The sequence below is a fragment of the Micromonospora sp. NBC_01740 genome (assembly GCF_035920365.1).
In the GTDB taxonomy this organism is placed as follows: Bacteria; Actinomycetota; Actinomycetes; order Mycobacteriales; family Micromonosporaceae; genus Micromonospora; species Micromonospora reichwaldensis.
On record NZ_CP109150.1, the window covers coordinates 6,569,116 to 6,625,969 of the forward strand.

Consider the following 56,854-nt stretch of genomic DNA (forward strand, 5'->3'; position numbering starts at 1 on the left):
GCGTCGCGCAGCCGGTCGTTGAACGTGCCGATCCCGGTGCCTGCCATGTTGGCCTGGGTGGCCTGCGTGAACCGGGCGTCGTCGGCGACCTCGCCGAAGTTCCAGCCCTCGCCGTAGAGCAGGATCTTCTTCCCGTCCACGCCGTCGCGGCCGACGGTCAGCTCGTCGAGCGCCTTGCGTACGGCCAGGATGTTCGCCTTCGGGTGGTGGCCCATCAGGTCGAACCGGAAGCCGTCCACCTTGTACGCCCGGGCCCAGGTGACCAGCGAGTCCACGACGAGCTTGCCCATCATGGCGTGCTCGGGGGCGGTGTTGGCGCAGCAGGTCGAGTTGGCGACGGCGCCGTCGTCCAGCAGCCGGTGGTAGTAGCCGGGCACGATCTGGTCGAGTACCGACTTCGGGTCGGCGCCCGCCGCCGAGGTGTGGTTGTAGACGACGTCCATCACCACGCGCAGCCCGGCGCCGTTGACGCCGGCCACCATCCGCCGGAACTCGGTGGTGCGCTTCGCCCCGGCCGGGTCGACGGCGTAGCCGCCCTCCGGCACGGTGTAGTGCAGCGGGTCGTACCCCCAGTTGTAGCCGTCGGTGTCCGCCACGGCCGCGACGCACTTCTGCTGCTGCTCGGAGTCCGGCGGCAGCGCGGCCAGGTCGCAGGCCGGCTGCCGCTGGTCGGCGCGGCGCTCGGGGATCGTGGCGAAGTCGAACGCGGGCAGCAGGTGCAGGTGGGTCACCCCGGCGTCGCCGAGCGCCTTCAGGTGCTTCATGCCGGCGGTGCCCGGGTCGGTGAAGGCGAGGTACGTGCCCCGCTGCTCGGCCGGCACGGTGCCGTCGGCGATGGAGAAGTCCCGCACCGACAGCTCGGAGATCTGCACCTTCGTCGACGGCACCGCCGCCGGCTTACGCAGCTTCGCCCAGCCCGGCGGGGCGAGCCCCGGGTCGGTCAGGTCCACGATCTGGCTGTGCGTGGAGTCCGGCGCCAACGCCAGCGAGTACGGGTCGGTCACGGCGGCGGTGACCAGCTGCTGCGTCGCCGGCTGCCACGCCTGGACCTGGTACCGGTAGTACCTGCCGGTCCAGTCGCGGGCGCCGCGCACCGACCAGACGCCGGTGCGGTCGTCGCGGCGCATCGCGACGGTCCTCGGCGTCGCCGTCGGCGAGTCGAACAGCTGCAACGACACCTGCCGCGCGGTCGGCGCCCAGAGCGCCAGCGTCGGCACCCCGCCGGCGAACGTCGGCCCGAGCCGCGCGTCGGTGGCCCGGGCGTAGACGTCGTCGAGCACGCCGGGGATCTGCACGCCGGTCGCGGCGAGCAGGGTGCCCGCCGCGTCCCGCTCGGTCACCAGGAGCTGCCCGCGCAGGGCCGCCGGGACCTTCGCCAGGTCCCGCCGGTCGAGCGTGAAGGCACCGTGCGCCCACAGGTGCGGGAAGTCCGCGCGCTGGGCCTCGGTGAGCCCGTTGCGCTGGGCGGTCAACGGCATCGTGCGGTACGTCCCGACCAGCTCGCCGTCGGCGACGGTGACCCCGCCGGCCGGGGCGGCGACCAGGGCGTACGTCCTGCCGTCGGTGGGCCCGGCCTGCCAGGCGACGGTCGAGCGGTCGATCCAGTGCGCCTTCTGCTTCGTGATGTCGACGTCCGGGCCGGCGGCGGACGCGGTGGACGGCAGCAGCCGGCCGGGCGTGCCGGCGAGCAGCCACACCTCGCGTCCGGCGTCGGCGAAGTCGAGCCGCTGGTCGGTCGGCAGGTCCTTCTCGTCGCCGCGGTGGATGATGTAGCTCAGCCCGGTGGCGTTGGCGGCCAGCGGCACCCGGAAGACCGCGCCGAAGGCGTCGATCCGGGCCGGGGCGAGCGGGGTGGCCCAGTCCGTGGGGTTGGCGGCGCCGTCCCACAGGTGCAGGCCCCAGCCGTCGTAGTTGCCGTCGGCGCGGCGGTAGTGGATGAGGGCGGTGCCGTCCTCGACCGGCGGGTCGGGTTCGCCGGTGGCGGCCTGCCGGCTCGGGTAGGTCGCCGGGTCGCCCTGCTTGACCCAGACCTCGCCGGCCTTCGTCACGTCGATCGTCCGATCCTGTTCCACGTCCTTCTTCCCGGACTTGTCGACCACCACGAAGCCGACCGACTTCGCGCCCGGCTTGAGCTTCACCCAGGCGAACCGGCCGTAGGAGTCCTCGCCGGCGAACGGCTGCCCCTTGGGCCACTCGGTCGCGTACGCCGGGTCGATGTCGCCCCAGGCGTACAGGCCCCAGTCGTCGTAGCCGCCGGCCGGGCGCTGGTAGTGCACCACGGCCCAGTCGCGGGAGGCGGACTGCGCCGGGGTGCCCACGGTCGCGGTGGACCGGGCGGTCGCGGTGCGGCCCCTCCCGTCGCGGACGACGGCCTTGTACTCGACCTTCGTGCCGCCGGCCAGCCCGGTCAGGTCGTGGTGCACGGTGTACGGGGCCGTCTCGGCGCTGCCGAGCAGCGTCCACCTGCCGCCGGCGACCCGGGCGGCGACGGTGACGGTGGCCAGCGGGTCGCCGGTGACCTGGGCGGTGACGGCGGCCTTCGTGGCGACGGGCGCGCCGGGCGCCGGGGCGGTGATCGTGATCTTCGGCGCGGCGTCGGGCGACGGGATCGGCGTGCCGGCGCGGTGCACCACGGCCGACAGCGGCGGCACGGTCAGCGTGAGCCTGCCGTCCGCGCCGGCGACCGGGGCGGCCGACGCGCCGTACACGCCGGTGAAGGTGGCGCCGGCCGACCACGTGTCCACGGTGACAGTCTGCGCGGTCGCGGCGTTGTTCACCGCGACGACGTACTCGGTGCGCTGCTTCGGGTCGATCCGGGAGAACGCGAAGACGCCGGGGCCGTCGGCGGCGTACCGGCCGACCTGCACGCCGTCGCGCAGCGCCGGGTGCGCCTGGCGCAACGCGCCCAGCTCCGCGACGGCCCGGTAGAGCGGGTGGGCGCGGTCGAACTGGTCGCTGGCGTGGGTGCGGTCGGTGCCGATCAGGTCGTCGTCGAGGTAGTCGGGGGTCTTCGAGGCGAACATGTCCTGCCGGGCGTCCTTGTCGCCGCCCGGCCCGGTGAAGCCCTGCTCGTCGCCGGAGTAGACGACCGGCTGGCCGCGGGTGAGGAACATCAGCTCGTGGGCGAGCCGGTCGCGGCGCAGGTGGGTGGCCGGGTCGGTGCCGCCGCCGGCGATGAACGAGCCGATCCGGCCCATGTCGTGGTTGCCGAGGAAGGTGGTCAGCCGGCGCGCGTCGGTGTCCCGGGCGCGGTAGAGGTCGTCGCGGGCGTACACGTCGGCGAGCGCCTTCGCGGAGCCGTCGCCGGCGGTGTAGCCGCGCGCCGCCTCCTGGAAGGCGAAGTCGAGGGTGGCCGGCAGGCCACCGCGCCGCACGTACGTCGAGGTGATCTCCGGGTCGGCGCTGTAGACCTCGCCGAACATGAAGAAGTCCTTCTTGCCGGCGCGCGCGGCGACGCGCTCGACGCCCTGGCTGAACTGCGGCCAGAAGTCGAGGTTGGCGTGCTTCACGGTGTCCAGCCGGAAGCCGTCGACGCCGGTGGAGGCGATCCAGTCGGAGTAGACCTTGGTCAGGCCGCGCACCACCTCGGGGCGCTCGGTCCACAGGTCGTCGAGGCCGAAGAAGTCGCCGTACTCGCTGTTCTCCCCGGCGAAGGTGGAGTCGCCCCGGTTGTGGTACATGGTCGGGTCGTTCAGCCACGCCGGGACCTTGACCTTGGCGTCGGCCGGGGTCTCGAACGTCGGGGTGTACGGGAACGACGTGCTGTCCACCTTCGGGAAGCCCCGGCTGCCGTCGGCGTAGTTGCGGTCCTCGAAGGGACGCCCCTGCGCGTCGGTGTACGGGGAGGTGGCCTTGTCCACGTAGGTGCGCCGGTCCTCGGCGTACTGGATGACGTCGGCGGTGTGGTTGACGATGACGTCGAGGTAGACCTTGATCCCCCGCTTGTGGGCGAGCCCCACCAGCCGCTTCAGGTCCTCGTTGGTGCCGAAGTGCGGGTCGACCTGGGTGAAGTCGGTGATCCAGTAGCCGTGGTATCCGGCGGAGGCATCGGCTCCGGAGCCCTGCACCGGGCGGTTCTTGAAGATGGGCGCGAGCCAGATGGCCGTGGTGCCGAGCCCCTCGATGTAGTCGAGCCGGTCCATGACGCCCTTGAGGTCGCCGCCGTGGTAGAAGCCCTTGTCCTTCGGGTCGAGGCCGGTGGAGAGGCGGCCCCCGGTGAGGCCCCCGGCGTCGTTGCGCCGGTCGCCGTTGGCGAACCGGTCCGGCAGGACGAAGTAGAACTGCTCGGCGCGGACCTGGCGGCTGCTGGCGGCGAGCAGCGCCTCCGCCGAGGGTTCGGTGCGCCACTGCGCGGCGCCGGTGGTGACCAGCGGGCCGGTGTCGTCGGGGGCGTCGGAACCCATCTGGCGCACGGCCAGCGGGGTGCCGACGAGGGCGAGGGTGAGCAGGGAGACGAGGGCGAGCAGGGCCTTGCGCGGTATCGGCGGGGGTTTCATCGACGCCTTCCTCTGGTCGCTGGCTGGCCCGCACGCTAGCTCTTGCCGAAACGTTCTGCAATACCTTGCAAACAAAGTCGTAACACGACAGCCCGCTTGCAAGGACGACCCTCCGCGGCGACCCTGTGCCCGGGGATCAGTCGTCGGCGAGGACGGCGTACAGGTCCGAGTCGCGCCAGCCGTCGCAGATGAGGGCGGTGCCACGCATCCGGCCCTCGTACCGCATGCCGATCCTGCGCAGCACCGCCGCCGAGGCGAGGTTGCGCGGGTCGCACGTGGCGAAGATGCGGTGCCGCCCGTGCCGGTCGAAGCCCAGTCGCAACAGTTCCCGCGCCGTGGCCGTGGCGATGCCCTGCCCCCACCGCCGTGGATGGACCGCGTACGCGATCTCGCCGGTGCTCGGGCCGTGCAGCTTCAGCTCGGCGCTGCCCACGACCTCGCCGTCGACGAGCACCCCGAACACCAGCCGGTCCGGTGACGCCGCCACGGCGGCCCGCACGTACGCCTGCGTCTGCTCGTGGGTGTTGGGCCCCCACGCCTGGTAGCGGCACGACTCGGGCAGACGCGCCCAGTCGTGCACGGCGTCGGTGTCGTCGAGCGTGAGCGGGCGGAGGGTGAGCGCCATGGCGGCTCCCTGGGTGGCCGACGGCGTGGCGTCTATCAGAGGCGGCAGGAGACGCCGTCGACCGTGCAGCTCGTCGGGCGGCTCTGCGTGCCCTGCACGTAGAAGCGCAGCGTGACCGACGCGCCGCCGGGCAGGTCGCCGCCGCTGCGGTAGGTGAAGCCATCGTCGATCCGCTGCGCCGTCCCCTGTGGCGCGCCCTCGATCCACGCGCTGCCCAGCCGCGCTCCCGGGAAGGTCAGCCGCGTCGTCCACTCCCGGCCGGCGGACGAGGTGTTGCCGACCAGCACCTCCCCGACGAACCCGTCCGCGTGCGACTCGACCACCCGGTACCGGCCGGTCAGCGGGGACACCGACGGTGGCGGCGCGACCAGCGTCGTCTCCTCGCTCCCGCTGGGGGTCGGCGACGGCGGGGCGCTGCTGCGGGCGGGCGTGGACCGTGTCGGGGTGGGCCGGGTGGTGGAGCGGCCGGACTGCGTGGCCGTCGCCCGCGGCGAGCGCGTGACCGTCGGGCTGGCCACCGACGGCTCCGGGTCGGCCAGGCCGACGGTCGGCAGCGGCGGGGCGGGCTGCGCGTCGAACGCGGGGCCGCGCCCCCGGTAGGCGCCGAGCGCGATGGCCAGCAGGACCACCATCACCGCGACGCCGACGGACACCACGATCCACGGCGAGGACGCGATGGCGGTCGTGCCGTAGGACTTGCTCGATGTTCGGCGCGTGCCGGACATGCTTCTCCTCCCGCGGTCCTCCGGGGCAGCGTAGCGGTCCGTGGCGACATGGTGCGACCGTGTGCGTGCGGCGCGTACGGCGCCGCGTGGGCGGGGCCGCCGCCGGCGGAGGGTGCCGCGGGTCCGGCCGGCGGTCAGGCGGTCCGCAGCACCGTGCAGATGAGCGGGCCGTCGTCGGTGGAGCGCAGCAGGTAGCGGTAGCGCTCGCCGGGGACCGCCCGGCCCTGGCTGTCCAGGAACTCCCACTCCACAGCGACCATGGTCAGCAGCGCCGACACCGGAAGCACGTCCTCGATGGTCGCGTGCGCCGCGACCAGCTCGCGCTCCTGGTAGTCGGGGGCCGCGCCCACGAAGGACAGTGCCACCGCCGCCGGCGAGGTGAACGAGAAGCTGTACGTGTCGGCCACCACCATCCCGGGCAGGGCGTAACAACCGGCGATGGCGGGCACGTCGCCGGTGGTCAGCGCCACGCCGTACCGGTCGAAGAAGTCGGTCAGCGTGTCCAGATCGGTGGGGGCTCTCACAGGGACAGCAATTGCCGGCCGGACGGCGGGCCAAACCTCAGCGCGGCGGGATGCGCACCTCGATCTCCGTCCCGAGCCGGGCGCCGCCCGCGAGACCGAGGTCGTCGCCGCTCCAGAACCGGCCCGGGTCGTACCAGTTGGGACGCCGCCCGGCGGGCAGCAGTCCCATCGCCTCGTAGGTCACCGCGACCACCTCCGCGCAGTAGGCCGTCTCCAGTGCACGGTCGCGCACGGCGATCGCGGCGCGGTCGGGCGCGGTCGCCCCGGTCGGGTTGGGCGCGGTCACCCCGCTGCGGTCGGGCGCGGTCGCCCCGGTCGGGTCGGGCGCCGGCGCGGCCTCGCGGTCCCCCACCCGGCCGGGCAGCGCCGGCAGCCGCACCGCCGGGACCCGGCCCCGCAACCAGCGCCAGGCGAGCTGGGCGGTGGACGGGAACGGGGTGCCGTCCAGGCGGGCGACGGTGCGCAGCACCGCCTTCTCCATCTCCGCGTCCGCCGGCGGGTCGAGCTGGCGCAGCCAGGCCCGCTGGCCGTACCGGTTGGCCCAGACGCAGACCGCGTCGCGCAGGTCGTGCAGCTGCACGCCGCGCTGGTGGGTGCCCGTCCACATGTCCGGCAGCGACCTGCCCAGCTCGGCGTGCCACATCAGGGGCGGCATGTCGTCCAGCACGACCGCCATGCCGACGTGGTTGACCGGGCTGTTGGTGGTCAACTGGATGGCCCGGTCCGGCACGCTGCGGCCCCGGAACACCCACACGTCGCCGGTACGGGTCAGGTCCACGGCCTCGTCCAGGCTGATGCTCATGGGGGTCTACCCTAGGCCGATGCGGCAACGGATGCGGTGGTGGAAGGTCCTCGGGCTGGCCGGCCTGGCCGGCGTCGCGGCGTCGGGCGTGGTCATCGCCCGGGCGGAACGGCGGCGGCGGGCGTACACCCCGGAGGAGATCCGGGCCCGGCTGCGCGACCGGCACGCGGAGGCGACGGCCCCCGCCGACGACGCGCGCTGAGCCTCCGGCGTCAGTCCACCTCGTGGTGGTTGCGGTCCCAGCGCCCGCCGACCGGCGGGGTGTCGAGCCGCACCGCCCCGACGGCGTTTCCGGCGAGGTCGTTGTCCTCGATCCGGCAGGACACGCAGCTGCCCGCCGGGGTGATCCAGAGCCCGTAGCTCTGGGTCTGCTCGTCGCGGTGGTCCCAGATCCGGTTGCCGCGCACCGTGGCGGAGTCGAACGGCGCGTTGACGGCGATGCCGGCCCGGATCGGCGGGGCCGCCGGCAGTTCGTACGCCGTCCCGGGCGGCGGCGTGTCCTCGTTCCAGCCGGTGGGAGAATCCGCCCGCACCTCGGCGAGGGTGAGGTCGGTGTCGGTGTTGGACACCACGACCGCCATGCGTGACCCGACCCGCACCACCTTGCCCCGGTGCCCGTCGTGCGGCCAGTGCGCCGCCAGGTCGGTGACGGAGCGGTGGTGGTAGCGCACCGACTCGCCCGCGCCGGTGGCGGCCGGGGCGCAGCGGCGGCCGTTGTTGCGGATCCGGTTGTTCACCACGACGGCGTCGGTCATCGGCCGGTCGATCCGGATCGCGTCCAGGCCGTTGTCCCAGAACTCGTTGCCGTCGACGACCACGCCCGCCGCCGCGCCCCGGTAGCCGTGCCCCAGGTCGTGCTCGTGGTAGCCGTACTCGCCGTTGGCGCTGATCCGGTTCCCGCGCACGGTGTACGGGCCGGGCGTGTTGCCCATGCTGATCCCGTCGCGGACGTTGCGGTCCACGACGCAGTCGCTGATGATGCCGCCCCGGCCGGACACGCCGGCCGTGCCGTTGCCGGAGACGTCGAAGCCCGCCTCCAGGTTGCCGGTCAGCGTGCAGGCGGAGACGATCAGGCCGTCGGCGCCCCAGTCGGAGATGCCGAAGCGGTTCGCCTGGCTGTGGCAGCCGATGATGCGGTAGCCGCGCGGCGGCGTCCAGTAGTCCTTCTGGAGTTCGAGGAAGATCCCGTTGGTGCCGTTGCCGACGGCGGTGCAGTTGGCGATCGTGAGGCGCTCCACGTCGCCCCAACCGCCGATGCCGACGCCGATGCCCGCGCCGCCCATCTCCTCGCCGTTGTCCAGCCGGCCGCAACCGACCACGACCACCCCGTCGATCAGGCTGTCCTGGAGGAAGTCGCAGCCGAGCCCGGTGGCGCCGGTGTGGTGGATGTAGAGGTTGCGGAAGACGCCACGCACCACGTACTGGAGGCCGAGCCCCTTGGCGAGATAGTTGTACTCGACCATCGCCACGCCGGAGCCGTCGATCTCGAAGTCCGCGAAGGTGCAGTCGGCGATGTGCCGGTCGCGGCTCGCGCCGTGCTGCACCGTGGTCCAGAAGGCCAACGGCGTGGGGTCCGCCCGGTTCCCCTCGTTGCTGAGCAGGAACCGCGTCGCCCCCGGGCCCGCGCCGATCAGCGACACCCCGCTGCGCCAGACCGTCCCGGCGTCCCGGATCGAGTAGATCCCCGGCGGGCAGTGGATGACCCGGGCCCGCCCGTCGGCGGCGTAGCCCTCGCCGAGGCGGTCGACCAGGGCCGACAGCGCCGGCTGGTCGTTCGTCACGCCGTCGCCGCGCAGCCCGAACTCGCGCGCGTCGCACCAGAGGGGCGCGCCGGCGACGGGGGTGAGCCGCTTCGCGGCGGTGGACAGGCCCTGGTGCGGCATCAGACCCCTCCTCTGCGGCGTCCGGTCGTTCGCCCGCGAGCGGCGCATTCCCGCCGCACCCGCCCGGAAACGCGCTACCCGGCCGGGTGCGGCGGGTCCGCCGGCGCGGTTGCCGCAGGGCCAGGCTCCGCGCCGCTGCCGGGCGTCGCGGCGCCCGGCTGCGCGGCGGTGCCAGGCGTCGCGGCGGTGCGGCGCAGCGCCTCCGCCAGCGCCCCGGCGGTACGGCCCACGAGTGCGCTCCCGTCGTCGAGCAGCAGCAGGGGTCGCTGGATCAGCTCGGGGGCGGCCACCATCGCCTCGATCCAGCGCGGCTCGGCCGCCTCGTCCCTGGGCCAGTCGGCCATGCCGAGGGCCACCGCGGCAGGCTCCTGGGTACGGCAGACGTCCCAGGGGCCCGCGTCGAGCCGGCGCAGCACCTCGGCCAGCTCCGCCGCGCTCGGCGGCCGGTCCAGGTACGGGCGCAGCGCGTAGCCGACTCCAGCCTCGTCGAGCGCGGTACGGGCGGCGGCGCACTTCGAGCACGACGGGTTGTTCCAGATCTCCATGCCTGTCATCGTCGCAAGCGTCCCGCAGCGTCACGTACGAGCCCGCCCCGCTCCCGCGACCGTCCACGCACCGCCGCCCACGCGCTCAGCCGACGTGATCAGGACGGACATCGCCCCGACCCCGGACGTCCGCCCCCGAGCCGGACGGTCATCCCGGGGTGACCTGTGCCTCGTATGCCGGGACCCCAACAAGCGCGAGCGCGAGGTGCGAGCGCGAGGTGCGAGCGCGAGGTGCGAGCGCGAGGTGCGAGCGCGAGGTGCGAGCGCGAGGTGATCAGGACGCCATGGACGTCATCCGGCCGCTTTGAGGTCCATGGCGTCCTGATCACGTGTTCGGGGGCAATGTCCGGTTCGGGGTCGGCGTCCGGCAGGGTGGCCGGTGGAGATCTTGGTAGAAGACGGCCCCTACAGGGGCGGTTTCTTGCCAAGGTCTCCGGCAGGAGCCCGACGGACGGACGCGAGAGTAGGCACCGACGGGTGTGGCCCGCCGTGCCCGGCGCAGGGATCAAGCCTGACCGCCCGGAACCGGGCACGGCCAGCCACACCCCCACCACGACGCACCGTCACCGCCCATAACCACCCAAGGCCCCAACCCACCCCGAGTCACTGTCCGGTTGATGGGGGTTTGTGGTGACCCCCGTCACGCGCCCGGTGGGCATGGGTCGGGGGGCCGGGTCGTTGTAACCACCGTGAGCGCGTAACCCCGGGCCCCACCCCTGAGCCCTCCGGGATGGCCGGGGTCGCCGGTGGGAATGCCGGCCGGGCCCGTGTCGTTACATCCCCCCGGACGCGCCCCACCCTCTCGTCGAGGGCGTACCTGGTTCGACCTTTCCCTCAGCCCGCGACGCCACCCGTCCCCCGCGGTGTGTGTCGCGTACCCCCGATCGAAAGGTGCTGCCATCATGCGTACCGACATCCTGCGTAAGACCGCTCTGACCGCTGCCGGGCTCGCCTTCACCGGCGGCGCCATCGCCGGCCCCGTCACCACCGCCCTCGCCGCCCCCACCACCCCCGTGTCGGCCTCGGTCGCACAGGACCGCAAGGGTGGCGAGCGGGAGCTGGGCGTGCGCTACGAGGCACAGCCGAACTTCTACTACTGCGGCCCCGCCGCCGCCCGCAACGCTCTCAGCGTGCAGGGCAAGAACATCGACGTCGACGGCATGGCCCAGCGCATGGGCACTACCGAAGCCGGCACCAACTCCATCAACGACATCACCCCCGTCCTGAACAAGGAGAGCGGCAAGGACGCCTACCAGTCGGTGGAGATCCCCGGCGCCAAGGCCGACGACAAGCAGACCGACAAGCTGCGCGGCGACATCGTCACCGCCATCGACGAAGGCCACGCCGTGGTCGCCAACATCGCCGGCACCGCCACCGACACCGACGGCACCACCCACTCCTTCGAGGGCGGGCACTACATCAGCGTCGTCGGCTACCGCGACAACGGCAACACCGTCACCATCGCCGACTCCGCCAACCCCGACCAGGCCTCCTACCGGATGAGCGTCGACAACCTCGCCGACTGGATCGCCACCCGCGGCTACACCGCCTGACCCCACAGCGACCACGAAAACGGCACCACCCAACGACAAGGGCCGGCCCCCACAAGGGGCCGGCCCTTTCGTCGTCTTCACCTTCACCCAGCATCCGCAGCTGGGCAGGCCGGGGCCGAGTCAGTCGATCGGGGCGAGGAACTCCAGCCGGTTGCCGTGCGCGTCCTGGGAGTGGAAGCGGCGCAGCCCGGGCAGTTCGTCGTCGCCCCAGCTCACCGGGTACCCGGCGGCGACCAACCGGGCGGCGAGCGCGTCCAGGTCCGGCCACAGCAGGCCGGGGTGGGCCTTGCGGGCGGGCCGGAAGTCGTCCTCCACGCCCAGGTGCAGCTCCGCGCCGTGCCCGGTGAACCAGCAGCCGCCACGGGCCGCGAGGGCGGGCGGTTTGGGCTTCTCGGTCATCCCGAGCACCCCGAGGTAGAAGGCCCGCGACGCCTCTTCGGAGCCGCGTGGGCAAGCGAGCTGTACGTGATGGATCATGGTGGCACCTCCTCGTCCCGAACGATGGCACGAGGTTGCGAAGTTAGCAAGACGGACGTACGGTTTTGTTGACGACGAGATCGGCGGTAAGTGTCCCCTAACCACGGCGGCACCCCGACCGGTGCGACAGACTGCTCAGGACTACTCACGGTCGCTGGTGTGAAGGAGTACGACGTGGCGAGCCTCGACACCTTCGGTGCGAAGACCCAGCTACGCGTCGGAGACGCGAGCTACGAGATTTTCAAGATCAGCAAGGTGGACGGCCACGAACGGCTGCCCTACAGCCTGAAGATCCTCCTGGAGAACCTGCTCCGGACCGAGGACGGCGCGAACATCACCGCCGACCACATCCGGCAGCTCGGCGCCTGGGAATCCGACGCCGACCCGAGCGTCGAGATCCAGTTCACCCCGGCGCGGGTGCTCATGCAGGACTTCACCGGCGTGCCCTGCGTGGTCGACCTGGCCACCATGCGCGAGGCGGTACGGGACCTGGGCGGCGACGCCACCAAGGTGAACCCGCTCGCCCCGGCCGAGCTGGTCATCGACCACTCCGTCATCGCCGACCTGTTCGGTCGCGAGGACGCCTTCGAGCGCAACGTCGAGCTGGAGTACGAGCGCAACAAGGAGCGTTACCAGTTCCTGCGCTGGGGCCAGACCGCGTTCAACGAGTTCAAGGTCGTCCCCCCGGGCACGGGCATCGTGCACCAGGTCAACATCGAGTACCTGGCCCGTACGATCATGGAGCGCAACGGCCAGGCGTACCCGGACACGGTCGTCGGCACCGACTCGCACACCACGATGGTCAACGGCCTGGGCGTGCTCGGCTGGGGCGTCGGCGGCATCGAGGCCGAGGCCGCGATGCTCGGTCAGCCCGTCAGCATGCTGATCCCGCGCGTGGTGGGCTTCAAGCTCTCCGGCGAGATGCCGGCCGGCACCACCGCCACCGACCTGGTGCTCACCATCACCGAGATGCTGCGCAAGCACGGCGTGGTGGGCAAGTTCGTCGAGTTCTACGGGCCGGGCGTGAGCGCCGTGCCGCTGGCCAACCGGGCCACCATCGGCAACATGTCCCCGGAGTACGGCTCCACCGTCGCGATCTTCCCGATCGACGCCGAGACCGTCCGCTACCTGGAGCTGACCGGCCGCGACGCCGCGCAGGTCGCGCTCGTCGAGGCGTACGCCAAGGAGCAGGGCCTCTGGCACGACCCGGACGCCGAGCCGGAGTACTCGGAGCGCCTGGAGCTGGACCTCGGCACGATCGAGCCGTCCCTGGCCGGCCCGAAGCGCCCGCAGGACCGGGTCCCGCTGGGCAACGCCAAGACCCTGTTCCGCTCGGCGCTGACCGACTACGTGGCCGCCGACGAGACCGGCGGCGACCGTGGCCGCAAGTCGGGCGTGCCGCAGATGGAGAAGCCGTTCGGCGTGCAGGGCCACGCCGACGAGGCGAGCGCCGAGTCCTTCCCGGCCAGCGACTCCCCGGCCAACGGGGTCAGCGACCCGGCCGACGCGCCGCGCGACCTGGAGACGGCGGCGGTCGGCTCCGGCGGGCGGGCCAGCAACCCGACCCGGGTCACCGGCGCCGACGGTGTCGAGTACGAGCTGGACCACGGCGCCGTGGTGATCGCGGCCATCACCTCCTGCACCAACACCTCCAACCCGCAGGTGATGATCGGCGCGGCCCTGCTGGCCCGCAACGCGGTCGACAAGGGCCTGACCCGCAAGCCGTGGGTGAAGACCACCCTGGCCCCGGGTTCCAAGGTTGTCATGGACTACTACGAGCGGGCCGGCCTCACGCCCTACCTGGAGAAGCTCGGCTTCCACCTGGTGGGCTACGGCTGCACCACCTGCATCGGCAACTCCGGCCCGCTGCCGGAGGAGGTCTCGGCCGCGGTCAACGAGGCCGACCTGGCCGTCGTCTCCGTGCTCTCCGGCAACCGCAACTTCGAGGGCCGGATCAACCCGGACGTCAAGATGAACTACCTGGCGTCCCCGCCGCTGGTGGTCGCGTACGCGCTGGCCGGCACGATGGACATCGACCTGGCCAACGAGCCGATCGGCGAGGACGGCGACAGCAACCCGGTGTTCCTTCGGGACATCTGGCCCAACAGCGCCGAGATCCAGGACGTCATCGCCTCGGCGATCGGCGCCACCGGCTTCAGCGCCGCGTACGAGGACGTCTTCGCCGGTGACGAGCGCTGGCAGTCGCTGCCCACCCCGACCGGCGACACGTTCGCCTGGGCGGACGAGTCCACCTACGTCCGCAAGCCCCCGTACTTCGAGGGCATGGAGCGGGAGCCGAAGGCGGTCGTCGACATCGGTCCGGCGCGGGTGCTGGCCAAGCTGGGCGACTCGGTGACCACCGACCACATCTCGCCGGCCGGTTCCATCAAGGCCGACTCGCCCGCCGGGTCGTACCTCGCCGAGCACGGCGTGCCGCGGCACGAGTTCAACTCGTACGGCTCGCGCCGGGGCAACCACGAGGTGATGATCCGGGGCACCTTCGCCAACATCCGGCTGCGCAACCAGCTGGTCCCCGGCGTCGAGGGCGGCTTCACGGTCAACCACCTGACCGGCGAGCAGACCTCGATCTACGACGCCTCGGTGGCCTACCAGGAGGCGGGCATCCCGCTGGTCGTGCTGGCCGGCAAGGAGTACGGTTCCGGTTCGTCGCGCGACTGGGCGGCCAAGGGCACCATGCTGCTCGGCGTCAGGGCGGTCATCGCCGAGTCGTACGAGCGGATCCACCGCTCGAACCTGATCGGCATGGGCGTGCTGCCGCTGCAGTTCCCGGCCGGCGAGACCGCCGAGTCGCTCGGCCTCACCGGCACGGAGACGTTCTCCATCGCCGGGGTCACCGCGCTGAACGACGGCCAGACCCCGCGTACGGTCAAGGTCAGCACCGACACCGGCGTCGAGTTCGACGCGGTGGTCCGGATCGACACCCCGGGCGAGGCGGACTACTACCGGCACGGCGGCATCCTGCAGTACGTGCTGCGTCGCATGATCGCCAACTGACGACACGGACGAGGGGCTCCCTGCCACGACGGCAGGGGGCCCCTCGCGTGTCCGCTCAGATGCGGCCGGTGCCGGCGCCCGCGAGGACCAGGGCGGGCACGTCCGCCGCCGGGTCGAGGCTGTACGGGTAGTACGTGCGCGGCTCGACCACCGTGCCGTTCGTCTCCGGCGCGCCCGAGCCGACGTACACGTTGTGGCGCTGCACCGCCCGGCCGGGTCCGCTGTCGGCGTAGCCGCTCGCCGACCACAGCGGGTGCGGCACGTCGCGGAAGTAGTTCCCCTCCACCAGCACGCCGGCGTTCTCCGTCGACGCCACGCCGTAGAGGGCGTTGCCGAGGAAGTAGTTGTTGTAGACGTGCACCGGCTCGCCGAAGCGGACCCGGGGGTGCCGCTGGCGGCTGTTGTCGAAGAAGTTGTGGTGGATGCTGACCTTCAGCCGGCCCACGTCGGTGGAGGCCGAGCCGTCGGAGTGGCCGATCAGCATGGACTTGTCCGCGTGATCGAAGTGGTTCCACGACACCGTCACGTAGTCGGCGCCCCGGACGATGTCGACCGAGCCGTCCACCGCGCCGGAGAAGCGGTTGTGGTCGATCCAGATGTGGTGCGAGTTCTGGCCGACGTTGACCGCGTCGTCCTCCGCGTTCGTGAAGTTGATGTTGCGGACGATCACGTTGTACGACCGGTAGAAGTCCAGCCCGCCGCCGGTGATCTCGGCGTTGCCGACCCCGACGATGGTCTTGTTCGGGCGTACCCCCTGCTTGCTGGTGATCGCGATCCGCCCGGTCACCTGGATGACCAGCGGGCCCACCGTGTCGATGTGTTCCAGGAAGTCCGCGGCGTTGGTCGCGGTCACCGTCGGCCCGCCGGCGCCGCCGGTGGTGCCGTTCTGGCCGAGGGCCGCCACGGCGGCGAAGCCGTCCGGGCCCGCGACGGCCGGCACCGGCGCGACGGAGGCCGGCGCGGCGAGGGCCGTGGTCCTGCCGGGCCCGGCACCCGCCGGGACGATGGTCGGCACGCTCGCGGCCGGGTCGAGGGTGTACGGGTAGTACCCGCGCGGGTCCGGCACCGTGCCCCGGGTCTCGATCGCGTGGTTGCAGGCGACCAGGATGTTGCCCCGCTCGACGATGCGGCCGAGGTCGCCGCTGAAGTCGACCCGGCCCGGATTGTTCACGCTGTAGAAGTAGTTGTTCTCCATCAGCACGGCGGCGTCGTACGTGGAGGCCACCCCGTAGCTGTTGTCGTTGTAGTGGTTGTTGTAGACGTGTGCGAGCGCGGAGAAGCGCACCCGCGGGTTGCGCTGGTCGGAGCGGTCGAAGAAGTTGTGGTGGTACGTGACCCGCAGCCGGCCGATGTCCTGCGGGCCGGCGTCCTCGTCGTGGCCGAGCAGCAGCGTCTTGTCGTGGTCGTGGAAGTGGTTCCAGGAGACCGTGACGAAGTCCGAGCCGCGCTTGATGTCGACCGCGCCGTCGTCGCCGTCGGAGAACTCGTTGTGGTCGATCCAGATGTGGTGCGAGAACATCTGGACGTTGATCAGGTCGTCGGTCGCGCCGGTGAGGTGCAGGTTCCGGATGATGATGTTGTGCACCGCGTTCGCCGGGGGCGAGGTCACGTCGTCGTCGACGGGCACGCCGATGTTGAGCCCTCCGCCGGCGAGCGTCGCGTCGTCGCCGAGACCGACGATCGTCTTGTCGGAGGCGACGTTCCACATCCCGTCGTTGCCGCCGGCGGGCAGCGTGATGGTGCCGGCGACCTGGACGACGTACGGCCCCGGGCGGGCGATGTGGTCGAGGAACTGCGCGGTGGTGGTGACCGTGACGACCGGCCCGCCGGCGCCACCGGTGGTCCCGTTCTGGCCGAGGGCGTGGACGCTGGCGAACCCGTCCGCCGCCGCAGCCGGAGCAGGGCCGGGCGCCGTCCGCGAGGCGGTGCCGGCCGCTGCCTGCGGGGCGGTCCCGGATGCCGCTGCGGCCGGAGCGTTGCCGGATGCGGCCGTCGGGGCGGGTGGAGCCGGCGGGGTGGTCGGGAGCGCGGCGTTGGCCGGTGACGCCGGTGCCACCAGTGCGGCGGCGAGGCCGACGGCGGCGAGCAGCCGTCGGCGACGCCCGGGCCGTGGCGGCCCGTCCGGGTTGAGGGTCGTGAGCATGAGGTTCCGCCTTTCTCGTACGGCGGATCGCCGGAGCCGGCGCACGACGGGCCGCGTGCCGTTCGGATGCTGGGGCACGGTCGCGCGGGTTCGGGTGCCTGGGCGCGGTCGCGCGGGACCGGACGCGAGTGGGGACTGGTTCGCGTCGGGGTTGCGGACCGGCACCGGCGATCAGCCAGGTGATGGACGGCGGAAAGCGCTTTCCGAGCACCATGCTAGGCAGCCCGTCTGATCGAAGTCAATCGATCGGCCCTGCCCCCGTCGCGCGCACCTCGCGCCGTCGATCCTGGCGGTCCGCACTCCGTACGTGTGCTCCGTGCGGGTGCTCTGTGCTCTGTGCGTGCGCTCTACTGCTCTGTGCGGGTGCTCCGTGCTCGAGTAGGCACCAGCCCAGCGACACTTTGGCCCCGCGACCAATCCGCCATCACGCGCACGGACACCAAGGAAGCGAGCTGCCAACCCACGGGTGCGCTGCACCCGTGCAGGCCCGGAGATCTTGGTACGTACGTGCCCCCATAGGGGCCGTTTCTCGCCAAGATCCGGTCTGCGCGTCGAGGGACGCGACGCAGCGGACACGGGGCAGCGGAAAGCGGGCAGCGACGCAAGCAGCGGGCAGCCGACAGCCACGCGGGCAGCGGGCAGCGACGAGGGGCAGCCGCAACGGAGTCCACCCGCGCGACGGCGGCTGCGGCACCGTAGCGGCTGCTACACGGTGGTGACGGTGGGCCGGTCAGTCGGTGGCGGCGGCGCGGCGGCGGGCCTCGCGGGTCTTCATGGCGTGCTCCATCAGCGTGATGAGCACCTCCTTGCTGGACTCCCGCTGCCGCGCGTCGCAGAGCAGCACCGGCACGCCCGGGTCGAGGTTGAGCGCCGCCTGCACCTCGTCGAGCCGGTACTGCCGGCTTCCCTCGAAGCAGTTGACCGCCACCACGAACGGCGTGCCCCTGCCCTCGAAGTAGTCGATCGAGGGGAAGCAGTCGGCCAGCCGCCGGGTGTCGGCCAGCACCACCGCGCCGAGCGCGCCGAGCGCCAGCTCGTCCCAGACGAACCAGAACCGGTCCTGGCCAGGGGTGCCGAAGAGGTAGAGCACCAGGTCGTCGCTGATGGTGATGCGGCCGAAGTCCATCGCCACGGTGGTGGTCGTCTTGCTCTCCACCCCGGAGAGGTCGTCGATGCCGACGCCGGACTCGGTCAACACCTCCTCCGTACGCAGCGGACGCGTCTCGCTGACCGCACCGACCATGGTGGTCTTGCCCACGCCGAAGCCACCCGCGACGAGGATCTTGATCGCGGTGGGCAGTGGCGTCGCTCCCGCCGGCCGCTCAGAGTGCCCGTAGTCCATTGATTACCGCCTCGAAAACGCTGTTGTCGGGAAGGCCGGCTGTGGTGTGCGGCTCGCGTACCTGCACCAGGCTGCGGGCCGCCAGGTCACCGAGCAGGACCCGGATGGTGCCCACCGGCAGGTCCAGGTGGGCGGCGATCTCGGCGACGGACTGGATCCGCTGGCAGAGCCCGACTATCGCCAGGTGCTCCGGGCCCAGTCCGACCTCCGGGATCACGTCCGCACGGGTCGCCGTCACCAGGGAGATCAGGTCGAACGTGCCGGTGACCGGCCGGGCCCGGCCGCGCGTCATCGCGTACGGGCGCACGACCGGGCCGGCATGGTCGTCGACCCACTGGTGCTCCGAGGACTCCCCCTGCACCGTCATCGCGGCTACTTCTCGCCGGTCTGCTGCTCGCCGGTCCGCGAGGGCGACGCCACGTACTTGCCGACGCGGGTGACCAGCATCGCCATCTCGTAGGCGATCAGGCCGACGTCGGCGTCCTCGCTGGCGAGGACGGCCAGGCAGGCGTTGCGCCCGGCCGCCGTGACGAACAGGAACGACGACTGCATCTCGATGATGGTCTGCTGCACCTGCCCGCCGCCGAAGCGCTTGCCCGCGCCCCGGGCCAGGCTCTGGATGCCGGCCGCCATGGCCGCCAGGTGCTCGGCGTCGTCCCGGCCCAGCCCTCGCGAGGCGGCCATCAACAGGCCGTCCGTAGAGAGCGCGACCGCGTGGTCGGCCTGCTTCACCCGGCCGACCAGATCATCCAGCAACCACGTCAGGTCGGCACTCGAAGCCGTCTTCTGCGCCACTCGTCGTCCTCTTCTCCCCCGGCTGTTGTCGCCGTGCTCGTCTCGGCTGACCGCTGCGGTGCGGGGATCCCCCGCACCGCGACGGCACCGGTCAGGTCGCTTGCAGGTCGTCGCCGGCGTCGGGTTCCTCGCCGGCCTCGGTTCGGCTGTCGCCCGCTCCACCGAGCAGCCGGGCGGCGTCGGTACGGCCCCGCCGGGTGCCGGTCTGGTAGGAGCTCATCATCCGGCGTACCTGCTCCGGCGGGCGCGCCATGTCCTCGTCCCCGTCGTCGTCCCCGCCGGCGGCCGGATCGTCGCGGAGTTCCGGCACGATGCTGGCCTGCCGGACCCGGACCGGCAGGCCCGAGTCGGTACGCGCCGTCACCTGGCGGGCCGTCGGCGCCGGACCGCCGGTCGTCGTGGAGCCGGTGGCCGCCTCCGGTGCGGGGGTCCCCGTCGTGTCGGGCGCCTCCGCCGGCGCGGGCCGGGCGGCCACGGGCAGGCCGGTCGGGAAGGTCGGGCCGTCCAGGGCGTACTGCTCGGAGCCGCCACGGGGACGCACGGGCAGCCGCGGGTCGAGGGCCGGGCCCGTCGTCGGCAGGCTCCGGCCGCGCGACCGGGTCGGCAGGGCGCCACCGTCGGCGTCCCCGGAGGCGGCGGCCTCGGCGTCCGGTGCCGGGCGGGGGCGGGGCGCGAGCGGCTCGGCCAGTGCCACCGGCGCCGTGGCGAGCGGCGGCTCGGCGGCGGGCGGCGCCTGACCGGACGCGCCGGCCACCGGGACGCCGGCGGGCAGGCCGGCCGGGAACCCGCCGGAGGTGCTCGGGTCCTCGTCGGCGGCGGTGACCAGCTCGGCCGGGATCAGCACGACGGCGGTGGTGCCGCCGTACGCGGACTCCTTGAGCTGCACCCGTACGCCGTGCCGCTCGGTCAGCCGGCTGACCACGTAGAGCCCGAGGCGGGAGGCGTTGGCCAGGTTCAGCTCGGACTGGTCGACGATCCGGTGGTTCGCGGCGGCGAGGTCCTCCTCGCTCATGCCCAGGCCACGGTCCTCGATTTCGATGGCGAAGCCGTTGGCCACCTGCTGCCCGCGCACCTCGACCGAGGTGTGCGGCGGGGAGAACGACAGCCCGTTCTCGATCAGCTCCGCGAGCAGGTGGATGACGTCGCCGACCGCGCGGCCGGTGAGCGAGACCGCGCCGAGGGGCAGCACGTTGACCCGGGTGTAGTCCTCGACCTCGGCGACAGCGCCCCGGACGACGTCGACCATGGGCACGTTGCGCCGCCAGGCGCGGCCCGGGGTGGAGCCGGAGAGCACGATGAGGTTCTCCGCGTTGCGCCGCATCCGGGTGGCGAGGTGGTCGACCCGGAACAGGTCCTCCAGTTCCTCGGCGTCGTGCTCGCGACGCTCCATCGCGTCGAGCAGGGTGAGCTGGCGGTGCACCAGCGCCTGGGTGCGCCGGGCCAGGCTGAGGAAGACCTCGCGTACGTTGCGGCGCAGGTCGGCCTGCTCGACGGCGGTGCGGATGGCGGTCTCCTGCACGGCGTTGAACGCCTTGCCCACCTGGCCGATCTCGTCGTCGCCGAACTCGAGCGGAGGCGCCTCCTTGGCGATGTCGACCTCCTCGCCGTGGCCGAGCCGCTCGACGACGCTGGGCAGCCGCTCGTTGGCCAGCCGGATGGCGGCCTCGCGCAGCCGCTCCAACTGCTGCACCAGGGCCCGCGCGGTGGTGATCGACACGACGATCGAGGCGACGACGGCGAGCAGGCCCAGACCGGCGGCCAGCACCAGCCGCAGGACGACGCCGACGGCGATCGGCGCGGCCCGCTCGACGAGCGCGTCACCGGCCTCGATGATGAAGCGCTGCTGCTCGCCGACCACCACGTCGGCCGCCGCGCGCCACTCCGCCGCCGACACGGGTGGCGCGCCGCCCGCCCGTCCCTGCACGACGCGGTCCTCCAGGGACCGGAACGCGGTGTACGCCTCGCCGCCGACGAGTGCCTCGTAACGGGCCCGGTCGCCGCTCGACAGGTCGGTACGGACCTGGCTGTCCAGGTAGCGCTGGGCGCCGGTGGCGCGGGCGAAGGCGGCGGTCTCCTCGGGCGTCATCCGGCCGGCGGCCAGGGCGCCGGTGACGAGGGCGTCCTCCTGCGACATGAGTTCACGGATCCGGACGAGCTGGATCAGCGCCGCGGTCTCCCGCGTGAACTGTTCGTCGTCCAGGTTGCCCAGCGACCCGTACATCCGCAGGACCGAGTCGATGAGTTCGGTGTACTCCCGGGTGGCGGCGGCGCGGTCCACCTGGCGGTCGCGGATGGACTCGCGTACGGCGGCGAGCCGGTCCAGCCCGCTGACGACCGTGTCGATCTGCCGCTGGCTCTCGTCGGCTGCCAGGTCCACCCGCCAGCTGCTGACGGACTTGCGGAAGTCGTCGGCGACGCCCTCGGTCCGCCGCCACTGCGCGTCGAGCTGCTCCCGCTCGGCCGCGCCCGAACCGCCCAGGTACGCCGCGGACGCCCGGCGTTCCGCCTGCAACTCGAGCACCAGCGGCTCACCCGGCTGGGCGACCTGGGCGTCGAGCACCTGCACCCAGAGGAGACTGACGCCCTCCCGGAGGGTCACCCACGCGGCGAACGCCCACAGCGCAACGAGTGAGGCCAGCAGAGCCACGACTTTCCGGCGCAGATTGGAGCTGCGGGAACCCATTTAAAACCATCCCTGGCGGGGAGTCTGATTCATCCGATCGGCGGTTTCCGCATGGCGCTTCGACCGACCCGGCGCACGGTAGCAGTGTCCCGACGATCACTCAAGCAGTGCTGATCATGACCGGTGCGTCATCGGGGGCACCGGGTCGCGGGGCTCACCGTCCTGCGTGGCCGCTCAGCCGCGCCAGGTGCCGCGCCGCGAGCACGGCGGCCCGCACGATGAGCACCGGGTGGTAGAGATCCTTGTCATGCCACAGTGGAACGCCGTCACCGTCCTCGTCGCGATGCTCATCGAGGTAGGCGAGCGCGCGGCGCACGGCGGTGGCGAGGCCCGGCCGGGGCGTTCGCCCCGTGCCGAGCAGCACCTGGAGGGCGTACGCGGTCTCCTCCGGCGTGCCCGTCCACAGCCCCCACGAGCCGTCGTCGCGCTGGGTGTCGCGCACCCAGTCGGCCGCCCGGTCGAGCCGGCCGCCGGTGGTGTCGGGCGCGTACTCGGCGAGGCCCGCCGCGACGCTGGCCGTCGCGTAGTACGGCGAGGCGTGCCAGCGGTCCGTCCAGCTGCCGTCGGCGAGCTGACCGTCCACCAGCCAGCCGGCCACCCGCCGCGCCACGTCGGCGTACGGGCGGCCCGGACGGTGCCGGGCATGCCAGCCGAGCGCCTCCAGGACGTGGGCGTTCGTGGTGACCGACGCGCCGTCCTCGCCCTGCCAGGTGCAGAAGTGCGTGCCCGTGTCGTACGCCAGGAGGCTGTCGGGCGCCATCGGGCGGCCGAGCCGGGCCAGCGCGAAGAGGGTGACGGCGGTGGTGTCGGCGTCCGTCGGGAGGCCGGGCGAGGTGGCCGCGCCCGTCGGTCCGAGCGCGGCGGCCAGGCTGCCGGTCAGCTCGGCGGGGACGTCCGCCGCCGCGCCGACCCGGGCCAGCCCGCTGAGCACCCAGGCCCGCTCGAACACGGCGATGGGTGTCGTGCACGGCACGGGCCCGCCGCCCCGCACCACGGCTCCGGTCAGGTACTCCAGCGCGCTCCGGTCCGCGCCGGGACGGGCGGGATCGCCCAGCCAGGCTGCGGTGGCTGCGGGCGAGGCCCCGACGGCGCCGGACACGGGCCGGGCCGGCAGGCCCACCCGTGCCCGCTCGTCGAGCACCTCGAAGGCGTGCCACAGCTTCTCCGGTACGGGCCCGCCCGCGGCGAGGAGCCGCCCGACCGCCTCGGCCCGGTGCCGGGTCATGCCGTGCGGCATCGGCAGCGCCGCCGGCCGCCCGGGTGCCGCCGTGCCGTCGAGGAGCGCGTCGACGCGGTCGATCAGGGCGGGCACGATCAGGTCGACGCCCGGCATGTCCGGCACGGGCTCGGCGGCGACTAGCAGCCGGTCCCGCAGCACCGCGACGCCCCGGTCCACGGCCGTCGAGAGCCGGTGCGCCTCCCGTGGGCGGGCGCGCCCCGGCGTGCGCAGGGCGCTCAGCAGCGCCTCCACCGCGCTCAGGGTCGGCACCAGGCCGTATGCGCCCGGCGCCCCCCACCCGCCGTCGGCGCGCTGGGCGGCCAGCAGGTGACGCAGCCGCTCGGCGTGCCCCGGCAGCCAGGGGGCGTCGCTGACCAGCCGACCGGTCTCGTAGACCGAGGGCGAGACCGTGCCGTCGGGGGCGGCCAGCATCGCCGCCACCAGTTCTCGGCCGGCGACGGCGAGCGCGGCGCCTCCCGAGTCCCGGACGGCGACCGGGGCCGCCGTCACGACATGCCCCAGAAGTCGGCCAGCTGGTAGAAGCCGCTGCTGAAGCCGACCTGCCGGGCCAGGTAGTCCGCCTCGCGCGGGCAGGTCTCCCGGAGCGGGTCCAGCATCCGGTGGCAGGTGTCCACCAGCTCGGCGAGCCGCTGCTCCACCTCGGCGCGGTCCTCGACCAGCAGCAACGCGTTCAGGTCGCCCCAGCGCACGTCCCGCTCGTAGGTGCCGAGGTCGTTGACGAGGCGCAGGGCGCGCTGCACCTGGTCGCTGACCGCGACCAGCTCGTCCAGCCGGGCGAGGGTGGCCTCGTCGCCGGTGTAGAGCCAGTGCGCGACGTTGACGATCGTGCAGGCGTGGTTGTCGGCGTTGTCCAGGTACGCGTCGAGGCTCGGCAGGGACGACCGGTCCCCGGGCCGCCAGGCCGCCTTCCACTCCCACTCGCGGGCCATCGCCCGCACCGTCGCGTCCACCCGGTCCCGCCACAGCGGACGGTGCGCCGCGAAGGCGTCGGACGTCGCCAGCTCACCCTGGAGCGCGGCCAGGTAGCCGCCGAGGTGGTCGTCGGCGGCGGGCGGCTCGCCGGCGGCCACCGCGAGGCAGCGCGCGACGAGGCCGTCGACCTCGTCGCGGGAGCGCGCCCGGTGGTCGATCAGCCAGTCGAGGGCGAAACCCCACAGCACGGTCCGGTTCGCGGCGCGCAGTTGCCCGGCCGTGCACCACGGGGCGCCGAAGGCGATGGCCAGCGAGATGTTGGCGAACAACATGGTGTCGAACGGGTCGGCGGGAAACAGTTCGGGGTGCGCCGCGGCCGACGCCTGGAGGTCGCGTTGGCCGCGTACCGCCAGGCCGCAGATCCGGCCCTGTTCCTGCGCGTCCCGCATCTCGTCGCGCCCGCCCGGCGTCGCGTCGCGCGACCGGTCGGGCGTCACCGCGGTCACGCCGGCCGCCGCTCGTGGACCGGGGTCAGCGCCATGACCACCGGCCGGCCCGGACGCAGGGTCGCCGCCAGCTGCTTGGGCGGCATCCCGGCGTCGCGCAGCCGGAAGCGGTACCGGCTGAGGATCGTCGCGACCACCAGCGGAGCCTCCAGGTTGAACAGGTACATGCCGAGGCACTGGTGCGGGCCGCCGCCGAACGGGAAGTACGCGTACCGGTGCTCCCGCCGCGGCTGGTCGCCACGGAACCGGTCGGGATCGAAGGTGTCCGGGCGGTCCCAGTACCGGGCCAGCCGTTGGGTGACGTAGGAGCTGACGGCGACGATGCTGCCGGCTCTGATCCTGGCGCCGCCGATGACGTCGTCCGCCACCGCCGTGCGGGGCACCAGCCACCCGGCGGGGTACATGCGCAGCAGCTCGTCGACCACCGACCGGGTGTAGGTGAGGGCGAGCAGCTGCTCCCGGCTGATCACCCGGTCCGCGCCCACCACCTCGTCCAGCTCGGCGTAGAGCCGGCCGGCCACCTCCGGGTTGGCGTCCAGGATCGGCCACAGCCAGGTCAGTACGGCGTACGTCGTCTCCGTCGCGGTGGCGAACATGGACACCACGTCGTCGCGGACCCGTCGCTCCCCGAGCGGGCGGCCGTCGTCGTCGCGGGCGTTCGCCAGGGCGGCGAGCAGGTCGTCGCCGTCGCGCGGGTGGGCCCGCTCGGCCCGCACCAGGGGCAGCATGATGTCGTCGACGACGCCGATGGCGCGGCGCAGGGCGCGGTCGCCCGGCACCGGTACGGCGTCGGGCACGAAGGGCAGGAGCAGGCGGGCCCGCAGCGCCGTCACGATGGTGTCCTGGGCGGCCACGATCCGCAGCTGGTCGGCGAGGCTCACCCGGTCGGCGAAGAAGACGCTGCTGATCGCCCGGCAGATGACCCGGCCCAGCTCGGCGCCGGCGTCCAGCCACCGGCCGGTGCGGGCCGGCTCGTCGAACTCGTCGACGGCCTCGCTGACGGCCTGGCTCATGGAGTCCACCAGGGAGTCGATGCGCTTGGCGGTGAAGTGCGGCTGCATCCGCCCGCGGCTGGCCTGCCACTCCGGTCCGTCGGACATGATGCCGTCGCCGGTGAGCCGTCGTACCGGCCGCCACAGCATGCTCTGGCCGCCGCGGGTGTAGTTGGCCGCGTTGTCCCGCAGCACGTACTGCACGTGGGCGGGTTCGGTGACCAGGTAGGGGCGGATCGTCCCGAGGTTGAGCCGCAGGACCTCGCCCGGGGCGGCGTCCGCCATCGCGACGAGCTGGCCCAGCGGGTCACGCAGCAGGCCCGGCAGCATCCTCCACAGTGGCGCGGACCGCGCCGGACGACTTCGTGAGTCGTCGGCACCCCGTTCAGCAATGGCATCCCGCACCCGTGGCTCCTCCCGTCGGTCACGCTCCGTTGTGACGGACCGTCATGCGAACGGCTGCCTTGCGTCACGATTCGGGAAGCATGCCATCACCCGTCGAGACTCCGCTAGCCGTCGAATGAGAATTTTGCTCATGGGAATGCTCGTCCATGAAGGATTTCGTGTCGGGCGTCACTTCGGAAGGGTGCGCAGGTGGCGCCACTCGGCGGCCACCGGCCGGTACCCGAACCACGCGTTGACCGCCCGCATCGCGTCGTTGCCGGCGTCGTTGATCGTGGACGCCCACCGGAAGCCCGCCGACCGGGCCGCCCGCAGCGACGCGTGCTTGACCGACCGGGCGAGACCCCGGCCCCGCCACCCGCTGCGGGTGCCCGTCATTCCCGACAGGTAGCGGTCCCGGCCGTCGGTCAGCGCGAGGCTGAACGCCACCACCACGCCGTCGGCCGTCGCCACCGTGCTCAGCGCCCGGTCCAGGTCCGGCCGGTCCCAGTACGCGGCCCGCCAGTCGGAGAAGCCGATCTCGTCCATCCCGACGTCGCCCGGCTCGTCCGCGGCGGCGGCCAGGTCCGCCTCGTACAACGGGCGCGGGTCGACCAGGTCCGCGGCCGTACCCAGCCGCACCCCGGCCGGCGGATCGGGCGCGGCCGGCAGCGCCGCCGCCAGGTCCAGGCCCAGGATCACGCTGCGCCGGCCGGGCCGGTAGCCGCGCCGCTCGGCGAAGGCGAGCGGCGCCGGCTCGTCGACGACCCGCGCGTACGCCCGGCGCACCCCCAGCCCGGCGAGCCGCTCCTCGGCGGCGGCGAGCAGCGCCGACCCGACGCCCCGCCCCCGCCCCTCGGGGCGCACGACCAGGTTGACGAAGCCGAGCCCCGGCTCGGCGCTCTCGTACAGCAGCCCCGTCCGGGCGACGCCGGCGATCCCGTCGCCCGCCTCGGCGACGAGCATCCCGAAGCGCTCGGCCGGCTTGCCGGTCGCCTGCCAGGCGAGCAGCTCCGGCGTGACCACCAGGTGGGGCCGGGCGGCGCGGAGCAGGTCGGCGACCGGCGCCAGGTCGGCGGGGCCGGCGGCCCGGACGGTGGGAACCATGGCTGGGCAACCTACCGCAGCGGCGGGGGCGGGCGGCGGTGGAACCCGGGCGCGCCCGCGCGGCCTGTGCCAGGCTCAGGGCATGGACGACAAGACGATCCTCAACCGGATCTCGGAACTGGTCGACGAGGAGCACCGGTTGCGCGCCGACGCGCAGGCCGGCGAGTCGGGCACGGACGACGACGCCCGCACCCGGCTGCGCGAGTTGGAGGAGTCCCTCGACCAGTGCTGGGACCTGCTGCGTCGGCGACGCGCCGCCCGGGAGACCCACGGCGACCCGGACGCCCAGGGGACGCGCCCCAAGCCGGCGGTCGAGCGCTACCTCCAGTGACCCGGGTCCCGGGTGGCCGGTGCCTGGCCACCCGGGACGTCGCGGTCAGCGGATCCCCGCCTCCCGCAGCAGCAGCGCGCTCAGCGCGGCCGGGTCGGCGTCCGCCGCGGGCAGGCCCCGGGCCGCGAACCAGGTGGCGACCACCCGCACGTCGCGGGCCAGGAACTCCGGCCCCTGCGGGTTGGCCACCACGTCGACCACCTGCGGCAGGTCGATGAGCACCAGCCGCCCCGCGTGCACCAGCAGGTTGTACGGCGACAGGTCGCCGTGTGCGAGGCCGGCGCGGGCGAGCACCACGAGGGCGTCGACGAGCTGCCCCCACAGCTCGCGCAGCTCCCCCGCCTCCGGCCGCAGCTGGGCCAGCCGGGGCGCGGCCAGCCCCTCCTCCTGGTCGCCGAGGAACTCCAGCATCAGCTCCGTGCCGCGCAGCTGCACCGGGTAGGGGACGGTGATCGTGCCGTGGCGGGCGCCGACCTCCCAGAGCCGGGCCAGCGCGGCGAACTCGGCCGCCGCCCACTGCCCGGCGATCATCTGCCGGCCGAAGGCGGTGCGACCGGCCATCGCCCGGTTCTCCCTGGACCGGCGGACCCGGCGGCCCTCCAGGTAACCGGCGTCGCGGTGGAAGAGGCGGTGCTGGGGGTCCCGGTACCGCTTGGCCGCCAGCAGGCAGGACCGGTCGGTGCCGGGCACCGCCCGGCGGACGAGGTGGACGTCCGCCTCCTTGCCGGTCTTGAGCATCCCGAGTTCGGTGTCCTTGGCGGCCAGTTCGGTGACCAGCCACTCGGGGTGGGGCTGCGGGCCGTGCACGGCGTCGTCCCAGGACGACCAGCGCTCCCCCGTGTCGGGGTCGGGCTCGGCGTCGGGGTCGGCGAGGGCGGGCTCGGCGGCCCGGCCACGCTTCAGGAAGAGCTGTTCGTCGTCGTCGAAGCGGCGCTTGCCGCGGGTACGGCGCTCGCGCGCCGGAAGGTCGTGATCGCGCACTGCGGTGGTGATCCCTTGCTCGAGGCTGATGGGGGCAGGTGGTAGTGACCTGCGAAGACGGCCATGACCGACCCCCTCTCCTCGACCGGGCGCGGACCCGGTTGCACGATGCGCCGACCATGCTCGCGGTCCGACGCCGCCCCGGTCAACCGAATTACGCCAGCCCAGGTCCGGCGCCCCGCCGGGGCTGGGCGGAAACCCCTTGGCCAGCCGCCGCGCCGGCTCACCGGGCGGCTGGTGGCGCTCCCCCGTCAGGCGGCGAGCACCGTCGCGACGGCGGCGATCACGCCGTCCGCCGTGCGGGTGGGGGCGAACCGGTCGTCGACCCAGCTCCGCCCCCGGTGCAGCCAGACGCTGGGCAGGCCCACGGCGGCGGCGCCCCCGATGTCCGCCTCCGGGCCGTCACCGACCACCCAGGCGCCGCGCAGGGGCAGCCGTACCCGCCGGGCGGCCAGCGCGAAGATCCTCGGGTTGGGCTTGCTGACGCCGACCTCCTCGGAGATGACCCAGTCGGCGACGAAGCGGTCCAGCCCGGTACGCCGGATCATGGCCTCCTGCTGGCGTACCCCGCCGTTGCTGACCACCACGGGCGTCCAGCCGGCCCCGTCGGCGATCCGCAGCGCGCAGGCGACCAGCGGGTCGAGCCGGATGTTGGCCACCACGCCGTCGTGCAGCTCCTCGACCAGGTCGATGGACGGGATCCGCAGCCCGTACCGGTCACGCACGGCGTCGGCCACGTCCCACCGGTCGGTCAGCCCGTCGGCGTCGATGGACAGCAGCCAGTCGATGTCGGCCGGCGGCGCGCCGACACCGGCCAGGAAACGCTCCCCCCAGGCGCGGAACGGACCGGCCCGGTCGAGCAGCGTGTTGTCCAGGTCCAGCAGGAGCAGCGGCACTCGGGCACCTTACGGGAGCGCGACCGCCCGGCGACAGTGCCGACTCCTCCCCGCGCCCGTCAGGCCGGCAGCGCGGAGCGGGCGCCGCCCTGGTGGGGCAGACGGTCGAGCAGCATGCAGTGGGCCGCCCGGGTCGCCGCGAGGGCCTCCGGGGCGAGCGCGACGACCAGTACGGCCTCGCCGGTGTCCGCGCCCCGGGCCAGCGGCCGGCCCTCCGGGTCGTAGACCGCCGCGCCGCCGTTGAACCGCCACGGGTCGGCGCCGCCGACGAGGTTGGCGAACACCACGTACATCGTGTTGTCCAGCGCACGGGCGGCGTAGTAGAGGTCGCGGCGGTGCTCGGAGCCGGCCAGGTAGCCGCTCGGGCAGAGGTAGCCGTGCGCCCCGTCGGCCGCCGCTGCCCGGCCGTGCTCGGGGAAGCAGCCGTCGTAGCAGATGCCGAGCCCGAGCCGCCAGTCGTCGACGAGCAGGGTGGTACCCCGGTCACCGGCGACGAACAGCTCCCGCTCGCCGCTCCACAGCTGCTGCTTGTCGTAGCCGACGCGGACCTCGCCGGAGCGGTCGACCAGCAGGGCGGAGATCGTCCGCCGGCCGTCCGGGTGCCGGACGGCGGCGCCGACCACCACGGCGGCGCCACCGTCGCGGGCCGCCTCGCGCAGCGGGTCCAGCCGCGGGTCGTCCACCCGGGCCGCCGGGTCGGCCGCGACATCGGTGCCGGCCGGATCGGCCGCGAGCGTCGGCAGGTGGTACGCGGGCAGGAAGAGCTCGGGCAGCACCGTCACCCGGGCGCCCCGCTCCGTGGCCTGGCGGACCAGCCGGGCGGCGCTCGCCGCGTTGCCGGCCACGTCGCCGGGGACGGGCTCGGCCTGCACGGCCGCGACGATCAGCGGTGCGGCGGGGACCGCGACGGCGGTGGGAAGTGGCATCACGGGCCGATCCTAATCCGACGCGCCGACCTTGGATGATCATGCGCGCGGCCAAACCAAGCCGTACGTACGGTTTGCATGGCGGGGGGCGAGCTGTCACGATCGACCCGTGCCCAGAGTAAGTCAGGACCAGCTCGACGCGCGCCGGCAGGAGATTCTCGCCGCCGCGCGGGCCTGTTTCGCCCGGCACGGCTACGAGGGCGCCACCGTCCGCCGGCTCGAGGAGGCCACCCGGCTGTCCCGGGGCGCGATCTTCCACCACTTCCGCGACAAGGACTCGCTCTTCCTGGCGGTGGCCGAGGACGACGCCGCGGCCATGGTGGAGACGGTGGCCCGCAACGGCCTGGTCCAGGTCATGCGGGACCTCCTGGCCGGCGCGGTCTCCCCCGACACCACCGGCTGGCTGGGCAGCCAACTGGAGGTGTCCCGGCGGCTCCGGACCGACCCGGCGTTCGCCAGGCGGTGGGCGGAACGGTCGGCGGCGATCGCCGAGGCGACCCGCGACCGGCTCGCCCGGCAGCGGGAGGCGGGCGTGCTCCGCGAGGACATGCCGATCGACGTGCTGGCCCAGTTCCTCGAACTCGCCTACGACGGCCTGGTGCTGCACCTGGCGATGGGCCGTCCCGCCGGCGACCTCGGCCCGGTGCTCGACCTGGTCGAGGAGGCCGTCCGCCGCCGCTGACCGGCCGCCCTCGCGCCACTGAGTATCGGTCCGGTAACTCGGTCCACGCGGTGGGTCCACCCTGGCGGGCCTGCTCCACAATTGGGTCGCGATCCCCCTCGCCCGACAGGAGCAGCACATGACCGTCCTCGCCGCACCTGGTGACACCTGGGGCATCTCCGGTCCCGCCTTCCTCGGGGTCTATCTCCTCGCAGCCGTCGTAATCATCGTCGGCACGGTCGTCCACCGGCTCTCGGTCCTCGCCGGGCCGCAGGTGGGCGACGTGGGTCAGCTCGGCCCGCAGCAGGTCGCCTACCTCAACGGCGGGCAGCAACTGGCGATCTGGGCCTCGCTCGGCGGGCTGCGCAGCAGCGGGGCCATCGGCGTACGCCCGGACCGGCGGCTCACCACCGGCGGTGCGCTGCCGGCCGGGATCACGCCACTGGACCAGGCCATCCACTTCGCGGCCGGCCGGAACGCCACCACCCGGGAACTGGCCCGCGACGAGTGGGTGGTCCGGGCGCTCGACCAGCTCCGGACGAGTCTGGAGCAGCGCGGACTCGCGCTCCCGCCGGCCCGCCGGGCCGCGCTGCGCCGGGGCGCGTTCCTGCTCACCGCCCTGCTGCTGGTCGGCGTGTTGCGCATCTTCGCCGGCCTGGGCAACGACCGTCCCGTGGGCTGGCTCGTGCTGAGCCAGCTCCCGCTGATCGTCGTGGCCGTCCTCCTGTACCGGGTGCCGTGGCGCACCCGCGCCGCCACCCAGGCCCTGCGCGGCCTGCGGCGTCAGCACACCTACCTCGCGCCCGCCTCGGCCCCCGCCTACGCCACCTACGGCGCGGCGGGCGCCGCGATGGGGGTCGCGCTGTTCGGCACCGCGTCGCTCTACGCCATGGACCCCGGCTTCGCCAGCCAGGCCGAGATCCAGCGCCAGGCGATCAGCGGCTCCGGCGCCTCCTCGACCGGCGGCGGATGCGGCGGCGGCAGCTCGTGCAGCGGGGGCAGCTCGTGCGGCGGCGGCGGGGGTTGCGGCGGAGGCGGGTGCGGCGGATGACCGGCCCCGCCGGCGTCGGCATCGGCTGGCGGCCGGAGATCGCCGGGTTCGTCGCCGACCTGCCCGGGCTGCGCTTCGTGGAGGTGGTCGCGGAGAGCGTCGCCGCGACCGGGCCACCGCCCGCCGGGCTGGCCGCGCTGCGCGAGCGCGGCGTGACGGTCGTACCGCACGGCGTGCGCCTCTCCCTCGGCGGCGCGGAACCGGTCGACCCGGCGCGCGTCGCCCACCTGGGCGCGGTGGCGGAGCTGGTCGGGGCGCCGCTGGTCAGCGAGCACATCGCCTTCGTCCGGGCCGGCGGCGTCGAGGCCGGTCACCTGCTGCCGCTGCCCCGCAGCCGGGAGGCGGTCGACGCGGTCTGCGCCAACGTCGCCCGCGCGCAGGCCGCGCTGCCGGTGCCGCTCGCGCTGGAACCGATCGCGGCCCTGTTCGACTGGCCCGACGACGAGCTGGACGAGGCCGACTTCCTCACCGAGATCCTGGACCGCACCGGCGCGTTCCTGCTGCTGGACGTCGCCAACGTGTACGCCAACGCCCGCAACCGGGGCACCGACCCGCTGGCGCTGCTCGACCGGCTGCCGCTGGAGCGGGTCTCCTACGTGCACGTGGCGGGCGGCGCCGAGCACGGCGGCTACTACCACGACACGCACACCGATCCGGTGCCCCCGGCGGTGCTCGACCTGATCCGCGAGCTGTGCGCCCGCCGCCGGCCGCCGGCGTTCCTGCTGGAACGCGACGGGCACTACCCGCCCGCCCCGGTGCTCCGCGCCGAGTTGGACGCCCTCGCCGCCGTGTCCGGCTTCCCGGTGGTGACGTGAGCGGCGACCTGGCCGAGCGGCAGGCGGCGCTGGTGGCGGCGCTGGTCGCCGGCGGCCCGGTGCCGGCGGGCTTCGACCCGGCGGCGCTCGCCGCCGCCGGGACCGCGCTGCTCCGCAAGCGCGCCGGGGAGGTGGCCCGGCACTGGCCGCTGCTCGCCGCCGGTCTCGGTCCCCGGTGGCCGGAGACCTTCGCCCGCTGGGCGGCCGGGCGGCCGACCGGAGGCTCGCTGCGCGACGGCTGGGACCTGGCCCGCGACCTGCGCGACCGGGGCGCGCTGCCGCCGCTCGGCGCGGAGGAGTTGGCCGCGCGCGAGGCCGCCCACCGCTACGACGGGCACACCCCGCCGCGCCCGCGTCGGCTGCCGGCGTGGGGGCGCGCCGGCGGGGCCGTCGCGGTCCAGCTCGCCGGTCGGGTACGCCTGCTGCGTCCCGCCCGCAGCTGAACCGCCCGCCACCGGACCGCCCGCCGCTGAGCGCCCATCGCGCACCGGCCCGAGGGCCCCGCTGGCGGATCCGGCCGGGTGCGGCAGGATCGACGGCATGGATCTCGGACTGACCGATCGGGTGTACGTACTCACCGGCGCCTCCCGAGGGCTGGGCTTCGCCACCGCGCAGTGTCTCGTCGCCGACGGCGCCCGGGTGGTGCTCTCCGCCCGCGACGCCGACGCGGTGGCCGCCGCCGCGCAGCGCCTCGGCGGGCCGGAGCGGGCGGTCGGGCTGACCGCCGACCTGGCCGACGCGCAGACGCCGGAGCGCCTCGTGGCGGTGGCCCGGGAGCACTTCGGACGGCTCGACGGGGCACTGGTCTCGGTCGGCGGGCCGCCGCCGGGCAGCGCCGCCTCGGTCACCGACGAGCAGTGGCGCCGCTCCTTCGAGACGGTCTTCCTCGGCACCGTCCGGATGGTTCGCACCGTCGCCGAGCACCTGGCCGGGGGCGGGGGCGGGGCGGTCGGGCTGGTCCTGTCGACCTCGGCGCGCGGGCCGGTGCCCGGCCTGGGCATCTCCAACGGCCTGCGGCCCGGCCTGGTGGGCATGGCCAAGGACGTCGCCGACGAGTACGGGCCCCGGGGCGTGCGGGTGGTCGGCCTGCTGCCCGGGCGGATCATGACCGACCGCAACGTGGAACTCTTCGCCGCCACCGGCGACCCCGACCGGGCCCGCGCGGAGGCCGAGGCCGCCATTCCGCTGCGCCGCATCGGCGCGCCGGACGAGTTCGGCCGGGTGGCCGCGTTCGTGCTCTCCCCCGCCGCGAGCTACCTGACCGGGGTCACCGTGCCGGTCGACGGCGGCGTGCTGCGGAGCCTGTGATGGCCGCGCCCGCCGACGGATCGTCCGCCGGTCCGCCCGCCGACGGATCGCCCGCCGGTCCCCCCGCCGACGGATCGCCCGCCGGATCGCCGCTCCGGCGACGGACGCGGGTGGCGCGGGAGGCCGGGCGGTATCCGCGGCCGACGCGGGAGGAACTCGCCGCGGCGGCGGAGCGCACCATCCCCGATGTCATCGCCCCCGGCTTGGACGTGCTCTTCGTGGGCATCAATCCGGGCCTGTGGTCGGCCGCGACCGGGTGGCACTTCGCCCGGCCGGGCAACCGGTTCTGGCCCGCGCTGCACCGGGGCGGGTTCACGCCCCGGCTGCTGCATCCCAGCGAGCAGGACGAGCTGCCGGGGTACGGGCTGGGCATCAGCAACATGGTCGCCCGGGCCAGCGCCCGGGCCGACGAGCTGACCCCGGCCGAGCTGGTCGAGGGCGCGGAGATCCTCACCGGCAAGGTCGAGCGGCACCGCCCCCGGTGGGTGGCCGTGGTCGGGGTGACCGCGTACCGGATCGGATTCGCCCGGCCGAAGGCCGCCTTCGGGCCGCAGCCGCAGCGGCTGGCCGGCGCCCGCCTCTGGGTGCTGCCCAACCCCAGCGGCCTGAACGCGCACTTCACCCCCGAAACGCTCGGCGCCGCGTTCGGGGAGTTGCGGGCGGCAGTCGCGACCGGCTGAGACGGCAGCTGGCCGCAGCCGGCAAGTTGGCGCAGCCGGCGGCAGCGTCAGTTGGCTGCGGCCGGCGGCAGCGTCAGTTGGCCGCCGCCGGCGGCAGCGCCTCGTCGGCGAGGTAGGGCCGCAGCGGCGGCACGGCCACCGGCTCGGGCCCGGTCGCGTCGACGTACGGGGTGGGCGAGTCGGCGACCGCGAACTGGGTGCGGTAGAGCTCGGCGTAGAGCCCGCCCACGGCCACCAGCTCCTCGTGCCGCCCCCGCTCGACGATCCGCCCGTCGTCCAGCACCAGGATCTGGTCGGCGTCGCGGACGGTCGAGAGCCGGTGCGCGATCACCAGCGCGGTACGCCCGGTCAGCGCCACCGACAGCGCCCGCTGCACGGCGGCCTCGCTCTCCGAGTCGAGGTGCGCCGTGGCCTCGTCGAGGATCACGATCGACGGGGCCTTGAGCAGCAGCCGGGCGATGGCGATGCGCTGCTTCTCGCCGCCGGAGAAGCGGTAGCCGCGCTCGCCGACGAGGGTCTCCAGCCCTTCCGGCAGCGACCGGACCAGGTCGGCGACCTGCGCCCCGGCCAGGGCCGCCCAGATCTCGTCGTCGGTGGCGTCCGGCTTGGCGTAGCGCAGGTTCTCGGCGATGGTCTCGTGGAACAGGTGCGAATCCTGGGTGACCACGCCGATCTCGTCGCGCAGCGAGGCGAGGGTGGCGTCGCGGACGTCGACCCCGCCGACCAGCACCTGCCCGTCGGTGACGTCGTAGATGCGGGAGATCAGCATGGACAGCGTCGACTTGCCGGCGCCGGAGGGGCCGACCAGCGCCACCATCTGCCCCGGCTCGACCGCGAACGAGACGCCCTTGAGCACGGGCTCGTTGATCGTACGGTCGAGGGCGGCGACCTCCTCCAGGCTGGCGAGCGAGATCTCGGCGGCGCTGGGATAGCGGAACCGGACGTCGCGGAACTCGACCCGGCCGCTGGCCCGGGGCACCGGCCCCGCGTCGGGCCGCTCCTCGATCGTCGGCTTCAGGTCGAGCACCTCGAAGACCCGGTCGAAGGAGACCAGCGCGCTCATCACGTCGACCCGGACGTTGGACAGCGCGGTCAGCGGGCCGTAGAGGCGGGTGAGCAGCAGGGCGAGGGTCACCACGGTGCCGGCGCTGACGTTGCCGGTGACCGCCAGCCAGCCGCCGAGCCCGTAGGTGAGCGCCTGGGCCAGCGAGGCGACCAGCAGCATCGCCACGAAGAAGGTCCGCGAGTACATCGCGGACTGGATGCCGATGTCGCGGACCCGCTCGGCCCGCCCGGCGAACCGTCGCGCCTCCTCCTCGGGCTGGCCGAAGAGCTTGACGAGCAACGCGCCCGAGACGCCGAACCGCTCGGTCATCGTCGCGTTCATCTTCGCGTCGAGGTTGTAGGACTCGCGGGTGATCTCGGCGAGCCGCTTGCCGACCCGGCGGGCCGGGATGATGAAGACCGGCAGCAGCACCAGGGAGAGCGCGGTGATCTGCCAGGAGAGGGTGAACATCACCGCGGCGGTGAGCACGAGCTGGATGACGTTGCTGACCACGCCGGACAGCGTCGAGGTGAACGCCCGCTGCGCGCCGAGCACGTCGTTGTTGAGCCGGCTGACCAGCGCACCGGTCTGGGTGCGGGTGAAGAACTGCAGCGGCATCCGCTGGACGTGGTCGTAGACCCGGGTGCGCAGGTCGAGGATGATGCCCTCGCCGATGCGGGCCGAGTACCACCGCTGGGCGAGGGAGAGCAGCGCGTCGAACACCGCGAGCCCGGCGATGACGAGGGCCAGCCGGACCACCGCGTTGCCGGCGTCGGCGCCGCCCCGGGTGATCGTGTCGATGACGTCGCCGGCGAGCACCGGGGTGGCGACACCGATGACGGCGGCCAGCACCACCGTGACCAGGAAGACGACGATGTCGCGGCGGTAGGGCCCGGCGAAGGCCACGATCCTGCGGGCCACCCCGCGCTTGAGTCGGTGGGTGGAGATCTCGTCGCGGTTGCGCATCGACCGGAGCATGCTCCAACCGGTCATGCCGCCGCCCGACATCGAGTGGGACACGTTCACCTCCGGGTCGTCGGGCTGACCGCACCGTCAGGTCAATTCTCCCGACGACTCTGACAACCTCGGCCGTAACCCTGATCTTCCCGAACGGTCCTTACGACTTACTCTCCGCGCCCGGCGAGATCACGCAGCCGGCGGGTCTGCGCCTCCCGCTCGGCCCGCTGCTGGTCGGCGGCGGACCGACCGGTCGCGCCGGCCAGCAGAGCCTTGATCTCCACCACCGCGTTGCGGTCGTTGGCCAGCAGCCCGGCGGTCAGGTCACGCACCGCGGCGTCCAGCTCGGCGTTCGGCACCACCAGGGTGGCCAGGCCGATCCGGTCCGCCTCGGCGGCGTCCATCCGCCGGCCGGTCGCGCAGATCTCCAGGGCACGGCTGTAGCCGACCAGGTCGACCAGGCGGCCGGTGCCGGCGAGATCGGGGACCAGGCCGAGCGTCACCTCGGCCATGGAGAGCTTCGCGTCCTCGGCGAGCACGCGCAGGTCGCAGGCGAGCGCCAACTGGAAGCCGGCGCCGATCGCGTGCCCCTGCACGGCGGCGACGGAGACGACGTCGGGACGGTGCAGCCAGGTGAAGCCGCCCTGGTATTCCGCGATCCGGTCGGCGCACTCCTGCTCGGGCAGGGTGGCCAGCTCGGCGAACGACCCCGGACCGGAGGCACCGGCCACCGACAGGTCGAGGCCGGCGGAGAACGCCCGCCCCTCGCCGCGTACGACCACGACGCGGACGTCGCCGGGGAGGTCCCGCGAGAAGTCGCTCATCGCGCGCCACATCGCCGGGGTCTGCGCGTTGAGCACGTCGGGCCGGCACAACGTGACCGTCGCGACCGGCCCGTCGCATTCCAGCCGGACCCCGGTCGTCTCGGCGGTCACCGAGCGATCCGGGGAGCGGCGCTGATGGACGACGCTGGTGGGCGGGTCACGCCTTCTTGCGGCGTCGGGCGCCGCCACGCTGCCGCAGCTGGACCCCGGACTCGGTGAGCACCCGGTGGATGAACCCGTAGGAACGGCCGGTCGAGGCCGCGAGCGCGCGGATGCTCTCACCCGAGGTGTACCGCTTTACCAGGTCCTTGGCGAGCGTCTGACGCTCGGCTCCGACGATCCGGCGACCCTTCTCAGTGCTGGTGGCTGTGCCAGTGGCTGCCATGCTGTGTCCTCACGTCCCAGACTGTGCGGTTCGGATACGGTCCCACCTATTAGACCGCCTCGAACGATCATGCGCCAGATATCAACTCTTCGCCAACCGACACGCTATGCAATGTCAGCTTCCCGATAGCGTGATGCTCCCGACGCGGCCCGGGGCCCGCCCGCCCCCCGGCGCCGGGCGTGATGGGTCATCGCGCCGTACCCTGCTGGCGTGATCGACCTGTTGGGCGCCGCGGCCGGCGCCGCCGTGGTGTTCGCCGCCACCAACATCGACGACATCATCGTCCTGACCCTGTTCTTCGTCGCCGCCCGCACCACCGGTCGGCCCCGCACCTGGCAGATCGTCGCCGGGCAGTACCTGGGCATCGGCGCGCTCGCGCTGGCCAGCACGGTGGTCGCGGCCGGGCTGCTGGTGGTGCCCGAGCCGTGGACCGGGCTGCTCGGCCTGCTGCCGGTCGCCCTCGGCGTCCGCGCGCTGCTGCGTGACGACGCCGACGACGCCCCTGCGGTGGTCGGCTCGACGCTCGGCGTGGCCGGGGTGACGATCGCCAACGGCGCCGACAACATCGCCGTCTACGTGCCGGTGTTCCGGGCGCTCGGCCCGGCCGACGGCGCGGTCTTCCTGCTGGTCTTCGTGGTACTCATCGCGCTGTGGTGCGCCGCCGGGGCGTGGCTGGGCGGGCACCCCCGGGTGACACGGCTCGTCGGACGCGTCGGCCACTGGCTCGTCCCGGCGGTCTTCATCGCCATCGGCGTGGTCATCCTGGCCACCTCGGGCGTCCTGCCCCACCTCCTCGGCCTCCTGCACTGACCGCACGCCCCACCCGCACCACCGCAACCCGCGCACCCACCCCACCGTGCCACCCACGCAGGTCGCCCCGCCTGGCCACCCGCCTGGCCGCCCCACCTGGTCGTCCGCCTGGCCGCCCCGCTTGGTCGATCATGAAGTTGTTGTCACGACACGCCGGGGCGGAGGGCAACAACCTCATGATCAACGGACTGGGGCGGGACGGGAGCGGAGCGGACCGGGGGCGGGACGGGACCGGGGGCGGGAGGGACCGGGGCAGGGCGGGGCAGGGCGGGACCGGGGCAGGGCAGGGCAGGGCAGGGCAGGGCGGTCAGGCCAGTTCGACCAGTTCGAGGAGGTCGTCGCTCCAGGCGTCCTCGTCGCCGTCGGGGAGCAGGATGGCGCGGTCGGGCTTCAGCGCCATGACCGCGCCGGGGTCGTGGGTGACCAGCACGATCGCCCCCGGGTAGCGGGCGATGGCGTCGAGCACCTGCTCCCGGCTGACCGGGTCGAGGTTGTTCGTCGGCTCGTCGAGCAGCAGCACGTTCGCCCCGGAGCAGACCAGGGTGGCCAGCGCGAGCCGGGTCTTCTCGCCGCCGGAGAGCACCCCGGCCGGCTTGTCCACGTCGTCGCCGGAGAACAGGAACGCCCCGAGGATCTTGCGCAGGTCGGTGTCGGTCTGCTCGATGGCCGCGCTGCGCATGTGCTCCAGCACCGTACGGTCCACGTCGAGCGTCTCGTGCTCCTGCGCGTAGTAGCCGAGCCGCAGGCCGTGACCGGCGTGCACCTCGCCGGTGTCCGGCTCCAGCAGGCCGCCGAGCATCCGCAGCAGGGTGGTCTTGCCGGCGCCGTTGAGCCCCAGGATGGCCACCCGGGAGCCCCGGTCGACCGCCACGTTCACGTCGGTGAAGATCTCCAGCGAGCCGTACGACTTGGACAGGCCTGTCGCGGTGAGCGGGGTCTTGCCGCAGGGGGCCGGGTTCGGGAAGCGCACCTTCGCCACCCGGTCGGAGACGCGTACCTCCTCCAGGCCTGAGATGAGCTTCTCGGCCCGGCGGGCCATGTTCTGCGCGGCGACGGTCTTGGTGGCCTTGGCCCGCATCTTGTCGGCCTGCGCCATCAGCGCGCCGGCCTTCTTCTCGGCGTTGGCCCGCTCCCGGCGGCGGCGCCGCTCGTCGGTCTCGCGGGCCTCCAGGTACGCCTTCCAGCCCAGGTTGTAGACGTCGACCACGGAGCGGGTGGCGTCGAGGAACCACACCTTGTTGACCACCGACTCCAGCAGCGAGCCGTCGTGGGAGATCACGATCAGGCCGCCCTTGTGGTTGGCGAGGAAGCTGCGCAGCCAGGTGATCGAGTCGGCGTCGAGGTGGTTGGTCGGCTCGTCGAGCAGCAGGATGCCGCCGCCGTTCTCACCCGCGTCGCGGAACAGGATCCGGGCCAGCTCGATGCGGCGGCGCTGACCGCCGGAGAGCGTGCCGATGGTCTGGGCGAGCGCCCGGTCCGGCAGGCCGAGGTTGGCGCAGATCCGGGCGGCCTCGGCCTCGGCCGCGTACCCGCCGAGGGAGGCGAACTGGTCCTCCAGCGCGCCGTAGCGACGGACCAGCCGGTCGTCGGCGTCGTCGGCGAGCTTGGCCTCGATCTCCTTCATCTGGGCCATCAGCACGTCCAGGCCCCGGGCGGAGAGCACCCGGTCGCGGCCGGTGACCTCCAGGTCGCCGGTGCGGGGGTCCTGCGGGAGGTAGCCGATGGCGCTGCGGCGATCGAGCTGACCGGCGTACGGCTGGCCCTCGCCGGCGAGCACCTTCAGCGTGGTGGTCTTGCCGGCGCCGTTGCGGCCGACCAGGCCGATCCGGTCACCCGGCTGCACCCGCAGCGTGGTGTCGGACAGCAGGATCCGGGCGCCGGCGCGCAACTCCAGGCCGGTGGCAGTGATCATGTCGGAGGACTCGCTCTCGGGGTCTGGAAGGGCTGACTCAGGGCACGCGAAAGCGCCGGCGAGCACGAGGCCCGTCGGCGCGGGGCGGTTCAGCCTTCGCAGAGCAGCACGGGCCCAAGTGTACCGGGCCCCGCCGGATCGCCCCGCCGGATTACCGATCAAGATCATCGGGTACCGAATCGCCGTCCGGACCCGGTCCGGTACCGCAACCACCAAAACGGATCAAATCGGTGATCGGGGTAGACATGGAGCTGAACGAGAACGCGCGGGTCGACACCAGCCAGGTGGACGATCGGCGAGGATCCGGCGGGGGCGGCGGGCTGGGCGGCATACCCATCCCGATCGGCGGCGGTCGGGGCGGCATCGTCGGCATCGTCATCGCCGTGCTCGTCGCGCTCGTCGGCGGCGGCTTCGGCCTGAACGCGGCCACCAACGGCGGCGACGAGCCGCAGGGCGACAACTCGTCACTGGAGCAGAAGTGCTCGGCCGAGGACGCGCTCCAGCAGCTCGACTGCCGCAACGCGCTCTACGTCAACTCCATCCAGGCGTACTGGCAGAAGGCCCTGCCCGAGGCGTTCGGCGAGCAGTACCGCCCGTCGAAGACGGTGTTCTTCAGCCAGGGCGTCAACACCGCCTGTGGGCAGGCCGACTCCGGCGTCGGCCCGTTCTACTGCCCCGCCGACGACCAGGTCTACATCGACCTCACCTTCTACCAGGTGCTCGCCCAGCAGCTCGGCGCCTCCGGCGAGTTCGCCCAGCCGTACGTGCTCGCCCACGAGTACGGCCACCACGTGCAGGACCTGCTCGGCACCGAGGCGCAGATGCGCCGCCAGCAGCAGCGCGACCCGGACAGCGCGAACGCGCTCTCGGTGAAGCTGGAGTTGCAGGCCGACTGCTACGCCGGCGCGTGGGCGAAGAACGCCACCGGCACCGCCGACGCGAGCGGCCAGAAGATCTTCACCAGCATCAGCGAGCAGGACATTCAGCAGGCCGTCGACGCCGCCGAGAAGATCGGCGACGACGCCATCTCCAAGCGGGCCAACCGGCCGGTGAACCCGGACGAGTTCACCCACGGTTCCTCCGCCCAGCGCAAGGAGTGGTTCACCCGGGGCTACGACACCGGCGACCCGAAGTCCTGCGACACCTTCCGCGGCAGCCTCTGAGCACCGGACCGGAGACCGCCCTCGGCGGCCGGCGGGCCTCGCCCGCCGGCCGCCGTCGTGCGTGGGGTCGACCGGCCGGTCGTTGGCGGTCCGTCCCAGCGTGGGAAGGGGCGGGTGTCCGCAGTGCAGCCAGCGTCGCTCCCGACGCGGTCGCCGCTCAGGACGGGGCGGGATCGCGCACCAGGATCCGGACCGCCCGGGCCGCCGCGATCGCGCCGACCAGCACGGCGTGCCGGGGCTCGGGCACGTCCAGCAGACGGTCGGCACGCAGCGCCGCCAGCGGGGCGAGCCGCCGGTCGGCGAGCACGGTGTCCACCGCCCGCCGGTCGCCGCCGCAGACCAGCGCGCCCAACGACGACGCCTCCGGCAGCAGCAGCCGTACGGCCAGGTCGGCCGCGTCGCCCAGCGCCGCCTTCGCCTGGTTGTCGCGCCGCCGGGCGAAGCGCTGCTGCGACCAGCCCCCGGCGGCGGTGCGCCCCTGCACGTAGCGGGTGTCCACCTTGGAGACCACCAGCTCCTCCCCCGCCGCGACGCCGACCGCCACCGCGCCCTTGCGGGCGAGCAGCAGCCCGATCCGGCGCGGCGCGGTCGCGGCGGCCACGAAGCCGGGCACATCCGGGGTGGCCGGCGCGCCGGGCGGGGTGTGCAGCTCGGCGGTCGCGCCGTCCGGGGCGGCGAGCAGCAGCCCGTACGCCTCGACGGTGGTGGTGGGCGGGCCGTGCCGGTCGGCGAAGCCCTCGACCCACCGGGCGGCCCGGGCGGGGTCCACCTCGACCCAGCGGCCGCCTCCGGCGGCCGGTCGGCTGCTCATACGCCCGAACCTACGGCACGGCGACGCCAACTGACCGCCGTGGGTGGGTGGACGCCCGCGGCGGGCCGCCGCCCCCGCCGGGCGGCAGGCCACCGACCCGGACCCAGCCGGGCAGCGGACGACCGGCTCGGCTAGCCGGGCAGCAGCATCGCCACGGCCAGGGCGGCGATGATGGCGCTGGAGAGCAGCGCGGTCACGAGCCGACCGCGCGGTCCGGTCAGCACCCGGCCGACCAGGGTGCCTCCGCCGGCGATCAACAGCTGCCAGCTCGCCGAGGCGACGAACGCGCCGAGCACGAAGAGGCCGGCGGCGAGCGGATCCGGCTCGGCATGGTCCGTACGGCCCAGCACGAGCGCGGCGAAGTAGACCACGGTCGCGGGGTTCAGCAGGGTCAGCGCGAGCACGCCGGTGAAGGCGCGGACCGGGGTGTCCAGGCCCCGGCGGACGCCGGCGGCACCGGTCGTGGCGCGGGGGCGCAGCGCGCGCCAGGCGCCGTGGCCGGCGAGGATGAGCAGCACCAGTGCGGCGGCCAGCCGCAGCGGCCCGGCGACCGGGGCGATCAGCCCGGCGACGGCAGCCCCGCCGAGGGCCGCCACGGCGGCGTAGAGCCCGTCAGCGGTGGCCACCCCGAACGCGGCGGAGGCGCCGACCCGGAACGACGTGCGGGCGCTGAGCCCGAGGATGAGGACCGCGATCGCACCGACCGGGATGGCGACGCCGTAGCCGGCGAGCAGACCGGCCAGGAACGCGCCGGTCACGACGGTCGGCGGCGGGTCGGGACGCGACCGGACGCGGTCCGCTGTCGCCGTACGGCGGCGGCCGCGGCGACGGGGACGGTCTTCGTCGGGTACGTCTCGATCACCCGCTCATCCTCGGCCCCGCCACCGCGGCCCTGCCACCGAATTCCCCACCGACGCCGTTCATCCGCAGGTGGACGCGACCGCAGGGCTCGGCTGGGGCGGCGTTACCGAGGGTCACAGTTGCCCCGACGGACGAGTTCCTACGTCGGTGTGGTGGGTCTTGGGGCGACGGTGGGGATCGGTGGAAGTCGGCGCAGTGCCCGGATGGCCAGTACGGCGAGCGGTACGCCTACCGCCAGCACGGCGGCAGCCTCTACGGAGGCGATCGTGGCGAGTGTCGTCCGCTGCGCCTGGTTGCTGTAGTCGGGCAGGGTTGCGGTTCGCAGGGCGAGCGCGGTCACGGCGAGCAGGGTGAGCGCCAGTGACCATGGCAGCCTCCGAGATTGGCGGCTGGACACCCGACCGGCCAGGTGGACCACCATGGCGACAGTGACCACCGCGCAGGACAGGCCCGGCCAGTCCAGCAGCCTCAGCGCCGGTCTCGCCGCCTGGATGGTGAACAGCGGCACAGGGACGAGGAAGATGCCGATCGGCAGCGCGAGGAGCCAGGGGCGGCGCGGCACCGGTGGGGCGCCGTGGTGAAAAGCCGCCATTGCGAGTAGCAGGAGCACCTCGACGAATCGCATCGCCCAGGGCGTCACGGACAGCGGTACGTCACCGACGGCTTGTTCCACGGCGGTGGTGATGGCCGGAGGCACGATGGCGAGCAGGGCGACCGCTTGGGCCACCCGCCGGTGTCCGAGGACGAGCGCGACGTAGGCCGGCAACCACGCGTAGTCGGCGAGATTCCACGCGGTGTGCCAGATGTTCGACGACGGGCTGAGTGGCCATTCCAGTTCAGGAGCCGGCAACCAGGCGATCTTCCGGGAGAGCCACAGTGTGACGGCGATGCCGGCGGTGACCATGACGGCGTTGGCCAGCATCGCCATCAGGGTCGCCAGGCGTACGGCTTGTCCCCAGGCGAACGAGCGGGGTGGCGCGTCAGTCCCGCCGAGACGCAATCGAACGGCGAGGGACACGATGCTGGCGACCTCGGACAGGCTCGGCCGGCCGTAGTCCGTGACATACGCGGTGGTCTCGGAGTCGCCGGTGTCCATGCTGTCCAGAAAGGCGGCGACCATGTCGTCTTCCCATTCCTGCCGGTAGGCGGCGGGCAGCAGCCGGAGGACGAACCGGTAGCGCTCCTCCAGCCGGCTCACGACGGCGTCCCCGTGATCGGGTTCCGCCGGTCGCGCAACCGGGTGGAGGCGAGGCGCGCGTTGGCGGCCAGCCGTTGCGCCTCCGCTTCGAGGGCCTGGCGGCCCCGCTCGGTCACCCGGTAGTACCGGCGTAACCGTCCTTGCCATGCCTCCTCGCGGTCCAGTTCGACCAGGCCGTCACCGACGAGTCGGTCCAGGACCCCGTACAAGGAGCCGATCTTCAGCTGCACGCGGCCCCGCGAGAGTTCCGCCACGTCCGCGACGATCCCGTAGCCGTGCCGCGGAGCGTCGATCAGCGCGGTGAGGACGAAGAAGGCTGGCTCTGTCATGGCCCGAGAACTCATCCACCTAATATAGTGGAGGACAAGATATCCTTCCCGTCAGGAGCCAGGCTGGCGCCAGCGGGTTTCACCGGGCCCCGGCATGCGCGGAGCCCACGCCAAGAAGGAGTGACCATGGGCGACGGTGACGCGGCGGACGCCGGCGACCTGGGCGGGCCGGACTTCGCTCCGGCGATACCGGCGGCGGAGAGCAGCGTCGTCGGCGCCCCGCCCCCCAACGGGGCGGCCATCGTCCTGGGCCCCGGATACAGCGGTCAGGTCCTGCTGCCCCGGGCTCCGCAACGGGTTCGGCCACTACCCCCAGTCGCGAGCGGTGACCTTGGCGGCGGCGTTGGAGAGGATTCACGGGCAGCGGCCGACGATCATCCGTAACGGGGTTGGAAGCTGGCAAACGCCCGCACGTCGGCAAGACCGCGCGTCGCCTTGCATGACGAGCGATGGGCGGACGAACGTGCGCTGATCTTGGCAGATCGGCGCACACTCAGCAGTATGTCAGGCATTGCCGGGGCTGTCGTGGGCCATCGATCAGCCGTTGGGGCGTGATTCGATCGCCTGCAGCGACCACCTGTTGCCGTCAGGATCGCCGAAGTAGACGAAGCTGCCCCATGGCTGCACCTCGACCTCGCTGGCATCGACGCCGGCGTCGAGCAGTTGCCGGCGCGCCGCCTCGGCGTCGGCGACCACAACCTGGATTTCCTGGGTGCCGGGAGTCTTGTCGGTGATGCCCTCGCCGATCACGATGGAGCAGGCCGAGCCGGGTGGTGTGAGCTGGACGAACCGCAGGCCCTCGTGCACCCTGTGATCGTGGTCGGCGTTGAAGCCCACCTTCTGGTAGAACGCCTTGGCCCGGTCGACATCGGTCACCGGAACGGGGATGAGTTCGATCTTCCAGTCCATGGACCCACCGTAGGACATGGTTGCGGTTCCGAGCGGGGAGGTTGAAGCGTGGGTATCGCGTGGCGTGACTCGCCGGAAGAACTGGCCGGACTGCCACGCCGACGGGGCCTGGCTCCGGACCGGGTGGACAACGTCGAGGCGGCGTGGAAGGCATTCCGCGTACGTCCGCTGGTCTAGGGTCCCTGGGGTGGTCAGGAACGCGCAGGACGTTGTGGGCGTAATCGAGTCAGACCCGGGAGCGATGGAAGTCCTTCGAGTTACGGCCGACCTTGGATTGTCGGACTGGTGGATCGGTGCCGGCTTCGTACGCAACCGCGTCTGGGACGCGATCAGCAACATCGCGGCCTCGCCGGAGCGCGACGTGGATGTCGCCTACTTCGACCCGGAAAAGCTGGACCCACGCGAGGACGCACGCGCCGAAGCCCAGGCCATGGTGACCCTGCCTGGGGTGCCGTGGGAAATTCGTAATCAAGCACGGATGCATCTGCGCAATGGCGATGAGCCCTACACGTCCGCCATGGACGCGATATCGCGCTGGCCCGAAACGGCAACGTGCGTCGCGGTTACCCTGCGGGGTGACTCTGTTCGCCTGGTGTCCTGCCACGGGTTGGCTGACCTTGTAGGAATGGTTGTCCGCCCCTCTCCAGCCTTCAACAATGCGGCGGGCCGCGCGAAGGTACAGCGCCGCGTGCAGGTCAAGGGATGGCTCGACCGATGGGCCGGACTGCGGCTGGAGATCTAGCGCTCACGCCGGGCGCAGGGAAGGGCAGCCCCGACAGGACGTCCTCCTCTCGGCACGTCCGGATGCATGCACCCCGCGACCTGGTTACCTTGCGTGACGGGCGCTTCGCGGCAGAAGAGGACGTCCGCGAGATTCAGCCGCGGCTGGCGTACAGGTACACGGTGACCACGTCGGGTGCGTCGAGGGTTGAGCAGGACCGATCGGCGCGTGCCGTCGGCGATGGGTTGTTCCTCGACGATTCCGGAGACGGTCTTGGCGGTTTCGGGGTCCCACAGGTTGCCGCCGCCGACGTTGTGTTTCGTGTCGACTGCCCGAACTCCCGGTGCGGGAGCCGCCGTGAACTTTGCCTCGGCGACGAAGGCGTCGAGCGCAGTACGGGGGATGCGGAGCTCCCACTGGTCGGCGGCAGCTCGGGCGAGTTGGTCGCCGTGCCGGCCGACGCTGTGGCCGTAGCCGCGCCCGGCCAGTGTCAGGTCGTCCAGCAGGCACCGGGCGTGCACATCCACGACCATCGGCAGCAGCATCCGGGCCGACGAGCCGGGCGGCGCGGGCCGTCAGCTCGGCGTCGACCAGCTCTCGCGTACTGCGGTGATCGCCTTCTGCCCACGCTTCCGTCCCAGAAGGTAGAATCCCTATTTGTCAGGTAGGCAAAGTAGGTTAGCGTCACCGCCATGACTGGTCGGGAAGCCCTGCTTGACGGCACCGCAGTCGCAGTGTCGCGGGGATGTTGCCGTGGCTGGACCGCCGCCTGCGGCTGCTGCCGCTGAGCCTGCGTCCCCTGACTTCTCGCCTACCGCCGCGTCGCCGACTCAAGACGACACGGCAGCGTTTTCCGCAAGCCCGACCAACAGCCGCTCGCCGCGCCGACGCATGGCCGGAGACTGCGCATCCCGCTCTGCGCGGCGGTCGTGAAAGTGCGGTTACTCGTCAGATCCGAGCCCATACCCAACTACTGAGAGGACGTCCCCTGATGTCACCGTTGACAATGAGACTGGGCGCAGTTGCCGCCACCGCCGCCCTGGGCTGCACTGCATTCGCTGCCACCGGCACCGCCGCTGCTCCGCTCGGCGCCGCAGCCACTCATGCCGGCCCCGGGCAGCCGAACATCGTGTTCGTACTGGCCGACGACCTGGGGTGGGCCGATCTCAGCACCGGCCTCACGAACAAGGGGTCGGGCAACACCTACAACGAAACCCCCACGGTCGACCGCCTCGCCGCGGAGGGCGTCGCCTTCGACAACGCCTACGGCGGTCCCAACTGCGTGCCGACCCGAGCCGCTCTCCTCACCGGGCTCTACGCGCCCCGGCCGACGAACAATCTCTACCTGGTCGGCGACCTGGACCGCGGCGGGGACGGCACGCTACTGGACGGGGCACCGCAGGGGCTCCCAGACGGCGACGACGCGCTGCCGCGTGAGGCCTACACCGTCGGCGAGGCGCTGCGTGACGCCGGCTACGCGACCGGATACGTCGGCAAGTTCCACGTGACCAGGAGCGCCGACCAGATCACGGCCGACTTCGGGTTCGAGGAGAACCTGGGCGGCTCGAACTCGGGACACGCCAGCCAGTACCACGCCATCGACGGGACGTTCAACAACAGCATCGGCCCGGCGTTGGACAGGTTCGCGGCCGACTACACCCAGAAGTACGTCGACGAGAACATCAAGCCCTACTCCCACGGCGCGGACGACACGGCCCTGGACGCCCTCGTCGGCACCGACAAGCACGTGACCGACGCGGTGGCGGACGCGACCGTCGACTTCATCGACCGCCACGCGGACGAGCCGTTCTTCACCTGGATCAGCAACTACGCGGTGCACACCCCGATCGGCGTCAAGCAGCCACGCGCCGACCTGCTTGCGAAGTACCAGGCCAAGCCGGCTGTTCCCGGTCACCCGGCTAATGCGTCGTACTCGGCGCTGCTGGAAGGCCTCGACCAGGGGCTGGCCCGCATCGTGCACCACCTCGAGACCACCCCGGATCCCCGCAACCCCGGGCACCCGTTGGCGGACAACACCATCGTGGTCTTCACCTCCGACAACGGTGGGACCGCGGACGCCGACAACGGCTGGCTCAGCGGCTACAAGGGCGAACTGCGGGAGGGAGGGTTGCGGGTTCCGGCCATCGTGTGGAGCGGGAACGAGCGCCTGGTCGACGGTGGCGTGGTCGACTCGACACCGATCCACGCGGTCGACTACCTGCCGACGTTCGCATCGCTGGCCGGTGCGAAGCTGCCCAAGGGCCTGCGCCCCGACGGTGTGGACCTGAGCGGAATCTGGCGCAACGAAAGCGCCGAGCTCGGCACGCGCCACCTCTTCTGGCACCTGCCTGGGTACCTGATCGCGGGCGCGCGGGACCAGCGCCCCGAGACGGCGATCCGGTCGGGGCCGTGGAAGCTCAGCTACCGCTACGAGACCCAGGACTGGGAGCTCTACAACCTGGACAGCGACATCGGTGAGACCACCAACCTGGCCGCAGCGTACCCCGATGTCACCAAGCGGCTCGGCAGCCGGCTGATCCGCTGGCTCGACGACGTCGACGCGCCGCTGGCCACGCTGCGCGAGGGCAAGGCCCCGATCACCGTCACCTTCCGGGGCACGGCGTACTCCAACGGGAAGATCACCCACTACGACGAGCCGACGCGGCTGACGTTCCAGCCGGGAGACGAGGTGCCGGCGTTGCTGCCCACGGCGGTCACCGACCGATGACCTCCGACCATCACCACCGTACCGCCGGGTCCACCACGCCGAGCTGTTGTGCACCCGGCGGCCCGCAGCAGACCGCGGCGACCGGCGGGCTGCTGCAGGTCGGCCGCCGGCCGCGGCAGCCCGACCCCGTCGACTGGGAGGCTGGCCGGTCGCGCTCCACGCGCGGCCAGGTCAGCCTGCCCGGCGGAAGCTTCGCCATGGGCGACGCATTCGGTGAGGGCTACCCGGGCGACGGGGAAGGTCCGGTGCACGAGGTCACCGTCGGAGCCTTCACCATCGATGCCACGACGGTCACCAACGCAGCCTTCGCGACCTTCGTCAAGGCCACCGGCTATGTCACCGAGGCCGAGGTGCTCGGCGTCTCCGCCGTCTTCCATCTCCAGGTGAAGGCTGAACGTAGCGACGTCGTCGGGGCCGCCACCGGTACCCCCTGGTGGCTCGTGGTCCGCGGCGCCGACTGGCGTCGCCCCTACGGGCCGGCCTCCTCGATCGCGGACCTCCAGAACCACCCTGTGGTCCAGGTGACCTGGAACGATGCCCGCGCGTACGCCGCGTGGGCGGGCAAGCGCCTGCCCACCGAGGCCGAGTGGGAGTACGCCGCCCGTGGCGGCCTCGACCGGGCACGGTTCCCCTGGGGCAACGATCTGCTCCCGCGCGGCCGGTGGAACTGCAACATCTGGCAGGGCGAGTTCCCCCGCCTCAACACCACCGACGACGGCTTCATCGGCACCGCACCTGTCAAGCAGTACGCCCCGAACGGCCATGGCCTGTTCAACATGGTCGGGAACGTGTGGGAGTGGTGCGAGGACTGGTTCGCCACCGACACCTACGCACGGCGCGCCGGCACCGGTGTCGTCGACCCTCGCGGGCCAGCGAACCCGGACGTCTCAGGCCGGCGCGTGATGCGCGGCGGATCGTTCCTGTGCCACGACTCCTACTGCTACCGCTACCGGGTCGCGGCCCGCTCCGGGAACACCCCTGACTCCGCAGCCTCCAACATCGGCTTCCGCTGCGCCTGAACGTCCATCCGGGCGACCCACCTGCTCGGAGGCGCCCTCGCGTCATCCCGCCGGCATTCAACACCACGTCCACGCTCGCTCTCACGGCGAGCGCTGTCTCTTCCTGCCGCTTCCTCTGCATCGGAGGCCATTCCTTGATCACTCGTCGTCAGCTCCTCGCCGGCACCGCCGCCGGTCTCGGAGTCGCAGCGCTCCCGTCCACCGCAACAGCCGAGCCGAAGACCACAGGGCGGCCCCGGCCGAACATCGTGCTCGTGCTCGCCGACGACCTCGGATACGGCGAGCTCGGCGCGTACGGGCAGCGCACCATCGCGACGCCGCGCCTGGACCGGCTCGCCGCCGAAGGGCTGCGCTTCACCGACGCGTATTCCGCCGCGGCCGTCTGCGCGCCCTCACGCTCGGCACTGCTCACCGGCCTGCACGCGGGCCACGAGGCGGTGCGCAACAACCCTGGGGGCGACCCCGACTCAATCGCCTTCTCCGACGGCGACACCACGTTCGCCGAGGTGCTGCGCGCCCGGGGTTACCACACGGGACTGTTCGGCAAGTGGGGCTTCGGTCCCGAGCGCGGCGACCAGCCAAGCCACCCCAATGCCCGCGGGTTCGACGAGTTCCTGGGCTACCTCACGCACGGCCACGCCCACGACTACTACCCGTCGTACCTGTGGCGGAACGGAGAGCGGTTCGAACTGCCCGAGAACGCCGGGTCCGACAAGACCACCTTCGCCCCCGACCTCTTCCACGACCGGGCTCTCGACTTCATCCGGACCCACCGCTCCGAGCCGTTCCTGCTCGTGGTCACCCCGAACCTTCCCCACGCCCCGAGCGACGTCCCCAGCCAGGAGCCGTACGCCGACGAGGACTGGCCCTCGGCGGACCGGGGCCACGCGGCCCAGGTCACCCGGATCGACACGTACGTCGGTGAACTGGTCGACGAGCTCGCCGCGCAGGGACTGCTCGGGTCCACGGTGGTTCTGGTGACCAGCGACAACGGTCCGCACGAGGAGGGTGGCTTCGACCCGGACCGGTTCGACGCGAACGGCCCCCTCACCGGTTACAAGCGCAACCTGTACGAGGGCGGTGTCCGGATCCCGCTGATAGCCTGGGCCCCGGGCCGGATCCGGCCCGGCGTGACCGACCGGCTCACCCAGCAGACCGACCTGCTCCCCACGCTGGCCGACCTGGCCGGCGTCCCCGGACCGCGCGACATCGACGGCCGGTCGTTCAGCTCTCTGCTCGAGCCGCGTCCGACTGCGGCCCCCGCCCAGCCGTACCTCTACTTCTGGCGGCTCGACAACGGCAACACCAGGCGGGCCCGCGAAGTCGATGCCGGCCGCCTGCAGCGGGCAGCCGAGGCGGTACGCGAAGGCAACTGGAAGGCGATCCGTTGGGCGCCGGGCAAGGATCGGACCGTCCCGGACGAGCAGTGGCAGGTCGAACTCTACGACCTTGCCCGCGACCTCGGTGAGACGACCGACCTGGCAGCCACCCACCCCGAGGTCGCGAACCGACTGGTGAGCCTCCTGCGGCAGTCCTGGATCGACGAGGTCACGCGCGAAGGCTACGGCGTCGAACTCGACACCCCGGACCTGCTGCTTCCCGGCGTCACCTACGAGCTCACCGCCACCCTCGCGAACGGCTCGGCGGTGGCCTGGACCGGCGCTCGGCTGGTGCTCTCCGCCCCTCGGGGGTGGACCGTCGAGCCGGCGACCAGCCGGGGGCTCGGACGCCTCTCCCCCGGCGCCCGGGTGAGCACCACCTGGCGGGTCCGGGTGCCCGGGGAGACCACGGCGAAGGAGTGGCCGCTGACCGTGTCGGGTTACGCCGTCGCCCGCGACGCGCCCCTCACCTTCCGCGCCGAGCGCCGCTTCACCCCGCCGCCGTCTCCGCCGGCCACCGACTCGTACCTGAGCGATCTGCCCTGGCTCACCGCGGTCAACGGCTGGGGCCCGGTGGAACTGGACACCAGTAACGGCAAGCAGGCCGCCGGGGACGGCCCACCGATCTCCCTCGGTGGCACCGCCTACGACAAGGGCCTCGGTGTCCACTCCCACTCCGAAGTCACCTACCACCTCGGAGGCCGGGTGGCCCGGTTCACCTCGGTGGTGGGCATCGACGACTTCAGCGCCCGGCAGAGCTCGCGGGGCAACACGATCGCCGAGGTATGGGCCGACGACCAGCTCGTCCACACCAGCGGCGTGCTGCGGGCGTCCACCGGACCCGAACCGGTGGACGTCGACGTTCGGGAGGCCCGGCTGCTACGGCTGGTCGTGCGTGCCGCCGACTCCGGAAACGGCTTCAACCACACGTCCTGGGCAGACGCCTTCGTCCGGCTGGGCTGACGAGCCACCTTCGCGAAATGTGGAGTCCAGGCGCGTCTTGGAACGTGAGATGCGCCAGGAAGCCCAGCCGGAGCCACGTCACGAGACCAGGGCGATTCAGGGTGATCGCTGCCGAGACAACGGCGAGCGCGCCGCCCCCGGAGGGGCGACGCGCTCGACGAGAAACGTGTCAGACGTTGAAGCCGAGGGAGCGGAGCTGGTCGCGCCCCTCGTCGGTGATCTTGTCCGGCCCCCACGGCGGGAGCCACACCCAGTTGATCCGGATGTCGTCGACCAGGCCGCCGCCCGGTCCCGTGGTCAGCGCCTGCCGGGCCTGGTCCTCGATCACGTCGGTCAGCGGGCACGCCGCCGAGGTCAGCGTCATGTCCAGGGTGGCGACGTTGTCGTCGCCGACGTGCACGCCGTACACCAGGCCGAGGTCGACCACGTTGATGCCCAGCTCGGGGTCGACGACGTCCTTCATCGCCTCCTCGACGTCGGCGACGGCGGCCTTGCCCTTGGCCGCCGACGCGGCGGCCGGCGCCCCGTCCGTGGCCGGTGCGGCGGCGTCCGTGGCCGGCACGGCCGCGTCCTCGGTCGCCGGGTTCGCCGCGGTGGCGGTGTCCTCGCTGCTCATGCCTCAACCTCCGTCGGGCTCACGCCCACACCGGCGCGTGCCGCGGCATCCTTGAACGCCATCCACGGCAACAGCGCGCACTTGACCCGGGCGGGGTAGCGGGCGACGCCCGCGAACGCTACCCCGTCACCGAGCACGTCCTCGTCCGGCGTGACCTGGCCACGGCCGGACATCAACTCGACGAACGCCTCGTGCACCCGGAACGCGTCGCCCGCGTCCCGGCCGACCAGCAGTTCGTGCAGCACGCTCGCCGACGCCTGGCTGATGGAACAGCCCATGCCGTCGTACGAGACGTCGTGCAGCACGTCGCCGTCGGTCGCCACCCGCACGGTGACCTCGTCACCGCAGGTCGGGTTGACGTGGTGCGCCTCGGCGACCCGGGCGCCCGTGGCGTCCGGGTCGCGCAGGCCGCGACCGTGCGGGTGCTTGTAGTGGTCCAGGATGATCTCCTGGTAAAGAGATTCAAGCTGCATCAGGGTGAACTCCCGTCGATCCGCGGGCTCCCGCGTCGCCGCTCACTCGAACACCTTCCGCACCTTCTCCAGGCCCGCCACCAGGGCGTCGATCTCCCCGGTGGTGGTGTAGAGGTAGAACGAGGCCCGCGTCATGGCCGGCACGCCGAAGCGGGTGCACACCGGCTTGGCGCAGTGATGGCCGACGCGCACCTGCACGCCGAGCGAGTCGAGCACCTGCCCGACGTCGTGCGGGTGGATGTCGCCGAGGGCGAACGAGATGGTGCCGCCCCGGCCCACCGGCACGGCCGGTCCGAAGATCCGCAGGCCGGGCACCGTGGCGAGGGCGTCCAGCGCGTACGCCGTCAGCTCCTTCTCGTGCCACTGGATGGCCCGCATCCCGATGCCGGCGAGGTAGTCGACGGCCGCGCCGAGCGCGACCGCCTCGGCGATCGGCGGGGTGCCCGCCTCGAACCGGGCCGGCGGCGCGGCGAACGTCGACCGGGCCATGGTGACCGTCTCGATCATCGACCCGCCGCCCAGCACCGGCGGCATCGCCGCCAGCAGCTCGGTCCGGCCCCAGAGCACGCCGATGCCGGTCGGGCCGCACATCTTGTGCCCGGTGAAGACGATGAAGTCCGCGTCGTAGTCGACCACGTCCATCGGCATGTGCGGCACCGACTGGGAGCAGTCGAGCAGCAGCAGCGCGCCCACCTCGCGGACCCGCGCGGTGATCCGCGAGGTGGCGTTGACCGTGCCGAGGATGTTGGACGTGTGCACCAGTGAGACGATCTTCGTCCGCTCGGTGACCAGGTCCTCCAGCCCCGCCTCGTCCAGCCGCCCCTGGTCGGTGACCGGGAACCAGCGCAGGGTCGCGCCGGTGCGCTCGCAGAGCAGCTGCCACGGCACGATGTTCGAGTGGTGCTCCATCTCGGAGATCACCACCTCGTCGCCGGGGCCGAGCCGGAAGCGGGGGTCGGCGTCGGGCCGCAGCGACGCGTTGGAGAACGCGTACGCCACGATGTTGATCGCCTCGGTGGAGTTCTTGGTGAACACCACCTCGTCCACGCTCGGCGCGTTGATGAACGCGGCGATCTTCGCCCGCGCGCCCTCGTACGCCTCGGTGGCCTCGGTGCCCAGGGTGTGCACCGAGCGGGACACGTTGGCGTTGTGCATCGCGTAGTGCTCGCCGAGCACGTCGAGCACCTGCCGCGGCTTGTGCGAGGTGTTGGCGCTGTCGAGGTAGACCAGCCGGTGCCCGTTGACCTCCCGGTCGAGGATCGGGAAGTCGGCGCGCACCTTCGCCACGTCGTAACGCGGCACGTCGTCGTACTGCGGCATCCCCGACGGGATCGCGATGGAAGTCATGTCGACCGGCCCACCCATTCTTCCGAGAGGATTCAGGCCCGCGCCGCGCCGGCCCCGGCGACGTAGCGCTCGTAGCCCTCTTCCTCGAGCTTGTCGGCCAGCTCCGGGCCACCCTGCTCGACGATCCGGCCGGCGACGAAGACGTGCACGAAGTCCGGCTTGATGTAGCGCAGGATCCGGGTGTAGTGGGTGATCAGCAGCATCCCGGTGTCGCCGTTGTCGCGGACCCGGTTGACGCCCTCGCTGACCACGCGCAGCGCGTCCACGTCGAGGCCGGAGTCGGTCTCGTCGAGGATCGCGATCTTCGGCTTGAGCAGCTCCAGCTGCACGATCTCGTGCCGCTTCTTCTCGCCGCCGGAGAAGCCCTCGTTGACGTTGCGCTGGGCGAAGGCCGGGTCCATCTGGAGGCGCTCCATGGCCCCGCGCAGCTCGCCACCCCAGGTGCGCAGCTTGGGCGCCTGGCCGTCGATGGCGGTCTTGGCGGTACGCAGGAAGTTCGCCACCGAGACGCCGGGGACCTCGACCGGGTACTGCATGGCCAGGAAGAGGCCGGCGCGGGCGCGCTCGTCCACGGACAGGGCCAGCACGTCCTCGCCGTCGAGGGTCACCGAGCCGCCGGTGATCTCGTACTTGGGGTGGCCGGCGATCGAGTAGGCCAGGGTGGACTTGCCGGAGCCGTTCGGGCCCATGATCGCGTGGGTCTCACCCGAGCGGACGGTCAGGTCGACACCGGCCAGGATCGGCTTGAGCTCACCCTCGGGCAGCTTGACCGACACCTTCAGGTCGCGGATCTCCAGGGTGCTCATTATCGGGTCACTCCATTGCTCGGCGTGAGACTGACGTAGATGTCGCCGTCTCGGACTTCGACGGGATAGACGGGAACGGGTTCGGTGGCGGGCAGCCCGGTCGGCTCGCCGGTCCTCAGGTCGAAACGGGATCCGTGCAGCCAGCATTCCAGCGTGCATCCCTCGACCTCCCCCTCGGAGAGGGCGACCGCGGCGTGCGAGCACTCGTCGTAGGCGGCGTAGAAGACGCCGTCCTCGCCGTGCACCAGCGCGATCGGGGTGCCGTCGACGTCCGCGCTGACCACGGTGCCCTTCGGCACGTCCTCGGTGGCGCAGAGGCGGATCATCAGGCGCCGGCCTTGGTGAGCCGGGCCTCGATGGCGTCGCCCAGGCGCTCCCGCAGCGACTCGACCGGGATCTTGTTGATCAGCTCGGCGAAGAAGCCGCGGACCACCAGGCGCCGCGCCTCGGCTTCCGGGATGCCCCGGGCCATCAGGTAGAACAGCTGCTCGTCGTCGAAGCGGCCGGTCGCGCTCGCGTGCCCGGCGCCGGCGATCTCGCCGGTCTCGATCTCCAGATTGGGTACGGAGTCCGCCCGCGCGCCGTCGGTCAGCAGCAGGTTCCGGTTGATCTCGTACGTGTCGGTGCCGGTCGCCTCGGCACCGATCAGCACGTCGCCCACCCAGACGGTGCGCGCGCTCTCGCCCTGCAGGGCGCCCCGGTAGCCGACGTAGCTGCGGCAGTCGGGCACGGTGTGGTCGACCAGCTGGCGGTGCTCCAGGTGCTGCCCCGAGTCGGCGAAGTAGAGGCCGTACAGCTCGGCCTCGCCGCCCCGGTCGGTGTATTCCACCGAGGTGTACTGCCGGACCAGGTCGCCGCCGAGGGAGACCTGGACGTGCACCACCTTCGCGTCGCGGCCCAGCCGGACCTTCAGGTGCTGGGCCTGGACGGCGTCGTCGGCCCAGTCCGCGACGGTGACCAGGGTCAGCTTCGCCCCGTCGGCCACGGACACCTCGACGTTGTCGGCCAGCGTGGCCGAGCCGACGTGCTCCACCACCAGGGTCACCTCGGCGAACCGGCCCACCTCGACGAAGGTGTGCCCGAAGGCCAGGCCCTCGACGCCCTCGCCGACCACCCGCAGGCTCACCGGCTCGGCCACCACGGCGTCGCGGGCGACCTGGACCAGCAGCGCCTGGTCGGCCCCGCCGTAGGCCAGCGCGCTGA

The 56,854-nt window shown here is 72.9% G+C and carries 52 protein-coding genes (2 of these 52 running past the window's edge); 16 read left to right on the forward strand and 36 right to left on the reverse strand.

The window, feature by feature from the left end; genetic code table 11:
* The 5 genes from pulA to OG989_RS28505 form a co-directional block, all read right to left on the reverse strand.
* A protein-coding gene (pulA, locus tag OG989_RS28485; protein ID WP_327029023.1) for a pullulanase-type alpha-1,6-glucosidase crosses the window boundary here: on the reverse strand, positions 1-4,496 show its 5' portion. Its footprint begins 997 nt before the window's first position; 4,496 of the gene's 5,493 nt are visible here — the first part of the coding sequence; its start codon is at positions 4,494-4,496; the stop codon falls past the left edge of the window.
* Positions 4,497-4,632: 136 nt separating this feature from the next.
* Positions 4,633-5,121: a GNAT family N-acetyltransferase gene (locus OG989_RS28490; RefSeq protein WP_327029024.1), complete on the reverse strand. Its 489-nt coding sequence runs from the start codon at positions 5,119-5,121 to the stop codon at positions 4,633-4,635.
* A gap of 35 nt (positions 5,122-5,156) precedes the next feature.
* Entirely contained in the window at positions 5,157-5,846 is a 690-nt protein-coding gene (locus OG989_RS28495) for a cellulose binding domain-containing protein (protein ID WP_327029025.1), read from the reverse strand.
* Between the two features lie 134 nt (positions 5,847-5,980).
* Positions 5,981-6,370 (reverse strand): hypothetical protein, encoded by a 390-nt coding sequence (locus OG989_RS28500; protein WP_327029026.1) that lies wholly within the window; start codon positions 6,368-6,370, stop codon positions 5,981-5,983.
* A gap of 37 nt (positions 6,371-6,407) precedes the next feature.
* On the reverse strand, positions 6,408-7,172 hold the full coding sequence (locus OG989_RS28505) for a hypothetical protein (protein ID WP_327029027.1): 765 nt from the start codon (positions 7,170-7,172) through the stop codon (positions 6,408-6,410).
* Between the two features lie 19 nt (positions 7,173-7,191).
* On the opposite strand from OG989_RS28505, the gene OG989_RS28510 reads away from it, so the two are divergent.
* A complete protein-coding gene (locus tag OG989_RS28510; RefSeq protein ID WP_091630004.1) occupies positions 7,192-7,374 on the forward strand; it encodes a hypothetical protein in 183 nt (60 codons plus the stop codon).
* Between the two features lie 10 nt (positions 7,375-7,384).
* Here the strand turns inward: OG989_RS28510 and OG989_RS28515 are convergent, their stop codons facing one another.
* Both OG989_RS28515 and OG989_RS28520 read right to left on the reverse strand, forming a co-directional pair.
* A complete protein-coding gene (locus OG989_RS28515) occupies positions 7,385-9,055 on the reverse strand; it encodes a right-handed parallel beta-helix repeat-containing protein (protein ID WP_327029028.1) in 1,671 nt (556 codons plus the stop codon).
* A gap of 74 nt (positions 9,056-9,129) precedes the next feature.
* Positions 9,130-9,609, reverse strand: coding sequence for an ArsC/Spx/MgsR family protein (locus tag OG989_RS28520; RefSeq protein WP_327029029.1), 480 nt, complete (start codon positions 9,607-9,609; stop codon positions 9,130-9,132).
* 893 nt (positions 9,610-10,502) lie between these two features.
* Here OG989_RS28520 and OG989_RS28525 point away from each other — a divergent pair.
* Complete coding sequence (locus tag OG989_RS28525; protein WP_327029030.1) at positions 10,503-11,153, forward strand: C39 family peptidase; 651 nt, start codon at positions 10,503-10,505, stop codon at positions 11,151-11,153.
* A 120-nt stretch (positions 11,154-11,273) separates the two neighbouring features.
* Here OG989_RS28525 and OG989_RS28530 read toward each other — a convergent pair whose 3' ends face one another.
* Entirely contained in the window at positions 11,274-11,630 is a 357-nt protein-coding gene (locus OG989_RS28530) for a VOC family protein (RefSeq protein ID WP_327029031.1), read from the reverse strand.
* Positions 11,631-11,789: 159 nt separating this feature from the next.
* On the opposite strand from OG989_RS28530, the gene OG989_RS28535 reads away from it, so the two are divergent.
* Positions 11,790-14,645 (forward strand): aconitate hydratase, encoded by a 2,856-nt coding sequence (locus OG989_RS28535; RefSeq protein ID WP_327029032.1) that lies wholly within the window; start codon positions 11,790-11,792, stop codon positions 14,643-14,645.
* A gap of 55 nt (positions 14,646-14,700) precedes the next feature.
* Here the strand turns inward: OG989_RS28535 and OG989_RS28540 are convergent, their stop codons facing one another.
* The 9 genes from OG989_RS28540 to OG989_RS28580 all read right to left on the reverse strand — a co-directional run bounded on the left by OG989_RS28540 (position 14,701) and on the right by OG989_RS28580 (position 26,746).
* Complete coding sequence (locus OG989_RS28540) at positions 14,701-16,788, reverse strand: pectate lyase family protein (protein WP_327029033.1); 2,088 nt, start codon at positions 16,786-16,788, stop codon at positions 14,701-14,703.
* Between the two features lie 730 nt (positions 16,789-17,518).
* Positions 17,519-18,130 (reverse strand): GTP-binding protein, encoded by a 612-nt coding sequence (locus OG989_RS28545; protein ID WP_132240296.1) that lies wholly within the window; start codon positions 18,128-18,130, stop codon positions 17,519-17,521.
* Positions 18,111-18,497, reverse strand: coding sequence for a DUF742 domain-containing protein (locus tag OG989_RS28550; protein ID WP_132240297.1), 387 nt, complete (start codon positions 18,495-18,497; stop codon positions 18,111-18,113). Before OG989_RS28550 ends, OG989_RS28545 begins: the two co-directional genes overlap by 20 nt.
* 5 nt (positions 18,498-18,502) lie before the next feature.
* The gene (locus tag OG989_RS28555) at positions 18,503-18,925 is read right to left on the reverse strand and encodes a roadblock/LC7 domain-containing protein (protein ID WP_091629996.1); all 423 of its coding nucleotides are present in this window, start codon (positions 18,923-18,925) and stop codon (positions 18,503-18,505) included.
* Between the two features lie 91 nt (positions 18,926-19,016).
* Complete coding sequence (locus OG989_RS28560; RefSeq protein WP_442791891.1) at positions 19,017-21,572, reverse strand: sensor histidine kinase; 2,556 nt, start codon at positions 21,570-21,572, stop codon at positions 19,017-19,019.
* A gap of 190 nt (positions 21,573-21,762) precedes the next feature.
* The gene (locus tag OG989_RS28565) at positions 21,763-23,337 is read right to left on the reverse strand and encodes a prenyltransferase/squalene oxidase repeat-containing protein (RefSeq protein ID WP_327029035.1); all 1,575 of its coding nucleotides are present in this window, start codon (positions 23,335-23,337) and stop codon (positions 21,763-21,765) included.
* A complete protein-coding gene (locus OG989_RS28570) occupies positions 23,334-24,209 on the reverse strand; it encodes a terpene synthase family protein (RefSeq protein ID WP_327031252.1) in 876 nt (291 codons plus the stop codon). Before OG989_RS28570 ends, OG989_RS28565 begins: the two co-directional genes overlap by 4 nt.
* A 53-nt stretch (positions 24,210-24,262) precedes the next feature.
* A complete protein-coding gene (locus OG989_RS28575; RefSeq protein ID WP_151457156.1) occupies positions 24,263-25,588 on the reverse strand; it encodes a cytochrome P450 in 1,326 nt (441 codons plus the stop codon).
* A 243-nt stretch (positions 25,589-25,831) separates the two neighbouring features.
* Complete coding sequence (locus OG989_RS28580; RefSeq protein WP_327029036.1) at positions 25,832-26,746, reverse strand: GNAT family N-acetyltransferase; 915 nt, start codon at positions 26,744-26,746, stop codon at positions 25,832-25,834.
* Positions 26,747-26,828: 82 nt separating this feature from the next.
* Between OG989_RS28580 and OG989_RS28585 the strand changes: the two genes are divergently transcribed.
* Entirely contained in the window at positions 26,829-27,077 is a 249-nt protein-coding gene (locus OG989_RS28585) for a DUF2630 family protein (RefSeq protein WP_132240301.1), read from the forward strand.
* Positions 27,078-27,122: 45 nt separating this feature from the next.
* On the opposite strand, the gene OG989_RS28590 is transcribed toward OG989_RS28585, so the two are convergent.
* From OG989_RS28590 to OG989_RS28600, 3 genes are all read right to left on the reverse strand, one after another.
* Positions 27,123-28,058: an RIO1 family regulatory kinase/ATPase domain-containing protein gene (locus tag OG989_RS28590; protein ID WP_327029037.1), complete on the reverse strand. Its 936-nt coding sequence runs from the start codon at positions 28,056-28,058 to the stop codon at positions 27,123-27,125.
* 251 nt (positions 28,059-28,309) lie between these two features.
* Positions 28,310-28,954 carry an HAD family hydrolase gene (locus tag OG989_RS28595; RefSeq protein WP_151457346.1) on the reverse strand — a complete coding sequence of 215 codons (645 nt, stop codon included), beginning with the start codon at positions 28,952-28,954 and terminating at the stop codon, positions 28,310-28,312.
* Between the two features lie 59 nt (positions 28,955-29,013).
* Positions 29,014-29,880, reverse strand: coding sequence for a carbon-nitrogen hydrolase family protein (locus OG989_RS28600; RefSeq protein WP_327031253.1), 867 nt, complete (start codon positions 29,878-29,880; stop codon positions 29,014-29,016).
* A gap of 109 nt (positions 29,881-29,989) precedes the next feature.
* Here OG989_RS28600 and OG989_RS28605 point away from each other — a divergent pair, with 109 nt between their 5' ends.
* The 6 genes from OG989_RS28605 (at position 29,990) to mug (ending at position 34,395) form a co-directional block, all read left to right on the forward strand.
* The gene (locus tag OG989_RS28605) at positions 29,990-30,562 is read left to right on the forward strand and encodes a TetR/AcrR family transcriptional regulator (protein WP_151457345.1); all 573 of its coding nucleotides are present in this window, start codon (positions 29,990-29,992) and stop codon (positions 30,560-30,562) included.
* A gap of 118 nt (positions 30,563-30,680) precedes the next feature.
* Positions 30,681-31,592 (forward strand): TIGR04222 domain-containing membrane protein, encoded by a 912-nt coding sequence (locus OG989_RS28610; RefSeq protein WP_151457344.1) that lies wholly within the window; start codon positions 30,681-30,683, stop codon positions 31,590-31,592.
* Positions 31,589-32,407: a DUF692 domain-containing protein gene (locus OG989_RS28615; RefSeq protein ID WP_151457343.1), complete on the forward strand. Its 819-nt coding sequence runs from the start codon at positions 31,589-31,591 to the stop codon at positions 32,405-32,407. Before OG989_RS28610 ends, OG989_RS28615 begins: the two co-directional genes overlap by 4 nt.
* Positions 32,404-32,850, forward strand: coding sequence for a hypothetical protein (locus OG989_RS28620; protein WP_151457342.1), 447 nt, complete (start codon positions 32,404-32,406; stop codon positions 32,848-32,850). Before OG989_RS28615 ends, OG989_RS28620 begins: the two co-directional genes overlap by 4 nt.
* Positions 32,851-32,947: 97 nt before the next feature.
* The gene (locus OG989_RS28625) at positions 32,948-33,715 is read left to right on the forward strand and encodes an SDR family oxidoreductase (protein WP_327029038.1); all 768 of its coding nucleotides are present in this window, start codon (positions 32,948-32,950) and stop codon (positions 33,713-33,715) included.
* A complete protein-coding gene (mug, locus tag OG989_RS28630; RefSeq protein ID WP_425855952.1) occupies positions 33,715-34,395 on the forward strand; it encodes a G/U mismatch-specific DNA glycosylase in 681 nt (226 codons plus the stop codon). Before OG989_RS28625 ends, mug begins: the two co-directional genes overlap by 1 nt.
* A gap of 73 nt (positions 34,396-34,468) precedes the next feature.
* Here the strand turns inward: mug and OG989_RS28635 are convergent, their stop codons facing one another.
* The 3 genes from OG989_RS28635 to OG989_RS28645 form a co-directional block, all read right to left on the reverse strand.
* A complete protein-coding gene (locus OG989_RS28635) occupies positions 34,469-36,448 on the reverse strand; it encodes an ABC transporter ATP-binding protein (RefSeq protein WP_151457497.1) in 1,980 nt (659 codons plus the stop codon).
* 116 nt (positions 36,449-36,564) lie between these two features.
* Positions 36,565-37,332 carry an enoyl-CoA hydratase/isomerase family protein gene (locus tag OG989_RS28640; RefSeq protein WP_151457493.1) on the reverse strand — a complete coding sequence of 256 codons (768 nt, stop codon included), beginning with the start codon at positions 37,330-37,332 and terminating at the stop codon, positions 36,565-36,567.
* A 46-nt stretch (positions 37,333-37,378) separates the two neighbouring features.
* Positions 37,379-37,606: a helix-turn-helix domain-containing protein gene (locus tag OG989_RS28645; protein WP_007462679.1), complete on the reverse strand. Its 228-nt coding sequence runs from the start codon at positions 37,604-37,606 to the stop codon at positions 37,379-37,381.
* A 210-nt stretch (positions 37,607-37,816) separates the two neighbouring features.
* Between OG989_RS28645 and OG989_RS28650 the strand changes: the two genes are divergently transcribed.
* A complete protein-coding gene (locus tag OG989_RS28650; protein ID WP_327029040.1) occupies positions 37,817-38,416 on the forward strand; it encodes a cadmium resistance transporter in 600 nt (199 codons plus the stop codon).
* 307 nt (positions 38,417-38,723) lie between these two features.
* Here the strand turns inward: OG989_RS28650 and OG989_RS28655 are convergent, their stop codons facing one another.
* Positions 38,724-40,328 carry an ABC-F family ATP-binding cassette domain-containing protein gene (locus OG989_RS28655; protein ID WP_151453374.1) on the reverse strand — a complete coding sequence of 535 codons (1,605 nt, stop codon included), beginning with the start codon at positions 40,326-40,328 and terminating at the stop codon, positions 38,724-38,726.
* Between the two features lie 245 nt (positions 40,329-40,573).
* Between OG989_RS28655 and ypfJ the strand changes: the two genes are divergently transcribed.
* A complete protein-coding gene (gene ypfJ, locus OG989_RS28660; RefSeq protein ID WP_151453376.1) occupies positions 40,574-41,491 on the forward strand; it encodes a KPN_02809 family neutral zinc metallopeptidase in 918 nt (305 codons plus the stop codon).
* A 157-nt stretch (positions 41,492-41,648) separates the two neighbouring features.
* On the opposite strand, the gene OG989_RS28665 is transcribed toward ypfJ, so the two are convergent.
* The 5 genes from OG989_RS28665 to OG989_RS28685 form a co-directional block, all read right to left on the reverse strand.
* Positions 41,649-42,302, reverse strand: a complete 654-nt coding sequence (locus tag OG989_RS28665) for an acVLRF1 family peptidyl-tRNA hydrolase (protein WP_327029041.1) — start codon at positions 42,300-42,302, stop codon at positions 41,649-41,651.
* 131 nt (positions 42,303-42,433) lie between these two features.
* A complete protein-coding gene (locus OG989_RS28670) occupies positions 42,434-43,060 on the reverse strand; it encodes a LysE family transporter (RefSeq protein WP_327029042.1) in 627 nt (208 codons plus the stop codon).
* 242 nt (positions 43,061-43,302) lie between these two features.
* The gene (locus OG989_RS28675; RefSeq protein WP_327029043.1) at positions 43,303-44,361 is read right to left on the reverse strand and encodes a hypothetical protein; all 1,059 of its coding nucleotides are present in this window, start codon (positions 44,359-44,361) and stop codon (positions 43,303-43,305) included.
* On the reverse strand, positions 44,358-44,690 hold the full coding sequence (locus OG989_RS28680) for a PadR family transcriptional regulator (protein WP_327029044.1): 333 nt from the start codon (positions 44,688-44,690) through the stop codon (positions 44,358-44,360). Before OG989_RS28680 ends, OG989_RS28675 begins: the two co-directional genes overlap by 4 nt.
* Before the next feature lie 537 nt (positions 44,691-45,227).
* Positions 45,228-45,599, reverse strand: a complete 372-nt coding sequence (locus OG989_RS28685; protein WP_327029045.1) for a VOC family protein — start codon at positions 45,597-45,599, stop codon at positions 45,228-45,230.
* 187 nt (positions 45,600-45,786) lie between these two features.
* Here OG989_RS28685 and OG989_RS28690 point away from each other — a divergent pair, with 187 nt between their 5' ends.
* Positions 45,787-46,341 (forward strand): nucleotidyltransferase family protein, encoded by a 555-nt coding sequence (locus OG989_RS28690; protein WP_327029046.1) that lies wholly within the window; start codon positions 45,787-45,789, stop codon positions 46,339-46,341.
* Here the strand turns inward: OG989_RS28690 and OG989_RS28695 are convergent.
* Positions 46,338-46,865, reverse strand: a complete 528-nt coding sequence (locus OG989_RS28695; RefSeq protein WP_327029047.1) for a hypothetical protein — start codon at positions 46,863-46,865, stop codon at positions 46,338-46,340. The two genes, OG989_RS28690 and OG989_RS28695, sit on opposite strands and share 4 nt — an antisense overlap.
* 584 nt (positions 46,866-47,449) lie before the next feature.
* Between OG989_RS28695 and OG989_RS28700 the strand changes: the two genes are divergently transcribed.
* From OG989_RS28700 to OG989_RS28710, 3 genes are all read left to right on the forward strand, one after another.
* Complete coding sequence (locus OG989_RS28700; protein ID WP_327029048.1) at positions 47,450-49,048, forward strand: sulfatase; 1,599 nt, start codon at positions 47,450-47,452, stop codon at positions 49,046-49,048.
* Positions 49,045-50,067 carry a formylglycine-generating enzyme family protein gene (locus OG989_RS28705; RefSeq protein WP_151453365.1) on the forward strand — a complete coding sequence of 341 codons (1,023 nt, stop codon included), beginning with the start codon at positions 49,045-49,047 and terminating at the stop codon, positions 50,065-50,067. Before OG989_RS28700 ends, OG989_RS28705 begins: the two co-directional genes overlap by 4 nt.
* 248 nt (positions 50,068-50,315) lie before the next feature.
* A complete protein-coding gene (locus OG989_RS28710) occupies positions 50,316-52,409 on the forward strand; it encodes a sulfatase-like hydrolase/transferase (protein WP_327031254.1) in 2,094 nt (697 codons plus the stop codon).
* Positions 52,410-52,578: 169 nt separating this feature from the next.
* Here OG989_RS28710 and OG989_RS28715 read toward each other — a convergent pair whose 3' ends face one another.
* The 6 genes in view from OG989_RS28715 to sufD are tightly spaced (at most 42 nt apart) and all read right to left on the reverse strand, a layout consistent with a single transcriptional unit that may run on beyond the window.
* The gene (locus OG989_RS28715; protein WP_327029049.1) at positions 52,579-53,025 is read right to left on the reverse strand and encodes a metal-sulfur cluster assembly factor; all 447 of its coding nucleotides are present in this window, start codon (positions 53,023-53,025) and stop codon (positions 52,579-52,581) included.
* Positions 53,022-53,498: a Fe-S cluster assembly sulfur transfer protein SufU gene (gene sufU / locus OG989_RS28720; RefSeq protein WP_151453362.1), complete on the reverse strand. Its 477-nt coding sequence runs from the start codon at positions 53,496-53,498 to the stop codon at positions 53,022-53,024. Before sufU ends, OG989_RS28715 begins: the two co-directional genes overlap by 4 nt.
* A gap of 42 nt (positions 53,499-53,540) precedes the next feature.
* Positions 53,541-54,845: a cysteine desulfurase gene (locus OG989_RS28725; RefSeq protein ID WP_327029050.1), complete on the reverse strand. Its 1,305-nt coding sequence runs from the start codon at positions 54,843-54,845 to the stop codon at positions 53,541-53,543.
* Between the two features lie 32 nt (positions 54,846-54,877).
* Positions 54,878-55,651: a Fe-S cluster assembly ATPase SufC gene (sufC, locus tag OG989_RS28730; RefSeq protein ID WP_151453360.1), complete on the reverse strand. Its 774-nt coding sequence runs from the start codon at positions 55,649-55,651 to the stop codon at positions 54,878-54,880.
* Positions 55,651-55,977: a non-heme iron oxygenase ferredoxin subunit gene (locus OG989_RS28735; RefSeq protein ID WP_151453359.1), complete on the reverse strand. Its 327-nt coding sequence runs from the start codon at positions 55,975-55,977 to the stop codon at positions 55,651-55,653. The genes sufC and OG989_RS28735 overlap by 1 nt, the downstream gene beginning before the upstream one ends.
* Positions 55,977-56,854, reverse strand: partial view of a Fe-S cluster assembly protein SufD gene (gene sufD, locus OG989_RS28740; protein WP_151453358.1) — the 3' portion only. Its footprint extends 265 nt past the window's final position; the window shows 878 of its 1,143 coding nt (coding positions 266-1,143); its start codon lies beyond the right edge, outside the window — the gene reads right to left on this strand; its stop codon occupies positions 55,977-55,979. Before sufD ends, OG989_RS28735 begins: the two co-directional genes overlap by 1 nt.

Excerpts from the sequence above, each read along its gene's own strand:
- ypfJ (WP_151453376.1), top strand. The coding sequence starts at position 40,574 with ATGGAGCTGAACGAGAACGCGCGGGTCGACACCAGCCAGGTGGACGAT.
- OG989_RS28510 (WP_091630004.1), top strand. The coding sequence starts at position 7,192 with ATGCGGCAACGGATGCGGTGGTGGAAGGTCCTCGGGCTGGCCGGCCTG.
- OG989_RS28715 (WP_327029049.1), bottom strand. The coding sequence starts at position 53,025 with ATGAGCAGCGAGGACACCGCCACCGCGGCGAACCCGGCGACCGAGGAC.
- OG989_RS28545 (WP_132240296.1), bottom strand. The coding sequence starts at position 18,130 with ATGGACTACGGGCACTCTGAGCGGCCGGCGGGAGCGACGCCACTGCCC.
- OG989_RS28685 (WP_327029045.1), bottom strand. The coding sequence starts at position 45,599 with ATGGACTGGAAGATCGAACTCATCCCCGTTCCGGTGACCGATGTCGAC.
- OG989_RS28615 (WP_151457343.1), top strand. The coding sequence starts at position 31,589 with ATGACCGGCCCCGCCGGCGTCGGCATCGGCTGGCGGCCGGAGATCGCC.
- OG989_RS28625 (WP_327029038.1), top strand. The coding sequence starts at position 32,948 with ATGGATCTCGGACTGACCGATCGGGTGTACGTACTCACCGGCGCCTCC.
- sufC (WP_151453360.1), bottom strand. The coding sequence starts at position 55,651 with ATGAGCACCCTGGAGATCCGCGACCTGAAGGTGTCGGTCAAGCTGCCC.
- OG989_RS28735 (WP_151453359.1), bottom strand. The coding sequence starts at position 55,977 with ATGATCCGCCTCTGCGCCACCGAGGACGTGCCGAAGGGCACCGTGGTC.
- OG989_RS28695 (WP_327029047.1), bottom strand. The coding sequence starts at position 46,865 with ATGCTGCTGCCGATGGTCGTGGATGTGCACGCCCGGTGCCTGCTGGAC.
- OG989_RS28530 (WP_327029031.1), bottom strand. The coding sequence starts at position 11,630 with ATGATCCATCACGTACAGCTCGCTTGCCCACGCGGCTCCGAAGAGGCG.
- OG989_RS28520 (WP_327029029.1), bottom strand. The coding sequence starts at position 9,609 with ATGACAGGCATGGAGATCTGGAACAACCCGTCGTGCTCGAAGTGCGCC.
- OG989_RS28600 (WP_327031253.1), bottom strand. The coding sequence starts at position 29,880 with ATGCCACTTCCCACCGCCGTCGCGGTCCCCGCCGCACCGCTGATCGTC.
- OG989_RS28680 (WP_327029044.1), bottom strand. The coding sequence starts at position 44,690 with ATGACAGAGCCAGCCTTCTTCGTCCTCACCGCGCTGATCGACGCTCCG.
- OG989_RS28570 (WP_327031252.1), bottom strand. The coding sequence starts at position 24,209 with ATGCGGGACGCGCAGGAACAGGGCCGGATCTGCGGCCTGGCGGTACGC.
- OG989_RS28525 (WP_327029030.1), top strand. The coding sequence starts at position 10,503 with ATGCGTACCGACATCCTGCGTAAGACCGCTCTGACCGCTGCCGGGCTC.
- mug (WP_425855952.1), top strand. The coding sequence starts at position 33,715 with ATGGCCGCGCCCGCCGACGGATCGTCCGCCGGTCCGCCCGCCGACGGA.
- OG989_RS28655 (WP_151453374.1), bottom strand. The coding sequence starts at position 40,328 with ATGATCACTGCCACCGGCCTGGAGTTGCGCGCCGGCGCCCGGATCCTG.
- OG989_RS28665 (WP_327029041.1), bottom strand. The coding sequence starts at position 42,302 with ATGAGCAGCCGACCGGCCGCCGGAGGCGGCCGCTGGGTCGAGGTGGAC.
- sufU (WP_151453362.1), bottom strand. The coding sequence starts at position 53,498 with ATGCAGCTTGAATCTCTTTACCAGGAGATCATCCTGGACCACTACAAG.
- OG989_RS28515 (WP_327029028.1), bottom strand. The coding sequence starts at position 9,055 with ATGCCGCACCAGGGCCTGTCCACCGCCGCGAAGCGGCTCACCCCCGTC.
- OG989_RS28490 (WP_327029024.1), bottom strand. The coding sequence starts at position 5,121 with ATGGCGCTCACCCTCCGCCCGCTCACGCTCGACGACACCGACGCCGTG.
- OG989_RS28550 (WP_132240297.1), bottom strand. The coding sequence starts at position 18,497 with ATGACGGTGCAGGGGGAGTCCTCGGAGCACCAGTGGGTCGACGACCAT.
- OG989_RS28610 (WP_151457344.1), top strand. The coding sequence starts at position 30,681 with ATGACCGTCCTCGCCGCACCTGGTGACACCTGGGGCATCTCCGGTCCC.
- OG989_RS28585 (WP_132240301.1), top strand. The coding sequence starts at position 26,829 with ATGGACGACAAGACGATCCTCAACCGGATCTCGGAACTGGTCGACGAG.
- OG989_RS28580 (WP_327029036.1), bottom strand. The coding sequence starts at position 26,746 with ATGGTTCCCACCGTCCGGGCCGCCGGCCCCGCCGACCTGGCGCCGGTC.
- OG989_RS28505 (WP_327029027.1), bottom strand. The coding sequence starts at position 7,172 with ATGAGCATCAGCCTGGACGAGGCCGTGGACCTGACCCGTACCGGCGAC.
- OG989_RS28645 (WP_007462679.1), bottom strand. The coding sequence starts at position 37,606 with ATGGCAGCCACTGGCACAGCCACCAGCACTGAGAAGGGTCGCCGGATC.
- OG989_RS28495 (WP_327029025.1), bottom strand. The coding sequence starts at position 5,846 with ATGTCCGGCACGCGCCGAACATCGAGCAAGTCCTACGGCACGACCGCC.
- OG989_RS28635 (WP_151457497.1), bottom strand. The coding sequence starts at position 36,448 with ATGTCGGGCGGCGGCATGACCGGTTGGAGCATGCTCCGGTCGATGCGC.
- OG989_RS28725 (WP_327029050.1), bottom strand. The coding sequence starts at position 54,845 with ATGACTTCCATCGCGATCCCGTCGGGGATGCCGCAGTACGACGACGTG.
- OG989_RS28540 (WP_327029033.1), bottom strand. The coding sequence starts at position 16,788 with ATGCTCACGACCCTCAACCCGGACGGGCCGCCACGGCCCGGGCGTCGC.
- OG989_RS28705 (WP_151453365.1), top strand. The coding sequence starts at position 49,045 with ATGACCTCCGACCATCACCACCGTACCGCCGGGTCCACCACGCCGAGC.
- OG989_RS28575 (WP_151457156.1), bottom strand. The coding sequence starts at position 25,588 with ATGCTGCCGGGCCTGCTGCGTGACCCGCTGGGCCAGCTCGTCGCGATG.